We start from the raw sequence: 57671 nt of genomic DNA, 5'->3' as shown, positions 1-57671 counted from the left end.
TCGAGTGAGAGACCATGCAGTTCTGCATAGGCCTCAACCAACCCTCTAATCACAGTGGTCTTCCCCGTCCCTGGGCCACCCGTTAACACGAGCAGTGAAGAATGAAGGGCGCGCTCGATGGCTTCGACTTGCGTTTCGGCATATTGCACTTCCAAACGTTCCTCAATTTCACCTATAGCTTTTCTAATTTCAGAAGCAGGAAATTGATCAGCAACTTCATTTTCAAGAATTTTATTTACTTTTGCTGCAATACCGATTTCCGAAAAATAAAGAGAGGGTAAATAAAGACGTTGCATTTCAGCAGACAGTGCACCTTCTTCGACGAGTTCAATCACTGCTTGGGTAATCGATTCGTACGAGATGATATGAGCCTGACTCGATTCAAGCAACAGCTTCGCTTGTGGCAAGATCGTCTCCGATTCTACGTAGACATGTCCTGCAGACTGTACTTCACTATGTACGCTGTAATAAACAGCTGCCTTAATACGCGCGGGATGATCCCCGACGAGCCCCAGTTGCTTTGCGAGATCGTCTGCTCGTTGAAAGCCGATTCCTTCGATCTCCTGAATTAAACGGTATGGATTTTCTGTCAGAATGGTGATCGCATCATCTTGATACGCTTGATATATACGCATGGCCACTTGTGGACCGAAGCCCCATTCATTGAGTTGCACCATTGTACGCTCAAGACCTAGATTTTCCTGCAACACCGAAACGAGCGTATCTTTCCGCTCGTCGCTCAAACGTGGGATTTGGTCAAGAACACTGCGGTCTTCAAGAATTTTCTGAATGACATTATTGCCGAGTGTTTTGACAATATCACTCGCCGTTTTCTTCCCAATTCCAGGAAATAAATCACCAGAAAGATAATGAATCAGACCCGCCTCCGTCGCAGGTAACTCTTTCGAAAACGTCTGCACATCAAACTGCTGTCCATGTACAGGATGGGTAACAAGTCGACCCGTAAATTTATAATCTTCTTCCGCAACTAAAGGAGGGAATGACCCTTTGATCACTATTTCACTGTCGCGGTAATCGGTATTGGTGGAAGTGACTTTCAACTTGACGATGGAAAATAGATTCGTCGTATTATGGAAAATTGTCACGACCGGCCTACCGATTAAATATGGTTCTGTTTCACTCATCGCTAGGTCTCCCTCCTTTTTCACCTAATGGATTACTCGCCCTGTTCGCCGAGCTTGATCATATCGAACAAATAACGCGCTTGTGTGTGCTCAGGTTCCGAAGTGAAGGCTTGCTCTAAGTGTGATAGCGCACTTGTTTTGTCTTCTGTGGAGACTGCATATAAAATACCCAAATTATAATGGCTATCCGCATGATCAGGAGCTACTGCCAAAATAGATTCGAATACCGGCTTAGCCTCTTTAAATAATTCAAGCTTAGCTAGTAAAATTCCGTAGGACAATGCCACTTCCTGATCATCCGGATTTAATTCAACAGCACGCTGCAAATATGGCAGTGCTAAACGGTCATTACCTGTTTGTTCAATGCTTTTACCGAGCATGAAATAGGCATCGGCAGAATCCAATCCTGTATTGATTGCTTTTTCATATAATTTTGCTGCTTCTTCAAAGCGCTCTTGATTGTAATACAGATTCGCCAGTCCATAAAAAGCGGTTCCTGCATTTTCATCAAGCGTCAACGCTTTTTGGAAAAATGGTTCCGCCTGTTCAGCATCTCCAAGAGACGCAAAAATGTTTCCAATATTGATATAGCCTGTAGGCTCTGCCGGATTTTCTTCTACTGCTTTCATGAAAAGCTCAATTGCTTTCTCATAATTGCCTTCTTGCATTTCTTTAATTGCATCTTGATGAATCGACATGCTGTTGCCTCCTTATCCTACGTACGTCAGTTTTTTACCGTCTTTATATACTTCATTGATCGTGCCGCCACCGAGGCACTCGTCACCGTCATACAGCACAACAGCTTGTCCTGGTGTGACTGCGCGAACAGGTTCATCGAAAGTGACGATCGCTTGATCACCCAATAATTGCACAGTTACTTTAGTATCCGGTTGGCGATAACGGAATTTAGCTGTACAAGTGAATGTTTCGGGTAATTCTTTCGGTGAACAAATATTCATGTCAGTCGCTTGCAAACTAGTTGAGAACAATGTGTCGTGATAGAAGCCTTGTTCAACTAGCAAGACGTTGCGCTCCAAGTCTTTACCGACCGCAAACCAAGGTTCTCCAGCTCCACCGATGCCTAGACCATGACGCTGGCCAATTGTGTGATACATGAGTCCGTCATGCTTACCCATCTTCACTCCAGCCATTGTCTGCATCTCACCTGGACGTGCAGGCAAGTACTCGCCAAGGAATTCCTTGAAATTGCGCTCGCCGATGAAACAGATCCCTGTTGAATCTTTTTTCTTTGCTGTTGCGAGTCCTGCTTGTTCGGCGATTTCACGGACTTCGCTTTTCTCCATATGACCTAGAGGAAACAGTACTTGCTGAAGTTGTTCTTGCGTTAATTGATTCAAGAAGTAGGTTTGATCTTTATTATTGTCTACACCACGGAGCATCGCTACACCGTTTTCGCGTTCTACGACTTGTGCATAATGTCCAGTCGCCAAATAATCGGCACCTAGACTTTTGGCGTGCTCGAGGAATGCCTTGAATTTGATTTCTTTATTACACATTACATCCGGATTCGGCGTACGGCCTTTTTTATATTCATCCAAGAAATACGTGAATACTTTATCCCAATATTGCTTTTCAAAATTAACAGAGTAATACGGAATGCCGATTTGATCACAGACACTGCGTACGTCTTCGAAATCTTCCGTCGCGGTACAATGTCCGGATTCATCCGTGTCATCCCAGTTTTTCATAAAGATTCCGATCACTTCATAGCCTTGCTGTTTTAATAGTAATGCCGCAACCGAAGAGTCCACTCCGCCTGACATTCCAATGACTACACGTGTATCGGCAGGTGCTTTTTTCGTTGTCATATTGTTCATCCTTTACTTAATTCATTTCACTAGTCGTTTGACTACACTTGCAATTCGATTGGCTGCTTCTTCTATAATGGATTCATCCAAATCATAGCCGAAACTAATGCGGATCGAGTTTCTAGCGTTATCTGATTCCGTACCGAACATAGCGGTTACGACATGTGACGGTTCAAATGATCCTGCAGTACAAGCAGAACCGCTTGATACGGCTATACCGTCTAAATCCAAACTCATCAAAAATGTCTCCACATCGGTGCCCGGAAACGATACATGATAAATATGCGGTAAAGATCTTACTGCATGGGGGATGGTCGGTTGGAAATCAATTTGATGTTTCTCAAAGACATCCGCCATTATTTGTTTATACGTAGAATAATTTTTTTGTTTAACGAGCTTTGATTGCTCGGCAATGGAGACCGCTTCTGCAAATGCAACTACAGCTGGTACATTTTCTGTACCTGCACGGCGTTTCCTCTCTTGTGAACCTCCGAATACTTGGCTCGATAGCATCTTACCTTTTCGCTGATAAAGAAAGCCGATTCCTTTTGGTCCATTAAGTTTATGTGCTGAAACTGATAATAAATCGACTTGCAGTTCCTCGACATCCAGTTGGCACGTACCGTAAGCTTGCACTGCATCTGTATGGAAGACGGCCTGATGTGTGGAAAGAAGCTGGCCGATCTCCGCAATTGGCTGTATTGTCCCCACCTCGTTGTTTCCATACATGATAGACACCAAAATGGTTTCATCTGTTAATGCGTGCTGAACTTGCTCTGTAGTTATGACCCCATTGCGGTCAGGTGAAAGATAGGTCACTTTATAGCCTTGTGACTCCAGTTGTTTACACGGATTTAACACCGCATGATGTTCGATTTCCGTTGTAATAATATGTTTGCCTTCTGTTTCCGACGATCGTACACACCCAAAAATCGCCAAGTTATCCGCTTCTGTTCCTCCAGAAGTAAGAATGATTTCATTAGGTGATGCATTGATTGAAGAGGCTAACGTTTTGCGTGCATCTTCCAGCACTTTCCTCGCGTGACGACCGAATTGATGTGTACTTGAAGGATTACCATATGTATCCTGCAGCGCAGTGGTGAATCGCTCCAATACAGTTGGATGTATCGGTGTCGTGGCAGCATAGTCTAAATATATAGCTGGTTTCATAACTAAACTCCTTTAAATATAGAACATGTATTCATCAGCAGTCGACGTATCTTCAAATTCAATTAAATCTTTGATCGTCGTATGATCCAATACTCCTCGGATTGCGTCTCCGATTCGTTTCCATAGTTCCCGTTGCGGAATATCATCGTCATCAAGCCCTTCGACTAATTGGATCGGTCCTTCAAGCAAACGAATTACGTCTCCTGCCACGATTTCAGAAGGATCTTTTGCGAGTTTATAGCCACCGTAGGCACCGCGAACACTTTTCACCATTCCGCTGTTGCGTAAAGGCGGGATCAGTTGTTCCAGGTATGCTTCAGAGAGATTTTGCTCTTCTGCGATTTTACGCAAAGGTACAGGACCCTCTCCATATTTTCGTCCTAATTCTACTATTACTGTAAGTCCGTATCGTCCTTTAGTGGATATTTTCATTGGGCATCGTCCTTTACTAAAATTGCTGAAATCAGTATAGCATAATTGTATCACTGGTTCTTGCAAATGACTTCACTAATGTTTTACGGTATAATGAAAGAACAAACGTACGCTAGGAGGATGTACATGCATAATGAACCTTTGGCTTTTCGCATGCGGCCCGAGACGATTGATGAAGTGATTGGACAAGACCACGTCATCGGCAATAATACTCCCTTATATCGGATGATCAAGAACGGGCATGTCCCGTCCCTTTTATTATATGGTGAACCAGGTATCGGCAAAACGTCTCTAGCATACGCAATCGCAGGTACGTCAAAACTACCTTTCATTGCGTTGAATGCCACAGTAGCAGGAAAAAAAGACGTAGAAGATGTAGTGAAAGAAGCACGGATGACTGGCAAAGTGTTGCTATTCTTAGATGAAATCCATCGTTTCAATAAATTGCAGCAGGATACACTGCTTCCTCATGTAGAAAGTGGTTCGATTGTCTTGATCGGTGCGACAACGGAAAATCCATTCCATGATGTCAATCCCGCTATTCGTTCACGTTGTGGAGAAATCGTCCAATTAAAACGATTGCAACCAAAAGATTTACTGGAATTACTCGAGCGTACATTGAAAGACGAGAAAAAAGGACTCGGTAAGGAAACGATTGACATCACAACAGAACAACTGGAGAAAATCTCAGAAGGCGTGAATGGTGATGCGCGAAAAGCTTTAACTTTCCTTGAATCATTACTTGCTGCAAGTGATGAAGAGGACGGTAAGATTATTATTGAAGATGCATTGCTTGCTCAATTATTAACTAGAATTAGTTTACTAGGCGATAAAAAGGGCTCGCATCATTTTAATTTATTATCTGCTTTGCAAAAAAGTGTACGCGGAAGCGATGTCGATGCCGCACTTTATTATTTGGCCCAACTACTCGCAATTGGTGACCTCACAGCTGTTACAAGACGGATGCTCGTCATGAGTTACGAAGATATCGGATTGGCAGCACCAGATGTCGGAAGCCGGGTTCTCGCGGCCACAGACGCCGCACAACGTCTTGGCATGCCAGAAGCACGTATTCCACTTGCCACGGCAATTATAGAGATGTGTCTGGCTTCTAAATCAAACTCCGCTTATAAAGCTATCGATGCGGCTACAAAAACACTGCATGAGAAACCAACAGGCGAAATCCCCATGCATTTACGTGATACACACTACAGCGGGTCTGCCGCACTTGGTCATGGCGGATACGTCTATCCACACGCAACACCGGTAGGCACATTTGGCGGTTGGACAGACCAGCAGTACTTGCCTGACAGCCTAGTAAACTCTAAGTTCTATACCCCTGTAGAAGCCGGTGAAGAAACTAGAATGGCCGCCATTCACAAGCGTCTTCAATCATTCAAAGGCCAAAAGAATCCACGTTAGGAATTTAGCTAGATAGTACAAAAAATCCACGCCAACCTTTGCTAGGTCAGTGTGGATTTTCTCGTATTACTTGAACATCTCTGCATCTTTCGGTGTGGAAATCGAATCAATATCATTAAAATAACTATACTTTGCATCGAGCTTCTGCTTATAACGAATATAATCCCGTCCGAAATAACTCGTAACATTCGCCGACATCTTCATGCCCGTCACAAACATGGTCTTTTCGTTTACCGTCAGCTCTACATCCAGTTTCTCCACTACAGGAAATCCGCCATGCGTATGGACAAATTTTTCTGGTTGCGGACTATTCACTGATACAACTTCCATCAACTGACGATAATCAGCAGGAGATAGAGAAAACTGCACTGCATAGCCATAATCAATTTTTTCTATTTCTGCATCATGCAAAAAAGGTTTTAACAGCGAAAAGTCCATTATAGGAGAAACAAACGGCACCCACACACCAAGCAATTCTATGCGTTGCTCATCTGTTAGCTCTTGCCATTCACTTTTTTCTGTTTCAACTGTCTCTTGCATAGCCAATTCATTACCTTGGCGGAATAGTTGAATGTTTTTCGCGCCTTGTTTTGGAATTTTCCAGACGACTTCCTCTGAAACCTTCAGTGGATTTTGTTCAATATCCGCCTGGACTTGTACATTTTTGCTTGTACGCTTTGCAGGATCGGATGTGACACTACTTTCGTCGTACGCGATATTGGCATGGACCGATTCCAATTCATCCATCGCTTGTTCCGCTTTCTTCAATAAATCTTCCGCACTCGACGGGGCGGAAGACGTTTTTCCGCATCCTGTCACTGTAAATAGCATCACTGCCAGGAATAGAACGATCAAACTTTTGTTCATCAGGAAACTCCCCTTCAATCAAAACTATTAACAGTGTACTTCACAGCACCGCAGTTGTCACGGACCATTCCACCTGATTTGTGAAGGAAATTAGTCTACCGGCACGACCCAGTTAAATGGATCTTCTATTTTTCCAGTCTGGATGCCTGTAATCGTCTCATAAAGCTTTAGCGAAAGTTCACCGATCTCATTCTGATTGATCTCGCATTTTTCACCTTCAAAGAATAGTTCACCTATCGGAGAAATAACAGCAGCTGTTCCTGTACCGAATGCCTCTTCTAATGTGCCTGCTCGATTGGCTTCCATAATTTCCTCGATGGACACTTTACGTTCTGTAACTGGAATATCCCAAGCGATCAATAACTCGATAACGGACTTACGCGTGATACCTTCCAAAATACTGCCATTGAGGCTTGGGGTGATAACTTCTCCATTGATTTTGAAGAATACATTCATCGCTCCCACTTCTTCTATATAACGATGTTCTTTTGCATCCAGCCACAGAACTTGTGAATACCCTTCCGCTTCCGCCACTTCTTGAGCTTTCATCGCGCCTGCATAGTTACCGGCTGTTTTCGCAGAGCCTGTACCACCTACTGCCGCACGGACATATTCTGATTCAACTGCAATTTTGACCGGATTAACTCCTTCTTTATAATATGGACCTACCGGCGATAAAATGATCATTAGGCGGTACGTTTTAGAAGGAGCTACACCTAAATAAGGCTGTGTAGCGAAAATGAAAGGACGGACGTAAAGTGATGTCCCTGCTCTATCCGGAATCCAATCTTTATCAACAGAAATCAATTCCTTTAGTGCGCTTAATACGAATTTCTCATCGAACATCGGCATGCATAATCTATCATTTGAACGGTTCAGGCGTTTCATATTTTCCTCTGGACGGAACAAAACTACTTCCTTGTCTTCGTTTAAATAGGCTTTCAACCCTTCGAAAACCGTTTGCCCATAATGCAACACGATAGCGGCTGGATCTAAAAGAAACGGCTTATACGGCTCAATACGAGGATCATGCCATCCAGTTCCATCTGTATAGTCCATTACAAACATGTGATCTGTGAAAATCGTTCCGAAAGCGAGTGGATCATCCGCTGCTGGTTTGTCTTTTGGTGCGGAAGTTTCGTAGTGTAAAATATGTTTTTCATTGGCCATAAATAAACCCTCCTAAATATTATCTGATTTGTCCAGTTCCCCGAATAACAAATTTCGAAGAAGTCAATGCTTCTAATCCCATTGGACCTCTCGCGTGAAGCTTTTGTGTACTGATACCGATTTCAGCACCATAACCGAATTCAAAACCATCCGTAAAGCGTGTAGAAGCATTAACGTAAACAGCTGCTGCATCTACGTTATTTAAAAATTGCTCAGCATGTGCATCCGTCTGTGTAATAATGCTTTCTGAATGCTTCGTACTGAATGTTGCTATATGATCTAATGCTTGCTGTACATTTTCCACGCTCTTCAAGCGTAATGTCAAGTCCAGGTATTCATTTGACCAATCATTTTGTTCAACCGCTGCGACATCTGAATCAAATGCCTGTAGTTGATCGTCCCCTTGTAGTTGCACGTCTTGGTCACGTAATGCTTTAATCAAACGCTTTCCATGTCGCGCCAACCAGTTGGAATCGATCAAAACGGTTTCGATCGCGTTGCAAACCGACGGACGATGGGTTTTGGCATTGACTACTATATCAATCGCCATTTTCTCATCTGCGGATTCATCGATAAACACATGGCAGTTCCCCGCCCCTGTTTCAATCACCGGTACTGTAGACTCACGGATAACAGTCTGTATCAACTTAGCTCCGCCACGTGGAATCAAGACATCTAAATAGTCATTGAGTGTGAACAATTCTTTCGCTGTTTCTCGACTCGTGTCTTCTATTAATTGAACAGAATCGACTGGTAATGAACTTTTTTCGAGTCCGCGTTGAATAACACGCCATAGGGCCAAATTGGAATATTTCGCAGACGAACTTCCGCGCAACACGACCGCATTCCCTGTTTTCAAAGCCAAGGACGCAGCATCTATCGTAACATTCGGTCGTGCTTCATAAATCATTGCAATGACACCGATCGGCACGCGCTTCTTGACAATATGTAATCCGTTTTCTTTGTGGATTTCTTCAAGCGTTTCTCCAATTGGATCTTGTAAATCAATTAGTAGACGAACACCTTCCGCCATCGCTTCAATACGCTCAGGCGTCAATAAAATACGATCGAGAACGGCCGAGTCAATTCCTCTTTCACGACCTTCTTCAATATCTTTTTTATTCTCCGTGAGCAATTGATCCTGTTCTTCCAATAATTGATCGGCAATCAATTGCAATGCATGGTTTTTCTCTTCTGTCGTTGCCACGTTCAGTTCAATACTTGCTTCTTTTGCAGCTTTGCCTTTATCTCTAATTTCACCCATAATCCATTCTCTCCTTTAATTATACTTGTACCCAGCGATCTCGGTGAATGACTTCTAGCATCGGTTTGAATTCTTCCAATTTATCCTTATTGGATATCGTTTGTTTTAATTGTTCAGATGAATAGGTGACTTCACCTTTACCGATCAAACCATCTAAACCGAACACTTCCACGACTTCGCCAATACCAAAGTCACCTTGTACTTTAAAGACACCCGCGGGTAATAAACTGCGACCGTTATGCACAATGGCTTCTTCGGCACCTTTATCCACATATAGACGTCCAGTTGATTCGGAATGAAGTGCAATCCATTGACGGTTCGTATTGATCGTATTGGCAACAGGACTGGATATATATGTACCGTCTCCATGACCTTTTAAAATGTCCAGTAATTTTGACGGACCACGCCCTGTTCCAATGAATACTGGAACTGCCAATGTGTGAGCGGTTTTTGCAGCCAGTATCTTCGAACGCATGCCCCCTGTACCGACTTTTGAGCCGACATCATCAGCACCGCCCAGTAATTCATCTGTAATTTCATCCAACTTAGTCAATCGTACAGCGTCTGGATCTGTTCGTGGATTACTTGTGTAGATGCCATTGACATCGGTTAAAATAATCAACTGATCCGCGTGTAGAAAACCACTGACTAATGCGGATAGCATATCATTATCACCGAATGTTAACTCATCAATTGACACCGTATCATTTTCATTAATGATCGGCATAATACCACGGTCAAGTAATTCAGACATCGCCGCAAATGCGTTGCGGTATCGATCGCGATCGGCAAAGTCATGACGCGTCAATAAGATCTGTGCTGGTATTACTTTATGTGCGCTAAATCTTTCGATATAAGACTGTATCAATAAGCTCTGCCCTACTGCCGCTGCGGCTTGCTTACCTTTTATGGTCTGTGGACGGGAAGAATAACCGAGACGGGCAAAGCCTGCCGCGACCGCTCCTGAAGAGACGACAATGACTTCATGTCCAACGTTTTTTAGCATCGCCAAGGCATCGACATGATCATTGAATTTCACTTGATCGATTTCTCCATTATCATTCGTTAACGAGCTGCTACCGATTTTCACAACGATTCGTTGTCTTTTCATATACATTCGCCTTCCATTTCTCCATATCATCTGCTTTTAGGAAATAAAAAAGCCCAATCGTCCCGATATAATCAGGACGAAAGGACATAACTTCCGCGGTGCCACCATCATTGGATCCATTTATATGAATCCCGCTTTCCTTCTAACGCCAAGGTGCGCGCCTGTGTTTTCACAGGACTCAAAAGGCAGGTTCGACAAGGCATTGCGACGGAAACTTCCAGCCGATGGATTCCGCTCTCTAACACATGCTATTTATCTACTGATCCTTCTTCAACATTCAATATCATTTTCCCAATCATACAATATTCAGAGTAATTGTCAAGCGCAGCTACGTTAGTTTCGTTGCAACATACGGTTTAGCGCATCAATCGCATCCGCGGAAGTAGCTTCATCCACTTGGATAATATTTTGCTCCGCGCCTACTATGATACTTTCAAGACTCCAAAGTAAATGAGGTAAATCAATACGGTTCATTGTCAAACAAGGACACATTAAAGGGTTTAATGAAATGATATCTTGATCCGGATGATTTTCCATCAGACGGTTGACTAAATTCATTTCTGTTCCGATCGCCCATTTCGTTCCAGGAGCGGCGGATTCAATTTGATCAATAATATACTTCGTTGAACCATTATCATCAGATTTTATCACGACTTCGTGAGAACATTCCGGGTGAACAATAATACGACGATCAGGATCATTTTCACGTAACTGTCGAATATTTTCTACCGTGAAGTTTTCGTGGACCGAGCAATGTCCTTTCCACAATATCACTTGACACTCTTCGTTTTGTCCATCGTATTCGAGAGTATCTGTAATAGGATTCCATACAGCCATGTGATCGAGAGGCACACCAAGTCCATACGCTGTGTTGCGCCCTAAATGCTGATCAGGTAAGAATAAAATACGTTTTTTCTGAGTGAAAGCCCATTGAACGATTTCTTTGGCATTTGACGATGTCACTGTTGCACCGCCATTACGTCCGACAAATGCTTTGATTGCTGCCGTTGAATTGACGTACGTCAATGGAAGAATCGTATCTCCAAAACGTGCTTGCAAGTCAATCCACGCTCGTTCCGTCTGGTAGATATCCGCCATATCAGCCATCGAACAACCAGCACGCATATCAGGCAAATAGACTTTTTGATTTTCCGTTGTTAGGATGTCCGCCGTTTCCGCCATGAAGTGCACGCCACAAAACACAATATGTTCGGCTTCTTCGTTTGCTGCGCAGATTTGCGCTAATTGCAAAGAATCTCCCGTAGCATCTGCAAATTGAATCACTTCATTTTTTTGGTAGTGATGGCCAGGAATAAATAATTTGTTCCCTAATGTTTGTTTAATGGTACGAATCTTTTCTTCCATTTCACTAACCGTAAACTGTTTATACTGTTCTGGCAACATAGCGTTTGCCTGTTCTCTTACAAGTTCCATCATCGACATGTTCTTCAGTCCTCCTGCGTAGTGAGTTGTATAGTAGCACTAATGTCAGCTGCCATTACGGAATGTGTCAGTGCGCCGACCGATATGTAATCAATTCCTGTCTTGCCATAAGAAGCGATGGTGTCTTCTGTAATCATGCCCGAAGCTTCTGTCATGAAATGAGCAGGTACTAATGGCAACCAGTCAGTAATTTCTTGTGGCGACCGGTTATCAAACATAATAATATCCACGTTTGCTTCGATAGCTTCTTGTAGTTGCGTTAGAGATTCGATTTCTACTTCTATTTTCACTGTGTGACCTAAACGTGTTCTCAGTAGTTGCACGGCATTCGTAATAGAACCCGCGTAGGCCAAGTGATTATCTTTTAGCATCACTGCGTCATACAAGCCATTGCGATGATTAAATCCACCGCCTGTACGGACTGCATATTTATCTAACATGCGGAGCCCAGGAGCCGTTTTGCGTGTGTCACAAACTCTCGTCTTCGTTCCGGACAATAATGCAGTTAGATCAGCAGTTTTCGTTGCAATCGCACTCATCCGCTGAATACAATTCAGTACTACTCGTTCCGCAGTTAATAGATCTCTAACACAACCTTTAACAATCGCGAGTACTTGCTTATCTGTTATTCTTTCACCATCTTCTACTAGACATTCGACTTCTATAGATGGATTCATCACTTGAAAACCTGTCGTGATGACATCTACTCCACAAAATACTCCTGAAGTTTTAGAGATGATTTGCATTTCACCTATCGCATCAGCAGGAAATAATGTATTAGCCGATAGATCTCCATCTCCCACGTCTTCTATGAAAAACTGTTCAAGCATTGAGACCAATTTGATTCTATTCATGTGCAGTCCTACGACCCTTCTTTTTACTTAGTGTCTTTACATCTATCTTTACATATAAACAGTTATATGACAAGATGAATATACTATTTATTGCAGGAGGTCATTCAATTGCATTACTTTGATTACGCCGCCACGACGCCTCTCCGTGAGGAAGCCGCCTCGGTCTATGTGTCGGTCTCTCAACAACAGTTTGGTAACACAACGAGCCTCCACGACGCAGGAGGGGCTGCGCAAAACATCTTGTCCCATAGCAGACAAAACCTATCTGCACTTTTAGGGGTACGCCCTGAAGGGATATACTTCACTTCGGGTGGTACGGAAAGTAACATTCTCGCACTATTATCTTTAGCTGAGTCGGCAAAGAAAAAAGGACAGCATATTATTCTTTCTGCTGCGGAACATCCTTCGCTCCATTCAGCTGCAGCGTACCTGGAAAGACAAGGGTTCCTTGTTACGTTCATTCCTTTTACAACGAAAGGCTTCATCGATTTACTAGCTCTCGAAAATGCCATTACAGAACAAACGACTGTCGTATCCGTGCAACACTGCAATCCAGAAATCGGTACCATTCAACCGATCCGATCTATATCTGAACTAGTAAAACCTAAAGGGATTTATTTGCATAGTGACTGTGTACAATCTTTTGGTAAATTATCTGTGCGCGCCATCTCTCCATATGTAGACAGCCTGTCCGTATCAAGCCATAAAGTGCATGGTCCAAAAGGGGTTGGTGCAGTCTATATCGATCCACATATTCGTGCAGTTCCGCTATTTCCAGGAGCTACACAAGAGAAAGGATTTAGAGGTGGAACGATGAATGTACCGGGAATTGCTGCATTCGTTACGGCAGCTGAGCTGGCAAATAGTAATGAAGTCAAGTACGCTACATTACGCTCTCTCTTTATTGATATACTCTCTACCCGGCAAGATGTGTTCACTTTCTATGGCGATCTCCAGACATCTGAACAACTTCCGCAAATTATCGGTCTATGCGCCAAACACTCAGAAGGACAACTCATTATGTTAGAATTAAATAGAAGAGGATTTGCTATATCGACAGGTAGTGCTTGTCAGGTCGGTCAACAACAGTCATCAATGACAATGACTGCGATGAATATCCCCGCCCATTTGGCGAAAGGATTCATTCGGATTTCATTTGGTGAGACATCAACTAGTGAAAACGTCACCCAACTGGCAAAAGCGTTGCTTGAAGTTGCAGTATTAACACCTACTGCACAAATCCCGATAGATATTTTATAGATGGCAGGTGAGATTTTTGCGACAAAAAGCAAAAGTGGCAGGAGAACAGCGTCGAAATTTGATTCTCCAAACGTTAAAAGAAGCAAATCATCCCGTTACAGGTGCAGAATTAGGTGATTTAACAAAAGTCAGCAGACAAGTAATCGTTAGTGATATTAATTTGTTGAAAGCAAAAGACGAACCCATCATGGCGACGAATCAAGGATACTTATACACGCAGTCAACTAAAAGTGTAAAAGACATTGAAAAAATCATCGTCTGTAAACACGCTCCTGAACAAACTGAAGAAGAATTGCATATTTTAGTCGACCACGGCGTAACTGTCAGAGATGTACGGGTAGAACATCCTGTGTACGGCGATGTGCGCGCATCGATCATGGTATCGAACCGGCAAGAAGTCAAAACGTTTATCGAACAGATCCAGCAGGCACAAGCTCCTTATCTATTGAATTTGGACGAAAGCGGGATTCATTTACACGCTATTTCTGCTCCACGACCAGAACAACTACACGATGCGGAAGAAGCATTAAAAAAAGCGGGATTCCTAATTGAATAGGAATTCCGCTTTTCTATGGAAACAACCAAATACCAAATATAGGACCGACAAGTGCGCCGATAATCGCCGATAAAGTCATGGCAACCGAACTCATGGAAGCCGTTTGTTCCCCGTATTCAAGCGCTTTAGAAGTTCCAATCGCGTGCGCACCCACTCCAAGGCCAATGCCCTGACCAATCGCTGTATCAATCTTGAACCAGCGATTGATCCAAGGACCCATTAGGATTCCAGCAAGTCCGGCGATAATGACAAATACCGTCGCTAGCGAAGGTATGCCACCGAGTTCTTCCGCTATTTGCATAGCGATTGGGGAAGTAATGGATTTAGGTAAAATACTGGCCAGAAGTTCAGTTGAAAAGCCGACCCATCTGGCTGCGAGGACGCCTGTCAACATCCCGACAACACCTCCAACCACGACTCCACCAAAGATGGGCAATACATTCTTTTTGATGACATCCCGTTGCTTATAGAGTGGAATACAAAGTGAGACGATCGCAGGGCCAAGCAACGCGTCAATCCATTTACCACCTACCATATACGTTTCATATGACGCATCGAATAACGATAACAAGACAATGACTGCGATAGTCGTTGTCAGGATAGGTACTAGAAACGGCGAACGTAACCTTACGTAGACGACGTTCATCACAAAATAAAGAATAACCGTTAACACTATCATCGTGAAGGCAAGTACTACTGTATTCATGAAAGAGTCCCCTCCTCTTTCACATGGCGCTTGGCCATAAATTGGCTAACCAGACTGGCGACGATCATCGTAATCAACGTACTACCGATTGTGATCACGATCAGTAGACTTCCCTTACCTGCGAACACATGACCATAATCCATCACGCCAACCGTTGCGGGAATCAAATACAGTGGCAAAGTCGATAGAAATACATATGCACCTTTTTCCACCCAGCGCAGTGGAATGATTTTGATCGATAACAGTCCCCATAACACGAGCAAACCGATAATGCTCCCCGGCAAAGGAATGGATAGTTTGGCGCGTAAAAACTCACCTGTTAGAAATAGTATGTATAAAATTCCTACTTGCAAAAGCGGGATGACAATTTTCACTCCAACACTTCCTTATCTGATTCTTATGTATAAAAATGAATACTTCTTCATTATAGGGAATAGTCAGATAAAAACCAATACATTCCTTGCTATTTTTGAATAGTAATCAGAATATTCCTTCTAACATTGACACGCTCGGCCCACTCATGTATAGTGTAAGAAGCCGTATTGGGCAAGTTGTCAGTAGTAGACTTGTACGTTACGTGTGGAGATGGATTTCTAATTGCCGAGGAGGAATTATTATGCACCAAGGTAAAGTGAAGTGGTTCAGCAGTGACAAAGGGTATGGATTTATCGAAGCAGATGATGGTGAAGATGTTTTTGTGCATTTCACAGGAATTGCTACAGATGGATTTAAGACACTGGCTGAAGGTCAAACAGTTTCTTTTGAAGTAATTGAAGGAAATCGTGGTCCACAGGCGGCTAACGTATCGACTCTTGAGGATGAAGTGCAACCTCATCTCGACGTAAACAGCTGAATTTATAACATAAACAAAGCATCCACGCAGTTGCGGGATGCTTTTTCGTTATTTATTTGGATGCAGTACTGATCTTGTTGATTTCTCTTCCAAGGAATTGCAACTGGTTTCCTACAGTACAGTCAGAAATACAAAATTGGTGAGCGCCTGTTTTGCCACGTTCGTTTGTTAGTTGTTTTTTCACGTAACAACCTTCACAATATATATCGAGCAATTGATTGATTTCTTTCATGACAACTACTTTATTCATTAGAAAAGAACTCCCACCTTTCTTCTTTCTATTTTAAGTCGGCTAACGGGATGTTGCAAGTGTTTCTATGTTTTTTACATTTTATTACCAGATTGGAGAGAAAAATCTCATGTTGGAAGTGTACATAGACGGTGCTAGCGCAGGTAATCCTGGGCTGAGCGGAATTGGTGTATATATTAAAGGAGAAGGTCAGGATGTCCGGATTAGTGAGTCGATTGAGCCGACGAATAATCATCATGCGGAGTTTCAAGCGCTTGTGAGAGGTCTTGAGGAAGCATCTAAGCTGACAACAGGCATGGTGTCGGTGCGCTCCGATTCGACGGTGGTCGTGCAGTCGATGGAGAAGGAATTTGTGAAGAATGCGCAGTATGTACCTCATTTGAAGGAGGCATTGAGACTCGCAGCGTCGTTTGATTTTTTCTTTATTAAGTGGATTGCCGACAGTACAAACAAGACGGCAGATACGCTTGCGCGGCAAGCGATTTTGATGCAGAAAAAGCAAAAGGAATAAACTAGGCGAGATGTTTTGTTGTCATTTAAGAATTCGACATTAAAAGAGTGTACTGCTTGTGCTTTATTTTATTCGCAAAGGTCGTGCTTCATGACGACCTTTCTTGCAGGGGGACTCAATCTGATTAAGTAGTAGCTATAATTTGATCATTGAGTCGGGTTGAATGGCAGCCCTCTGCAATTATCGGCATTCAATTGTGGTCGATTGTATTATTATTTTTACACTTGTATAATTGGACCTATGTTATTTTGAATATCATTATTTAATTTATTAATTTCTAAATCCCATTTATCCAATGCGTAATGAATAACTTGCCTAATAATTTTCGAGTATGTATGTCCATTACTTGTATAATCTGCACTTAATTCCTGTCTATCTTGTTTTAATAGCACTATAAGTTCCTGCTTTTATTCAACTGTCATATATTCAAAAATCAACCTTGGCTTTCTATCCAATTATATCCCCCTCGTATGCAAATGTTACAAACTCAACATTCTGGCCTGTTTGGTGCGTAACGGTTGTTCAGTTTACGCACCCGATGACAGGATTGTGGTTTGACCCCGTTGATCTGAGTCGCAACCGGACGGTTCCGGAGTCGCCAGCTGTAACGAAGATCAACTAAGCGGGTGCTAATAAACCATGTGCCACAATCGCACCCGATTGCGATACTCGAAAAAGTTTAAGTAATAATTTCTGCAATTAACTTTTCATTTCGGAAATGTAAATTTTCATTGTCGTTTAAAGAATATAACTTAATACCTGTTTGATTGGCTGACCAATTATCAAACGCTTCACGTCGCTCTTTGTCATTGTAATGAGGACACAAACTACCTTTCAGTAATCCTAAACCCTCAAACTCTTCGTACTCTTGTTCGTTTTTTTCACTAAAACAAGTTTCGAACCAACACATTGCACCGGCACTTATTCCAGCTAAGATGACGCCATTTTGATATGCATTTTTTAATACAACATCGAAACGTGTTCTTTTCCAAATTTCTAGCATATTTTGAGTATTGCCACCGCCTACATATACAATATCTAAAGAATTTACGTTTTCTTGGATGTTTTGTGATTCAAAGTCTTTGATAGTGAGGTGGCTTGTATGTTCCGTTTTGAAAGCTTCATAAAATTTATCTATATAACCTTGCGCATCATTACTAGCGGTTGGAATAAACGCAATCTTTAATGGTCCCTGTCTTTTTGGGATTTTTAGTAGGTACTCATCAATATAGGCTTTATCTTCTTTAGAAAAACCTCCGCCGGAAATTGCAAGAATATTTCCTCCCATTTATTCATTCCCCCATTACACCTTTGTTTCGCTAAATGGCCCGATTGTTTAACAAAACAATTATCTCTGTTTCAGTCTTCGTTACCTAAGTAATCTATAATTACTTTTTTACAACTCTCACAAAGATAAGCGTCAACATAATTGATAGAAAAACGATTTTGTTTTGATAACAAAACTGATTCCTTACTAAGGCTTGGTTCAACACTCAATTTTGACACTTTGGGAACCCAAGCAAGCCTAGTACCACTTTGTATATAACCTTTTTTCATTTCTTCATCACAATTCGGACAATTATTTTTACTCATATTCCCCCTCCTACAAACTATTAAATTAAATGGCCCGATTCTAGAACAACACTATGCTGCAATCGCACCCATTTGCTTAGCATTAGTTAATTTATTCGCTTGGCATATAGCCAACTACTTCATTTGTATTCGAATCAACGATGATTAATGGTGTCCCAATTACAGCGTTATCAACATCTTCAAATGAAACTTCCAGCAATTCTTTTCCATCATATGTTTGATCTAATAATACGTACTTACTATCAGCATTTACTTTTTCCACTTTGGCACTTTCGAAATCATCTTTCGCTCGATCTCGCCAACCTTTTTCATTTAAAAATTCCCACGCTGCAGCTTTAACATCTTCCTTGCTATCTATTTCACTTGTGTTTTCTATAACTGGTTTATTTGAACAACTCGCAATAAGTATTATCGAAAAAACTGTCAATACTAAGTAAACGAATTTAACTTTCATTCTAGCTTCATCTCCTTGTCAAGTAGACGGCATATTGCTAAGTAAGTTACATGATTTTGGCCCGTTTGAAGCACAGTCCTTATTCAACAACCGCGCCCGTTTGTGGAATACTATTCTCTAAGGAGGGAATAAACGTTTGTATCATATGCTTTTCCATCTTGGTACATATAATTTCTTAAAACTCCCTCTTTTTGAAAGCCTACTTTTCCTAATAATTTATTCGAGGCTTCATTTTCAATAAATACTACTGCACCTATACGAGTTAAACCCATAATATCAAAGCCATAGGAAAGAACTTCAGAAACTGCTTCTGAGGTATATCCCTTTCTCCATTGTTGCGGGTGAATTTCGTAACCAATTTCAGCTCGTTTATGTTTTGGCAACCAAGCATTAAAGCCAATTGTTCCAATTATACCTTTGGTTTCTTTTCGCTCAATTCCCCATCGCATGCCTATTTTTTCACTATAGTTTTTTGAGAATATATCTACGAACTTTTCTGCTTCTTCTATACTTTTTAACGTTTCTTGTCCGTAAAAACGTGTTACGTCTTCGTTAGAAAAACAAGCAAAAATGCCTTCTGCGTCTTCATTTGTTAATTCTCTTAATATCAGCCTATCTGTTTCTAGTGTAGGAAACATTTAATCTCTCCCTTTATTTAGTTCCTAATGTAGGAAAATTCTCTTCAAATTTAATTATTACTACAACAAGTTATTCAACAAAATGGCCCAATTGCGACATAGTTGTGTTACAGAAAAATCCTCTTTTACAGAATTAGATCTGTTTCATGTTCATCGAGGATTTTATGAACACAATATATAAAATTACTCCCAAGCTTATAACAATTACGTAATAGTACCAGATTCCGAACAGTAACAAATTTGTTAAAAAGCAACATACGAGCACTGTTGCTGCTATTCCCAATGAATGCTGAATCAGAGTGGAATAGAAGAATCTATTACCTGCCTGATAAACTAAAAACCCAATAGCCGGACTAATTACCGCAGAAAAAATAATTATAGAAACAAGCGTAAAGTATAGCATAAGAATACTCCTTACCTATTGATAATCTGGCCCTATTACTGAATAAGGTGCAAAACTCTTATACAAGAATCGCACCCATTTTGTAAAATTAACCACTCTTCCTATTCACGATACCGTTGTCCTTGACATATCTATATAAGGTTTCAATTCTATTTTAAAGAAGAAAATCCTCAATACATGTTTTTTTGAAACTACTTCTTAAGCGGCTGATACTCTGCTGCAAGACCTTTTTGAACGCCTGGTCGTTTCGCAATGCGATGAGACCATTCCAAGAGATGGGTATATTCATCCATGTTTAAAAATTCATAAGAGCCTTCATACAAATTCCCTAAAGCTAAACGTCCGTACCAAGACCATATCGCAATATCTGCAATAGCATAGGTGTCACCAGCGATATAACAACGCTGAGCTAATATTTTATCTAGTAAGTCTAATTGACGTTTCGTTTCCATAGTAAAACGATCAATTGGGTATTTCATAGGCTCTGGCGCATAAGCAAAAAAGTGACCAAACCCTCCACCAACATAAGGACCTGCTCCAATTTGCCAGAATAGCCAATTAAGGGTTTCTGTTCGTCCATGAATATCTGTAGGAATCAATTTATTAAATTTCTCAGCCAAGTAAAGCAAAATCGACCCTGATTCAAAAATTTCCACACGTGGACTTTGACTTTGATCGACTAGGGCTGGGATCTTAGAATTAGGATTGATCTTCACAAAATCTGAACCAAATTGTTCGTCGGCTCCAATATTGATTTCATACAAATCATAGTCTGCACCATCGACACCCAACTCTTTTAATTCTTCCAGCATAATCGTCACTTTAATACCGTTCGGCGTTCCGAGGGAATAGAGTTGGAATGGTGCCTCTCCGACTGGTAGTTTTTGTTCGAAACGTTCACCGGCTGTCGGACGATTTCCACCTCTATTCGAATTCTCTGCTTCCCACTTCCACACGTTTGATAATTCATATTTTGTCATCTGAACACTCCTCCTACTATCTATTTATTAACTCCATCATACTAACTGTATAAAACTATTCCTAATATTTAGTTTATCATCTATTTGTATTACAGCTTATCGTTATTGTTCTTACACTAAATTTTTCTCTGCAAAAGGTAACTGGGTAAACTTCATCTGGATCTATGTCAATATTCATTCTTATTTCCTCCCCTTGCCAAGGGTAAATGAATTAGAGAATAATTGATTTGGGTACCCAATACATTCATACGCAGTTATTATTCCGCAATTATGGTCCGTTAGAAGCACATGTGTTATCCAGCAACTTCGCCCGATAATTGCTAGTTTTTTATTTAGACGGCAATGCCATCTTCTTTTGCTTCAATACAAAACTTTTTTCTCGGCGTACTTTCAGTTCCATAATCGTAGTATTTCCTTGTGGACCTGTACGCTCGATTGCTTCATCAATGATTGCTATTTCATTATCATAATCTTTTAGTTTTCGATAAGCCATTGCATATGATCTATATAATGCTGGTGCATCATATCCGTTATATCTTGCTTTATCAAATAACTCAATGGCCTTTTCTATATTATCAGCTTTTCGTTCCTTCTCACCTTGCTCCCAATAATGCATTCCCTCATTATATCCTTTACTCCAATCGTGTAAGTTCTTTATCTCAGTTAATGGAACTCGTTTGTGAACCGGATTAAATAACACTTCTTCTTTTGAAATTGCTTCAACTTCACCATACTTGTTTATTAAAAATCCCCTTACATCTAGCAAGTGGTATGTTGGGACCTTCCTTCCAAGCCTCTCCATAGCCTTCTCTTGGTCAACTATATAGTTTTGTAAATAATCATCCCCGATAAATATCCAAGCCGATACAGACTTTGCGAATTGGGTTGTTAAAACTCTACTGCCATTCATTGATAGCAAATGTAATGTTTCTTCCTTATATTTATCAAGATTCCCCCCATAAAGAATTTCAATTTCATCTCTCATACTTCTGGTAATGAAAACCACCGCGCCCAAGCTTTCGATCTTGACCTCATCAAACGCTTGAGGTTTCACCCCAAAGTAATGCTCCTCTATCTCACTTGCGTATAAATAGGGCGGGGTCTCAAATTTTAATTCAGGAGTGTTTGGACTACGATCATACCCATTGTCTCTTTTCGCTAGGAGTGGAGTTATACGATTCGTTAGCCTGTCGTTTGTTTCATTTAGTACCCGTGTCATTTCTTTGTTTTCCAACTCTATTGCTTGATCTTCAGTTAATCCCGTTCCAATAAAGCGTGTATCAGTTTCATACAGCTTGCGTATCTTCTCTGCTTCATACGCTCGTTCGTGGAATTCCTTATAACGATCGCCACGTCCTTTTCCTATATAAAAGACTTCTCCGGTTTCTTTTATAAACCATTCGTATACATAAAAATCTTCTTTCACACTGCCCGTTGAAACACCAACGGATGATGCAGAAATAATCCCATTGTAGTCATCATCTATTGAAAAACTTAAAGTTGGTCCTATGATTGAATTTTCTTCGCTTTTGGGTTTCTGTGCCTCAATCTTATTTTCTACTTGTTTTTTATTTCCGAACAACCTTTTAAATATCTCCATCTTTCTCAACCCCGTTTCTAATTATTGTTTTACCATTACCCTATAATCATCATATCAGAGTTGTATTTATCAATAACGTGTTTCTCAATTGATGGTGATATGGACTTTGCTGTTGCATTAATAAAACTTTTTGCTTGGACCATTTTGTAATTCCAACTTTTTAAATAAGCTTTACAATCGTTAATGGTTATCAAGTAAAGCCATGTTTTAATTTGTGCGTCATATCGAAACGAGTTGAGTTTTTTTAACATTTGATAAACGTATTTTGAACTATGTCCTCAGAAGCCTCTATATCTTTCAAATAAGAAAATATTAATCGTACCAACTCATTATCAGATTCAATCATCACTTTTTCTAATATGAAATCTGTTTTCTTCTTTATACAATCCACTAGCTCCCCTTCATCGTACTTCAAATTCAACCATTAGACGATTATCAAATCATAATAAGTTCAAGCCTTTGAAACATTTACTCAAACAAAGATTCTTCTATTTTAGCTGCTTTTATTCCTATAAGTACTTTTCATAAAAGTGCATACTTAAAATTAATATATAGAAAATATAGTTGAACCAAAAAGCCTGTATCTTAGATCACAAAGTAATCTAAACTGTACCCTTTGTAAAGGACAATTAAAAAAGCCTATGCTGCTTGTTGAAGTTGCTGCCTGTATTTTGCAGGCGGCAACTTTTATAAATCCCACTGCCCACGATCATGATTGTAATATGTCATGTAACTTTTAATTTCACGTTTGACTTCCTCTAATGTTGCACACTCTTTTATGTTCGTTTCGTCCTTAAAATGCCCGAAGAAGGATTCCTGTGGCGCGTTATCCCACAGTTTCCCCGTCTGGACATGGATTGACCCAGCCCCATCCGTTTAATAACTGACTGAACTTCCGAACTCGTGTAATGGAAACCTTGATCCGAATGAATAAAGGCACCTTCTGAAAGATGGTCATGTTTTCTCAATTTTTGAAGGGTGTTCAGCACAATTTCTAAATGTAGTGAAGAGGATACTTCGTACGCCAAAATTTCGTTTGTCTCTGCGTCCTTAACTGTGGATAAATATGCTCGTTTTCCATCTTTATATGTTAAATAAGTGATATCGGTTAATAATACTTTTCCCACTATACCTTGTTTAAAATTGCATTGTAATAGATTGGTACACGTACGATGTTCTTTTGTTGCCTTCTCCATACGTCGATAAGGATTCACCTTACGAATCGGACAGATAATATTATATTTCTTCATGATACGACGAATGCGCTTTAGATTATAGGTAATATTATATTGATTTTGGAGTATCATTTTAATTTGGTGTGCATCTTTTTTGCGTCCTTTGAAACGATAAGCCCTTAAAATGAGATCCCTTACCATTTCATCTGCTTGTTCTTGCACTACTCGTTTTTGCGACGACTGTTCCGCAAAATAATTATAATAACTTGAACGAGAGACACCCATTACTTCGCATAAATAGCTTACCATCCGCTTCGAATTATACTTATTAACGGTGTAAAGGATTAATTCAAATTTCACTCCTGTCAGGATTTTTATTTCCTCTTCAACGCCTGCCTTTCGAGTAAATCGAGCTTTTTAAGTAATTCATTCTCTGCACGTAATAATTGGTTTTTGGCTTCTAAACGATCAATTTTCTCCTCAAGTGTTAGTTCGCGACCTACTGGACGACCCGCATTATCTTTACGTGTGTCCTGTAAACCGTTCACACCCTCTTTTCGATACGCAGCACGCCAACGCTTACTAGCGGAATGTACACGCTCTTTACCGATTAGCTCAACGTCAAAACCTGCTTCCTCAAATATCTCCCCTGGCAATTTACCTTTTTCGTATTCTGAAATAAAATGACGTTTAAATTCATCTGAATAAGTAATTCCTTTTTCACTGACTGCTTTCACATTGGGATTACATTTTAGTTGATCCTGTTCTTTTTTAGTAAATAATATGTTAGTCATTTGATCCCACCCCCGAAATCTTTTTTCATAATATACATAAAAATACCCTATAAGAGGGACTTTTTCAAAGTGTCCATCTTATAGGGTACAGTTTATTTCTTTCTCCACAGACTTTTTGTAGAATGATTTATTCAGTAGTACGCGTTGTTTGGAACGGAAGTGTATCCCAGAAAGAAATGTCTTTCGTTTCAATGGAACGATCTGCAATTGCACGCACTGTGGCATCAAGTGTGTTAATCGTTTGTTTAATCAAATAACCATTACTCTTTTGCCCTAATACATATGATTCATAGGAATGGTCTGACATTCCACGCATCTCAAAAAGTAGCGTGGAGATCCCATATTCTACTGCAATACCGTTCCGACTAATTGTTTCAGCTGAACCACCATTATATTTTCCTAAATGGCCCCAACCTTTCTTTTCGATAGAATCATAAACGACTGCACCTAATTTTTTAGATTTCAGTACAACATCCTCATCTACGTTTGGAGTCGTAGGATAAAGGATTGATCCAGAGACGTATTCGTTGTCAATCTCACTCTGTGTACCTTGGTGATGCAAGTCAATCATATAATCAATGTCATATTTACGCATAACGTTGTCGTGCAAAGCTTTTGTTTCAGGTTGAATTTTAGTAATATGATCCCTGTTCAAGTCGATTCCGATTGCATTATAACGTGTCAGGTTACGGCCGCCACTAGCGATATAATCATCGAGAGGGAAATCGACATCACCCATAGCTCCGTCTGCATTAAGCATTGGCACTATGAGAATATTAACTCCATCAGCGACGCCCTTCATCTTACCTGTGCCAAGATGTTTAATAAATTCAAGTGCCCCTTCTGTTGTTAGTTGCTCGTTTCCATGCTGTTGTGTTAAGAAAAGGATTGTTGGATTTTTAGGGTTTTTCATATATTTAACAAGATACAAGTCCCTTCCCTTCACGCTTTGACCAATTACTTCAAGTTCCATATCCTTTTGTTTCGCTTCTTCCTTTTTTAGGAAGTTTGAAAGTTCATCATACGTATGCAATATCGAGGTGTTCACTGTTTCATTGCCACCGTAATTTGGTCCGTTTCCTACTGCATCGACAACCGGGGAGATGCTAAGCATCATTGCCCCTGCCATTGAAAGTGCGAAAAATGTTTTCTTCATCTAACTTCCTCCTAGTTTGCTATATTTAAATTATCTAATCCAGCAATTATTTATTCATTAATTCGTCGGTCTGGCCGATGTGAGCGGAATATTCTCGTAGTCCTCTGGATTTAGATTTTTCACAGAATCGTCAGCAACCGCATCAATGATACCAGTCAGGCCACATTCAACCGCTTTTACAAGTCGTCCATTTTCTTTGTGCCCCATCATTTGCGTTTGGCCTTTCACTTCAAAAAGTACGGTACCACTTCCGTTCAATGCATAGGAGCCAAGAGCCGTACCAGGAAGGTCTAGACCTTGCGAATAAAGTGAAATGTTAGTAAATGGTGAATTTCCGTAAGACTTTAATTCATTGTACGCAGCAACGTTCAATTGCCTTGAGAAGTCATAATTATAGTTGTCCTTGTATTGGGCATATTTTTCACCTGCTGGTGTATTCGGATCTGGGACAAACTGGGCGGATAAGGAGAGCGTCACATCGTTAGCTGTACCTGCAACATAGTACATCCCTTGGTGGTGCAGATCGATGAAGACATCCACTTTTCCATAGTCTTCTTTCAATGACTTGTATACATCCCTTGCTGTTTGTGCTTCAGGCGTAATGAACCACCCCGCTGTGTTTGATCTACCTGGGAAGTCTTCCGCCCGTGGTATATAATTGAGATCCGGATTGAAGTCGCGATTCACATCAAATCCAGGATTTTTACCGTAATCGTAACTTTGGCTTATGCCCCGATTTAGGTAGTTCCAAGAAGGTGATGCCCCGTTAAGTTGTGGGAATTTCGCGATCACTTCATCCCAAGTCATGCTATTTCTTCTTTTGTCTCCTTCAGACGCATCAGGATTCATCATCGGCATGAAAACAAGTGTTACCTCTTCGCGAATTTCCCTTGCTTGTTTTGAGTTATTTGATAACTTTTCTAACAAGTTAAGGATTGCAACTGTACCCGTCTTTTCATTCCCGTGAATTTCACTTTGTATAAGGATAACTTGATCCCCAGTACCAACTGTCGCTTTGTAAATATCCCGGCCTTTGTTTGACTGACCAACCACTTTAACCTCAACAATCCCCTTGCTTGACTTCTCAATTTGTTGAAGCTTTTTTTGTAGTTCACCGTAATCTGTGAATCCTGAAATCGAATAATCGTGATGATGTGGTTCCTGAATGTCTGTAGTGTCTGCAGCAAATACAGGCACAGCGAGACTAACGCAAAGCGCTAAAATACCAACAATACTTCCCAATTTCTTCATAATAAACAACCACCCCTTCTTTTTGCCGAGTAACTTACCGTCCCTGATGGTCTAAACTAGAACACTTACATTCTCTATTAGACTTGCTTGCAATTCATCAATAGCATAGCACAGGGGAACTGGATGGTAAAACAATTTTGAATATTCGGTCCACAAGTAGTATATACTAAATTAATAATATTATATTGTGATTATGGGTATATCATTTGTATTGATAAGTTTATGATTCGTAGTTCCAAATATACGGGCAACGAAATGAATTACGTAGACTTTACTAACCCTTTTTATAAAATGATATAGAGTAGCTACTTTAGTCATTGTAGTAAATTGACCACATTTTTGTATCATCTTAATTAGAATTTTAAAAAAAGGGTCGTTATACTTGGTTTACCGTTCCAAATCTACTCTTTACGTTTTTAGATTTAACAACACTACTTTCATTCAAATATGTTTCCGTAACGAACTAAAAAGAATAGCCCCCATTCGCTGAACTATTTAGCTGAAAGCCCTTACAGTTGATGTTGATATAGTTTGATCTATTTTCCAGTTTACACTGTAATGGATTTCTAACTGCCTATCATTATTTTTATTTACGCTGCTTAATTTCACTTTCAGGATAAGTCGTCCTTCTTCTTTGATTTCATATTCTAGGATATTTTGTTTTCCACCCATAGTATCTCCGCGATGAAGTCAATAACAGCGGGCCAGCTTCCAAACCATTTACTAGGCACGACCAAAAAGTAGGTGTTATCTGCAGGGATGCCGTCAGTAGAGATATTGCCAACTGTAAACCTGCTTTCGTTTGTATGTCTTGTCTCGGTAACCGACACGCAGCGAACAGTACCCCATTAAGCAGTAACATAAGACTAATGAATGCTACCTTGAGTACTTATACATTTCTATTTGACACGACATTTCCCTTCCTCAGTTTTATTTATGCAATTCGTTTCTGTGAAGATTCAATTATCATTACAAATCATCTTCATATATCCATCAATTTGAACCACTTAGTGATCAACGGTTATACAGTTAACTCACCCTTTTGTCGTAAACAATATATCTTTAAGTTTTGAAGTCAGCTAGCGTTCACAAGATAATCCATAAATATATATATATGTAAAAGCTAAGGATATTACTTTGAAACTCCTGTTGTCCATTCCACGCACCCTTACCATCCGACACAATAATGAGCCTACTACAACTCTTCAAAAGGCACGTTTCAGGAATAATTCAACTTTCACAACTGCAACTATATACTTTATTTATTCATCATGGTTGTACTATCATGATCTATTTCAAAAATCAAAAACTCCTCATCTTTTTCAACCACTACTTTTTCATATCTGATCTCTTTAGCGATTATCATTTCAAAGTAGTTTGTTATGTTATTTAATTCAAATACTTTGCATTGATCAAATCTCACGTCACCAATAAAAATCGCTCTATTTCACATTGGACCTTCCTCTTCACAGTTTATATTACAAAATGGCGCATTTATTTAACGTCAAAACTTTTTAACCCTCAACACCGTAATAATAAGGATTCCCAAATAGATTTCAACAATAAAAAAAGCACCGCAAAATGCGATGCTTCACTTACTATTTTGCTATTCACTACTCAACTAAACGGGCTAGACATGAATCCCTTAGCTATTTGACGCTTTCATAAATCTAACATTTTGTTTTTCAGAATCATATAACACCCATTCTCTAGAACCCACTACAGCCCCTACGTTGACAACAGTTCGAGAGCCTCTCACTGACATCTCCTCGTTCCAGCTAATTGGTACGGATTGTCCTTCGCTCGTGAAGCCTGATTGGTGGGTATGCCCGTGAAAGACAAGGTGTGCTTCCGGTAGATGCTCAGCCAGCCATGCGTCAGCTTGCTTATGCGGCCACTGGTGACCATGAATGATCGCCGCTTCATCAGCGATCAGAGTTTCAGGCAAGCTATTTAGGACGTTTCGTATAGGTTCTGATTGCTTTGTCAGCAACAGAATACGTTCTTCTTGATTGCCATAGATGGATGGAAAAGTTAACAGCTTTTCGATGCCAGCTGAATGTTTAATCACTTCTTCGACAGTAGGATAAATCTGCCCATGAAGGTCTTTTTTGCTGACTGTGCATTCATATAAATCGCCCGTCCCGATGATAGTTGCTTCAGGTGCTTCATCAGCAATTTGTGCCAGTACGGCTTGCAAATCTTCTTTGGATGAATGTATATCTCCCAGCAATGCGAAATGCATCGTGTATCAACCCCTTATTGCGGTTTCAATTGGTGCATCATCTTTTGATATCCAATCGCTGAAACTGCCCACATATAATTTCACATTTGGATAGTCCAGCTCTTTAAGTGCCGCGAATAAAGGGGAAGCCGTTACGCCGCTGCCACAGTAGACAATTACATCATCTTCAGGAGAAACGATCTGTTGTAATTGCTCTTTTGCGTGCTGCACATCATACTGTCCGTCTCGCTTCAGTTGTTCCCAATCGAAGTTTCGCGCTGTCGGTATATGGCCTGCTTTATGATAAAGCGGCTCTTTTTCCCCACGGTAGCGAACTTCAGAACGTGCGTCGACAAGTTGAGACGGTCGCTTGCCCGCCACAACTTCTTCAACTTCACTTCTACTAGCGTATAGGTGCTCTTGCCAATCTGGATCCACCGTTGAGCGTACAGGAGTAGCAGAATCAGACGTTACGTCCACGTTTTTGCGTAATTCTGTATAACTTTCTGTTACGACATGCACATTCGTGAAACCTCCATACTGCAACATCCACCAAGCACGTGTTGCGAAAGGACCGCCGCCCTCATCATAGATCAAAATCGTATCTGTACGTTCCAGTCCACTCTTACGAAATAATTCAGTCAGCTGTTCAGCAGAAGGTAAGGGATGACGTCCACCTTCTACAGAAGCACCGGATAGGTCTTCTTCTAGATCCCAATGAATCGCGTCTTTTACGTGTTCTTTTTGATAATCACGTTTCCCTTGCTTTTCATCTTGCAATGAAAAGCGTGCATCGATCCATTTCGCGTGACTTGTCTCTATATCGTGAATAGATACAAATACTTGTGTCATTGAACCAACTCCTCTTGACGGATTTTTTCATAGATTTTTTGCCAGTGTTCCAGCTGCTCCGAACCATCAAGCAACGTACGCTCCGATTCAATTTGTACAAGACTTTCCTGCAATAAATGAACACGCAACGCTTCTGCTTCATCGTCAATCCACAAGTCTGCCCACTTTTCAATACGTTCTTTCTGATCGCCAAGATAGCTAGACGCATCTTTTTTCAATATTTCTTCCAGCTTCACTTTCAAGATATCGCGATCACCGCGTTCAAAGAACGCCTTTTGATTTTTGAACGATTTATTCACTGCGCTATAAACCATAGGATCTTCATATGGCGTCTCAAATGACAACATATCTTTATCGTTCGGCTCGTATGGAGAAGGCACGATCGACTGGTCCATATCGGCTAATGAACGAACTTCCATGCGTTGACGTTCTAGCAATTGTTTCTTCATGTACTGAAGAATACGTAAATTTGTTACTTTCAATTCTTGCGTCAAGTCAAAGCCTACCATATTGACTGTTTCCGCCAATGCGATTTTCAATGCTTTATCCGATGAGTTCTTCGCGAATGTCGACGGACTATATCCCTCTTTGAAGAAATCTCCGAAACGTAAGAATACACGCTGTAAAATATAATAGACAAGTTCACTCAATTCATCTTGAGTGGATTTCACTAAAATCTCACTTGCACTCTTTTCGAAACGTTCTTTTATTGCAACTTCAGCAGTCGCGAGCTCTTCTAGTCTTTCTGCTTTACGAGAACGGTTCTGAATCGTTCTGTCGATCAATGAAGCTAGACGATCGATCGTTTTCGTCGTTTCTTCTTCCAGTGCTTGCACGACTTGCGCACGTAGATCATGCTCGAGGAATGAATAAAACTTCTCTTCAAAATCGGCCATCAATGGATTCGGTTGTTGTGTCAATTTGCCTTCCAATGCCTCAAGGCTTGAAATACCGTGTACGCGTGGATTGCGGATGCCAAATTTCTGCAATTCATTGGCAACGAAGCCTTTTACTTCTTCGCCTTCTTCTTCATTCGAAGCAAGATCGATCGCGTTGACGATAAAGAACATTTTATCGAGTTCAAATGCATCTTTGACACGGCCCAGTTGGATAAGGAATTCACGGTCAGCACGTGCGAATGCGTGGTTGTAGTATGTTACGAAAAGAATTGCATCGGCATTACGGATATATTCAAACGCTACGTCGGTATGACGCGCGTTGATGGAATCCGCTCCTGGTGTATCCACCAATGTGATTCCGTGGCGAGTTAACGGACAATCATAGAAGAAATCGATGGAGTCGACGAAACAGCTACGCTCTTCCTGTGCAACGAATTTCGTAAACTCTTCACGCTCTACCGTCAACGTCGTCCCAAGTGCAGGCGTATAAAGTGGATACCCTCTCTGAAATGCGCTGATGAATGACTTATGGATGTGCAAGTTCTCATCTTCAAGAGGTTGCTTCATAGCGACATCTGTTTTATTGAAGGCGTCTTCCAGTGAAGAAATAGTGATACCGAGTGCACCGAATGACAACGCGACGTCTTCTGTCATCGTCGCTTCATCCTTCAAGTGAATATCCGCAGTATTATGCAAATGCGTTTCACTTACTGGACGAATTCGGTTGATCGCAGCCGTTGTAGGATTCGGTGAAACAGGTAACACTTTTTCACCAATCAAAGCGTTTGAGAAGGAAGATTTCCCCGCACTGAATGCGCCAAACAATGCCACTGTAAATTCCTGTCCTTTTAAGCGGTCTGCTTTCGTCATCAAATACGATGCCGTTTCTGCAAAACCAGGAATGGCCTCGACCGACTCGGCAATGTGTTGCGCATGTACGATAGCTGTTTCTGAATCAACCAGTTGACGTTCTTCTTCCACTATTTCTTCCACTTCTTCAGCAATCGTTTCTTGCTGCTCTACTTTCGCTACATAATCGATTGTTTCGATTGTTTTAGGCTGTTCCCACTTAGTAACGAGTTGATCGCGGCCCATACGTGTCGGCGCTGAAGGATTAGCAATTTCTTTATCAACCCATTCCATACGCTCTTTCCACTTATTCATTTCTTTTAGTGCATCTACTTTTTCTTGTAGCACGGCAATCGTTTCAACAAGAGGTCCCGATTGCTCACCACCTGATTCTTTCGCGATGACAGACATTTCTTGTTTCCATTTATCCGTTTTACGTTTATACACTAAATGAATGGCACGCTTCATTTGCTCTGCATAATTCAAAATGGTTTCGCCAGTGATCACTTCTTGTACATGCAGTTGCTCATCTACTTTGTCAAACGGTAGTGTCAGATCCATATTGTCAATCGCAAGTGAACGCTCATCGGTTAAGATTCCGGCTTGCTTTAGTGAACTTTTCATCAACGTTTTCATATAAATTTCGATTTGTGTATGCGCTAAACCTGAAATATTATCATCTAGCTTTTGACGACGTTTTTCGCGCTCTTCCGCTGTCTTCTTCGCGCCAAATAGTAAGCCTACTTTGAATTTTGGTGACTTGGCTTCCAAATGGTCTTTCAGTAATTCTCTCGTTTCAAACGGTGCCAGTCCTGCGTTCGACAATAATTCATTGCGTTCTTTCTCGAAATTCACATAGAATTCGTCACCTGATACTAATTCCAAACGTTTTTTTGCATCTTTCAAATCTTGATTCAACTCTTCAAACTGATCCCACTCGGGTTCGCTAAGGATTTCTGAATGATTCTCTTTCAAGTCATCCACTTGCTGCTGAAGATATTTCATATGCTCATCTTTTAATTTCAATAACGATTGCTCAATATTTTGTTCGAAATTCTCTTCTCGGTGTTCAATTGAACCATCAACAATCGCTTTGACTTTTTCAAAATCATTATGCGGGTGATCCAGTTGTTTCAATGACGTGTAGAAAATCCCTTTTGGTTCTACCCCCCATAACTTAAACGAGTCTTCAACAGACTTTTTGAACTCATCGAATGATAATTCACTGTCACGATGCTTATCGATCTGATTAATAATTAAATAAACATTACTATTATAGCGCATTAATTCTTTTGTAAATCGGAAGTTCATTTCAGATTGTACGTGGTTATAATCCATCGTATAGAATACAAGATCCGCTAAGTGCAATGAAGACTCGGTAGATAGTCTATGTGCATCATCTGTTGAGTCAACGCCTGGTGTGTCCATTACCGTAATTCCTTCAGGTAAATTGGATTCGGTATGGCCGATTTCAACCAATGAGACTTCAGCGCCATCCTTACTGTACGCTTTCACACCTTCAGAGAAACCATGGCCACTGAATTTCACTGCACTTCCATCGACGCGATGGATAATCGCATAATCTTCATCCGCCTTATGTACCTTCACAATATTCGCGCTTGTCGGAATAGGACTGGATGGTAAAAGGTCGTCTCCTGTTAAAGCATTAATTGTCGAAGATTTTCCTGCCGAAAAGTGTCCAGCAAAAGCAATCGTATATTCTTTGTCGATTATTTTATTAGCAAGTAATGTCGTCTTTGCTTTGCGTTCATCATCTTCATTGTTGGAAAAAATCTGTCCATATGTAGCGGATTGCTGTAAAAATTCATGGTTTGTAGACATAATCGTCGTCCTTTCAATTTTAACTCATCTCATCATACCATTAATGCGTGAAAAAATAGATAGTTACTTTATAAGTATTACTTTTAAAACCAAAGAGGTATGATGCAGCTATTCTAAATAAAATAAAGTCAGCGAATCTTGAAGAATTCGAATGATTAATGGAGCTGTAACTACTCCGTTAAAATTATCTAGTCTTTTAGACACTATAAGTGATATAATTGAACTAATTAACCGTTTGCGAAAGGGTGTTTCTTTAGATGGATACAGCAACAAATGTACAAAAAGTTTTACATGCAACGATAGCTTCTCTTACTACCGTAGTTCCATTAAAGTTCCAAGTGCTTTCCCCCGCCCTTATACAGCAACCGTATGAACAACGTGAAATCAGTGTATTGATCGGCCTAATTGGAGATATTAAAGGTCGTTTAATTGTAGAGCCTACACATTCCATTATTAGTGACATTGGTTTAGCCATGTTCGGTATGCAGATCGAAGGGGAAATGGCTGAGTCATTCACTGGAGAACTCGGGAATATGATTGCGGGAAATCTTTGTACTGTATTGGAAAAAGCGGATCTGACGTTAGATATTTCACCGCCTACTGTCATGACGGGACAAACAAAATTTTATGGCTTTAAGCAAGCATTTAAAATCCCTGTAAAATTTGAAGATGGTCAGACGTTAAATTTATTGCTTACCATTGACGAAGAACGATAACAGGTAAAAAAGCGTGTAGATGACGGAACTCCGACATCTGCACGCTTTTTCTATACTGTTCACGAAAATGGTACAGGCAGTACACGTTCAATAACTGGCAGTAATTCAATACTCTCCGGTTTTACAAATAAATGAATCGAACCGTGATCATCGCTCGTTCGAATCAATCGACCAATTCCCTGTCGCAAACGCAACAGCATAAATGGTAGATCCACTTCGTCAAACGGATCTTCCGCAAACTCCCTTCTAGCTTGGAATAGCGGATCATGCGGTGGAAACGGCAAGTCAAAGATGATAACACGAGTTAACGCTTCGTTCGGCAAATCCAGACCTTCCCACAAATGATAGGAGAAGAAGACATTTACTTTACGTTGCTGGAAATCTTTCACCAATGATGATAGTGAGCGTTCCCCTTCATAGGTCACCATGACGCTTTGTTCGAGTGGTAATTGATCGTAGGCTTCCATCATCGATTGCTTGGAACCGAACAATACCAATGTCTGTTCCTCTTCTTCAAGTAGTTCGGAAAGACGTGTGATGTTCTCATCCGTATTCCCTTGTTCCAAATGAATTTTCATAACATTTTCATAGTCGAATGGCGATGCGATAGAGAATGATTGATAATCTACAATTCCCAAACTATACGCTAAGTAATCAAATGATTTCTCAACTGACAAAGTAGCTGAAGAGAAGATAATCGGCATCGTTCCTGTAAATAACTTTTCTTTCAAGATGGACGTTACAAGTCTTGGCATAATGAGCAATGTGCTTTCTTCACGGCGATTTTCAAGCCAATCTACCGCATCGTTGTCACCCGCAAATAGCTCCATTGAATAAATGTACTGTTCCAAATACTCTTCGACAATTTTCAAGTCATATTCAGGAATAACATATAATTCACCTTCAAAAACAAATTCTTCAAGAAGTTCGTGAGATAATGAAACTGCTGTTTTAGCATACTTCATCATTTCCTCATTCTTATCAATGGTTAGGCGTTCATTGTCATGTTGAATGGCATTACTTTTCAACTGTTTGAAAAATAATTCATGCGTCTCGAGCAATTGCTCCATTAACTGCAATGTTTTCTCTCTGATGCCGTCCACCATAATACGTTCTAGCAAGTTGATAATCGTTTGTTCTTGTACTTCATATGTCAATGCACGCTGAGCGGAATACTCAAGTAAATGTCCTTCATCAAACACGACCATCGATACTTCCGGTAATAAAGGCAGTTGCCCTTGTCTAGCACGTGATTCTTTCGTCCACAAATGCTCCATATAGAAGTCATGTGAGCAAATGATTAAGTCAGCAGCTTCTCGATAATGATTACGATGAATCGTTTGCCCACAACGATTACGAATATCACAAGCCGCACATTGCATAATCGGGTGGTAATTGATCATTTCCCACTCTTCATCAGCCAAATATGGATAATCTGAACGCTCGCCGTAAGGATATACCGACTGCAATGAACGCTCTGCATGGACGAATTCTGGCAATTGATCTTCAACTAAATCGACAAAATCTTCGTTCGTCTTCATACTAGTTTCTTCCAGACGTTTTAAACAAATATACTGATTACGTGCTTTCGCCAAACGGACGTCCACTGTCATATTGAGTGCGGTACTCAACTTCTGAATATCGCCTTCTTCTTTGATCAATTGATCGATCAAAGTTTCATCTGCACAAGAAATCACCGCTGGCTTCCCTGTATAACGCGCATACGCAATAGCTGGCAATAAGTACGCAATCGTTTTCCCCGTACCCACTCCCGCTTCTGCTAGCAAGACGTTTTTTTCTTTGAGTGCTTTTTCTATTTGAAATGCCATATAAATTTGCTCATCACGGCATTCGAATCCTTTTTCTGTTAAATCGTCATATAACGTATCCCCGAGCCAATCGTTGAGAGATTCATAAAACGTTTGCCCTTTATCCAACTCAAATGGAATTTTTGTATTCATACTGACTCCTCCTGAATGCAAGCGAAAGGAAGAGGGATCTACTCCTCTTCCTGCCCGTCTAATTATGAACGCTGTCCCCAGAACTGATATAAATCAGTACGGATGAAGCCGTTAAATAGTTTACGTTTTTTGGTTGCACGTTTGCCATACATCGTTTCATAGTTTTCAAGTGAAGATAAAATATATACTGACCATGATGGATACTGTTTCATAATCTCACCAAGTACTCCGGCAATATCTTCTGCTTCTTCCACTTCACCAAGTCGTTCACCATATGGCGGATTGGCGATCAAGACTCCATTTTGTCCTTCAAGTCTCAAATCACGCACGTCTCGCTGTTCGAATGAAATCAAGTCTGTAAATCCTGCTTCCATAGCATTACGCTGTGCAACAGAGACGATATTGTGATCTACATCAAACCCTCGAATATCAAGTGCTAAATCATACTTCGCCACGTCCTCGACTTCTTCGCGAACACGATCCCACACATCCGCTTTCATCCAAGGCCATTCTTCACTTAAGAAGGAACGATTATAACCTGGCGCTAAATTTTGTCCAATCATGGCCGCTTCAATAGCAATCGTACCAGAACCACAGAATGGATCTACAAAAGGCCGATTCGGGCTCCACTTAGAAAGTTTAACGAGTGCAGCTGCCATCGTTTCCTTTAGCGGTGCATCTCCTTGAGCCATACGATATCCGCGTTTATGCAAGCCTTGGCCGCTTGAGTCTATTGTCAATGTTACTTGATCTTTTAATATAGAAACTTCTAATTTAAAAAGTGGTCCTGATTCACTTAAGAATCCAGTTCGTTTATACGCACTATTCAATCGTTCAACGATCGCTTTCTTCACAATCGCCTGACAGTCAGGTACACTGAATAATTTTGACTTAACCGATTTACCTGAAACGGGGAAAGCCGCATCTACCGGCAAGAACTCTTCCCATGGCAAAGCTTTCGTCCGTTCGAATAACTCATCAAATGTAAAGGCTTTGAATTCGCCCACAATAATTCGTACACGGTCGCCTACACGCAACCACATATTCGTTCTCGCAATCGCTTCTTCGTCACCCGTAAAATAGACTTTCCCGTTCTCTGTTTGGCAATCGTAGCCAAGATCTTTTATTTCAGACGCGACGATAGATTCAAGTCCCATCGCAGCAGTTGCTACTAAATTGTATTCACTCATGTTTCTACACTCCATTCTTCACTTCTGGTCAATATGTCCTTTCGATCTTTGGAAAGGTATATGTATTCGTTCGTTTCTATAAAAAGAAAAACTCTCCCAAAACTGTAGGAGAGCTAATTGTAAGGTAAATGCCATAGAGTATTCTGTAAGCCATGTTTTGTTCTTCGGTACTCAAACGGCTCGCGCCTCGTACTTGAAGTGGTAATCATCTATCTACAGACAATTGCCTGTTCCTTCCTCCATTGAATTCTTTCGGAAGAACGCCCCTACCATAATTTGGGTTTCTCACTCGTGGGGTTTACCCGTTCCACTCGACATGTTTCCATGCCGACTACGTCACTGTGGCACTTTCAGAGAATCTAGTCCATATCCGAAGACTTAGGAGTTATTCCCGCCATCAATGCAAATGCATTGCCCCGGCTTATTTTTTCACCGAGCACGAACACTACGGTCATCTCAGATCCGTGTGAGCATGGACTTTCCTCTACAACCGAAGTTGCAGCGATTACCTGAATACTCTCTATGGCACTCCTGAGTATACACCAAATCAGTTAGTTATACAATAAATTCGTTTGGAATAAGGCAGATTAATTAGTTGGCGTGATGTGGAGAATGAATTAGTGTAGATTTTTTTGCGTAATGAGCGGTTAAATACAGTTAGTGAGCGGTTAGGGTTGAGTATAGAGCGGATTTGGATGAGGTATGAGCGATTATTGGAAGTTAAGAGCGGTTGAAGCGAAAGTATGATCGCTTCTACGAATTAATGAGCGCAGATAAGTTCTTATACAGTAATTATTCAATTTTCCAACTAATAACGACACAAAATTAATCGTATAGTGTAACTTCTTCAAAATAGGGAAATCATCTAGCAAGACTAGTAATTATGGTTTGAAGGAGGACTATTATTATGAAGGAAGTCAAAGATGAAATTGTTTTACGGGGACTCCGAGAAAACAATTTGAAAAATATAGATTTGAACTTGCCGAAAGAAGAAATCACGGTATTTACCGGCTTATCAGGATCGGGAAAGAGCTCAGTTGTATTTGACACATTAGCTACGGAAAGTAGACGGCAGATGACATTGAATTATCCGCTGTATGTACGAAACCAGATGCCTCGTTATGAAAGGCCACGTGCTGATTTAATGCAGCATTTGAGTCCAGTTATTGTTGTGGAACAAAAGCCTGTTGGAGGCAATTCTCGCTCGTCAGTCGGGACGTATATGGATATTCATCCATTAATTCGTCTTTTGTTTTCACGCATCGGGACACCTGCCATTGGTTCAGCTACGGATTTCTCGAGTCAAAGTTCATTTGGCAAATGTCCAGAGTGTAATGGATTCGGCGAAGTCGTGTACCCTGACTTACATAAAATGATTGATCTGGACCAGTCACTTCGAGAGTACGCTGTAAAGTTTAAGCCACTGTCCCCTTCTGGTTGGCAAGGTAGGTGGATGATGACAGGTGGATTATTTGACCCCGATCTGCCAATCAAAGAGTATCCACAAGATCAATATAATTTATTGATCTATGGACCTCCTGAAGGTGAAAGGGTGTTTGCACCATTCCATACAAAAGATGGTCCGCATGATCATGAGTGGGATGGTTTATTGCCTAGATTCGTACGTCTTTATATTAATCGGGATATCACAAAACTTAAACAAACTTCGCAAGAGGATGTACTGGCAGTATCTACACATGCATTATGCCCTACTTGTGATGGTTCAGGATTGAATCCAGAAGTATTGAAGTGCAAAATTAACGGTTTTAATATTGCCGAATACGATAAATTGGAACTGACAGAGCTTCTACCAGAACTGAAAAATATACGTGATCCACTAGGCAAGTCCATTGCGCAACAGGCGATTCCGAATGTACAGCAATTGATAGAATTGGGACTCGGCTATTTAAGTCTATCGAGAAAAATGGGAACCCTTTCTGGCGGAGAAGCACAACGAGTGAAAATTGCGCGGCATTTAGGTAGCAGCTTAAACAATATCACCTATATTTTCGATGAACCAAGCGCGGGGCTTCATCCGGAAGAAGTGGATATGCTCATCCAGATGCTTAGAAGTCTGAAAGCTAATCATAATACTGTCATTGTCATTGAACACGACCTATCCGTTATAAAGGTAGCGGATGAGATTGTGGAAATGGGTCCGGGTGCAGGTGCCGCGGGTGGAGAAATTGTCTATCAAGGAGAGCCTGATGGATTGTCAGCTTCTGCTTTAACAAAACTGGATCACAAGCTGAAAATCAATCAGCATCCACGTCGGTCAAACGATTATTTCACCATTACTAGGGCGAATAAAAACAATTTAAAGGATGTATCGATTGACATCCCTAAAAACGTTTTCGTTACCGTCTGCGGCGTGTCAGGTTCAGGTAAAAGTTCTCTACTCTTTGACGCATTCTCGGCAAAATATCCCGATCTAATCAAAGTAAGTCAAGGCCGTATCGGAATTTCTAGTCGCTCCACGCTAGCTACCTATATGGGAATCATGGACGACATCCGGCAGATCCTCGCGAAAGAAACGGGACAGCCTGCTGGACTATTCAGCTTTAACTCGTTAGGGGCTTGCCCAGTATGTGATGGGAAAGGAGTCACCACTCCAGATGTGGCATTTGCGGATCCCGTAACTGTTGTATGCGAATCTTGTGATGGATTACGCTATTCCGATGAGGCTCTTTCCTATATGTACCAAGGGAAAAACATCGCAGACATCTTAGAGTTGACAGTAGACGAGTCTAAAGAGTATTTTGTCATGCCCAAGATAGTAAAAAGAATGGATATGCTAGCTGAAGTTGGTTTAGATTATCTTACATTAGGACAAACAACCAGTTCATTGAGCGGTGGAGAAATACAACGACTCAAACTGGCGAGTCACTTACAGAATGAAGGGCAAATCTATTTATTGGATGAACCTTCATTAGGATTGCATATGAGCGATAATGGTAAGCTACTTGAATTGTTCCAAAAACTTGTAAACAAAGGAAATTCGGTAATAATCATTGAACATAATCTAGACTTCATTGCAGCGAGTGACTGGATAATTGAACTAGGTCCAGGCGGTGGCAAACGTGGAGGAACCATACTTTTTGAAGGGACACCGCAAGAAATGTTGTCGGCAGACACGCTAACGGCGAAGTGGTTAAAGGATGGTGTCTGACTCTTTACCATCTACAACAATAGAAGAGGTGAGCGACTTGGAGAAACTTCATATACGTACGCAAGATTCAGCAGTTCAATCTATTTGTGCAACAGATCCAAAACTTAAACAGTTGATTTCACTAATTGGTGATTTTGAAGTTCCGTTACGATCAGATTATTTATCTTCCATTGTACGTTCGATCATCGGCCAACAGATCTCAGTCGGTGCTGCAAGTGCCATCTACACACGTTTGTTGGATTTGCTTGGAGGCCATATAACGGTTGACGGATTGTTAGTCACTTCTACAGAAGATTTGAGAAAAGTTGGATTAACTATGAGAAAAGCGGAATATGTAAAAGATCTTGCGGATAAAATTGTGAATCGTGAACTGGATCTCAGGAATATTGCAGCCTATGATGATGACGCAATTCTCAAGCAATTAACTAATGTCAAAGGCATTGGTAAATGGACAGCAGAAATGTTTTTGATTTTATCACTCGGCCGCCAAGACGTGCTTGCGATCGACGATTTAGGAATCCAACGGTCTGCACAATGGCTGTATGGCATTGAAAAGTCGGAGCGGCGTCAATTACTTGTTGAGAAATCCCCTCAATGGATGCCTTATCGCTCGATTGTGTCCCATTATCTTTGGGAAGCAATTCATCTGGGCTTTGTTCAAGACTTTGACTCAATGGAGGAATTAATAGAAACGAGAAATAGACTTCCATAATCCAAAAAGAACCGCCACATTTTACTGTGGCGGTTCTCCTATGTCAAATTGTTTTTTACTCTTCAGGCTGAACCAATTTATCACCAAATACTTCTCTTTCAAGATTTGCGATACGCTGAATGATATCAATATTCGTCGTTTGAGGAGCCGGTGTTGCAGAACGTCTTTGTGAAGAGTTTACTTCCGACTTTAATCTAATATTTTCCTCTTGTAGACGTGCAATTTCTTTCTTAAATGTTTCATAGTCTTGAATGACATCATCCAAAAACCAGTCCACTTCTTCTTGCTTATAGCCTCGAATGGCTTGTTTAAATTCTTTTTCTAAAATCGTTTTCGTTTCTAGCTTTAATTCCATGACAAAACGTCCTTCCGTCTATGATTCCATAAGGCCATTATAGCATATGTTGTCATTCTTTGTCTTACTGAAAAAGGCTATTGCTCTTCATCCGTCGCTTCTTGCGCTTGCCCAGGAAATAATTTTCTATTTACTCGCATTTCCCGTTTCGCTAATGACTTCTTCATGCGATTGCTGAAACGTTGTGTAAATTCATTGGATTGTTGCAATAGTTGACCCGCACTTAGTATGTGTTCATATGCGAGCGAATAATCCTTTACTTGGTGCTCATATAACTTTGCCAGTTCCTCATACGCTAGTAGCTGTTCCCTGCCTGTACCATGCGTTGCGACAATATCAAATGACTGAATCGCCCGATCGAATTCTTTATGACGCTTCAGTAAAAAACCTAGATGATAATGCGTCATTGGATAACTCGTCCCGTACACTTCCGCAATTCGTTGAAGTTCCGAAAAACTATGATCTTTCAAACCAAGATCTTGGAACCATTTAGCGATATTCGTTGCAATCTGAGCATTTTGCTGACTAGCTTCTTCCATGACGATATCGGTCGAAAGACTAAATAGCGTCACAAGCGATAGAATATCCCATTCATTATGCCACATAACTTTCATTAAAATTTCCGCACGACCGTTTTTCACCGCATCTTGATAAATAATAGGCGCCATATGTCCAGGTATATCGTCTTTACGATGAAAGCCTAGCTGTGTTCTCTCTACTTCGGTCAACTTGAATGATTCCATTTGCCCTTTCCAAATACGGCGCGATCCATGTAACAAATCGATTTGATGTGGGATAGGTAGTGGCGGCAACAACTTCCGATGTAATGACCAACGCGTTTGTAGTTGAGGGAAATCAAAGCTTTTGCCGTTAAATGTGACGAGTGTAAGTCCTTCTCTCCATAATTCTGATGCATAAAGAAATGCCGCTTCATGATCAGGGTTCGGCAACACGTACTGTGTCATAACGAATTCATCGGACTGTAATTCCAATAGCCCAATTAAAAAAATGACAGCACCGGCGCCTTTTAAACCTGTTGTCTCCGTATCAAAAAATAGTAGTTTACCGGCATTTGGGGATAATGGGTGCAAATAGTTAGCTTCAGACCATTTCATCAACTTCTGCTTCACATCACCCAAACGAAAATCACCGTGCGTCGTATCGAGCGGATAATGAATAACACGTTTATAGACGACACCAAATTGATTTTCAATTTTCTCCATACCTGTCGTCAACCAGCGTTTTTCATAGCTTGGTGCTGGTGGTGTCTTGAAAGTCTCTTCCACTTCCTGAACAACAGCTGTCTTCTTCAAAAGTGATTTCATCGCCATTAGTTTCTGCTCATATGACATGACGTTTCAACTCATCTATCTGTTCCTCTATTTGTTGGCTATCCACTATATGTTGAACTTCTTGTCTATAGTACCAAGTACATTTCACTTTAGTTATCTCCTGGTCTATCATAATTTCACCTCAAAAAAGATCATTATGATATAAATTATACATGAAATGTCTTGTTTTATATGAAATTTGATTTTCTGACGTTGCATTACTTCATATCTTGAACAATAAAAAAGCGATGTATCCCCGAAAATAGGACAGATCGCTTGAGTTCTTTATATATTTATTCGATTAAACTATAACCGTTTCTTTCACACCCGCAGGAACGACTGCCAGTACATGATCAATCAGGAAAGTCCGTTTGGAGTTACGCAGAAAACAGTACGCTGTAAATGTTTTGCCATGTAAATTCAGTACACGTATTTTCCGCTTGCTAATGGAGCCATCTTTCGCTTCATAAATCACTTCAAGAATATCATCGTATCGTAATGCTTTTTCTAATGAACACCGCACGTTCGTTCCCTCCCTTTGTTCCAGTATAAAGAATGTATGTTCTGTTGTAAAGTATTTTATATATGAATTCTCCTGTTTTTCCCCATTCTTTTAGGGGTAAAGTAGAAGAAAAAGGACGTGAATATATGCCATTCGATTATGATGTAGATTATAGTACGTTAGACTTACGCAAACACCCCGAATTATATAAAGTCGGAAAAGGCGAACAAGGCGTGTTGTTGGTTGAGCCTTACAAAAGTGAAATTTTACCTCATTGGCGCTTTAAGACACCTGAAATCGCAAAAGAGTCTGCAGATCAAATTTGTGCGCTTTTTGAAGAATACCGAAAGCAGGATGACTTTGTTGGAATGGATATGGCACGTAAGTTCATTCAAATGGGATATACTCGTGCACGTCGTTATGCGAATCATAAAAGCGGAAGAAAATATAATGAAGATGGAACGGTAAAAGAGCGCGATATGGATTCTGTCAAGGCAGAGTCTGCACAAATTTTCAAAGAACGATGGGACGCCATTCGCAAAGATGAAGAGTATATTAAGCGGAAAAAAGCACATCAGAAAGCATATGGGTAATGCCCATTATAAAGCGGTGAATGCCTTAACGGACATTCACCGCTTTATTTACTTCGTTAGTCCATGTATTACTAGACGTTTCTCTTGCAACGGTTAGCTTGCGTACTGAACGAGTAAAACGTTCCATACATAATTGGTCATTCACCATACAAAATCTCTCGTCTTTTGATCTTCCGAATTACTTGCAAGATAAGGATGTGAGAATCTCATTAACGCTCGTAATAAACTAAATCCTTTCATGCATCTTCACTACTAATTCTTTAAGCATGAACCTCGTCCCCTTTATTATCGATTAATAACCAAATTGAATATCGTATAAACACCTCAAAAGACGTGTAAAATATTCACTTTGACAATTAAATTTGTCAAAGTGAACATCATACGTTACAATACCAGTAAGAGGTGAGGCTAGTGAGAACAAGATTAAAAGAATTACGAGCGCGTGACGGGCTCAATCAGACAGAGCTTGCCAAGCGAGCAAAAGTATCTAGGCAGACGATTAGTTTAATTGAAAGGGATGAATTTGTGCCTTCCTTGCTTATAGCGAAACGGATTGCACATATTTTTGATGAGACAATTGAAAGTATTTTTATTTTTGATGAGGAGGAATTATAATGAGAATGATAATTTGGACGCTCATAGGAGCAGTAGTCGGATTTTTTGGAATGTATGCCGCATTATCTATTGATTTCAAAGCAGGCTTTCCACCTATTGGATTAGAAGTAAATAGTGTGTTGATCGCCATCACTTTATTGCTTTTTGTCTTTATTGCTATCAGTTCTACTCAAATGAAAAAGAAAGCCCATCTCATACTGACAGGTGTTGACGAAGACGAACGCGATGTTTGGCAATATAAACGATTCAGTGACCTGAATTTATGTAATAATGTTGCGCTAATTGTAAGTATCATGGCGATTGGGATCTCTATCATCACCGATCAGCCAACGTGGTTATTACTAGCTTCCGGAGGCGTTCTACTAGTATCCATCTTATTTTCCATGTTGGTCCCCGGTTTGATGAAAACCGTTTATCCGGATCGTGATCTACCCTCGGCTCCTGAAAAAAACTTTGCCAAGAAGTTGCTAGCCGCTTCGGATGAAGGCGAGAGGTTCGTCATGCTTCAAGGCTTATATAAAACGTTTAACACAATGAATCTGTCATTGATCATCGCATTGATGTTATTTATTCTGTACTCCGTGGGCACAGGTGATTCCCAGTTATTCTCTATTTTCATTGTAGGACTCATACTAATTGTAACGAACGCACAGTATTTGCTAACGATACGAAATAAATGATCAATAGATCGCTCGCTGTTCAAGTATTTGTTTCCTTGAACAGCGTTTTGAATTCGATCATTACACTTGCTGATGATCCAAGATTTCTTTTAATACTACAGCTTGATTATTCTTTTCATCCTTCGCTCCAAATACTAGCGTTATATTCTTCTTATATTCTTTTGTCCAGTCCTTCAGCTTTTCTAACTCTTCTTGCTGTGCTTCATTGTTTTTCAATTCTTCTTTATACTTTTCCTTGAAATCTTCAAATTTATCGGGATCATGGTCAAACCATTGGCGAAGTTCTGTGCTCGGTCCTAGTTCTTTCAACCATTCATCCACTTGTGCATCTTCCTTACTCATTCCTCGTGGCCATAGACGATCCACTAGAACTCGCAATCCATCATCTTTCTCTGCATCCTCATAAACCCGTTTGGTCTGAACTGGCATGTAGATTTCCTCCTATTCGGTTCTCAGAATACTTCTACCCTAAATTCTTCAAGTTAACAAATTATTTGTTTTAGGATATATTACAAAAAATGCAACGTCGAGATTCATCTCGACAATATCTTTATTTTTAATTTATTTAATAGTACATTGGTTATTGGTATGCTCAGTTCGGGCAACTTCATTTGTCAATTCCGAGCAAATCCGTCGTTTCTATTTGTGCCGTCGACGTTTCAACTTGATACGTCCACCGTGCTATTTTGTTTTTGAAAAATCGGTTTCGTATAATCGACGCGATACCATTTCGTTCTATCAATTTTCATTTTATTATACGAGGAATTGGAGATCAAATAGCCTTGTGACTCTAAACTGTAAATAGCACGCCGGATTTTATTGAGTGACCAAAATGGAATCTCTTCCTTCCAGTCCGTATACGTTTTGTACACCCATTTATATCCATCCCGTTCATTTTTTGAAATGAGCGAACGATAATGAAGATGTTGCAGTAAAAAGGCTTCATTAAGCCCGATTTCCATAACTAAAGTAGTTTGCAAAGTAAATGAAGGTTCATCGAGTAATAAATACATAGTATTTCCTCCTAATGGATTCGAATGTTAGAGAAGCATTTCCCTCTCTTCATATGCTATATAGTTACATATTGTAGAAAGGATACACCTTAGAAAAATATTTTTTACATAAAAAGAGTCGAAGCTTTTTGGGCTCCAACTCTTTTACATTCATGTATATTACTTATTCACATCAACAATTCGACCTTCAATTTCAGGCTTGACTGTTCCAAGCTTGATCATGTGATCCCGTAAGTTCACCCAATCATCCAAACCAAGATCGGTCACACGGCCATTTTCATATGCTTCACCAAGCACTTTAAAGCCATCTCCGCCTCTTGCTGTAAAGGCATTTGTCGTGATCACATACTCTTTATCCATCTCTACATCAACGAACTCGTCATTCGTTTTTACTTGCATGGTCTGAACTCGATTACCCACTTCTTTACTGCTATCGAATGTCATTTTCATTCCTGACATATGCAAGAAACCGCCCTCTTCGTTAGGTACATTTCGCACACTATGCTCAAGCGTATTTTTAATTTCTTCACCCGTAAGCGTAACAAGGGATAAAGTATTACCGAATGGCAGCACTTCAATTACTGCTCCGACAGTGACTTGTCCTTTATTTAAATGATTGCGGATTCCTCCACCGTTTTGTAGAGCAATTACCGTTTTCGGATCGTATTCTTTTGCTTTTTCTAGCATTCCGTCCGTTATTAAATTACCGAGTGCTGTTTCATTCGCACGGACACTATCCGTAGAATTCTCTCCTTCACGACTTCTCGGGTTTGGCAAATCCACTTCTAAAGTCGCTCCGATTTCTTTACCAAACGTTTCATCAATTTTTCCGGAATATTTGAGAAGTGCTTCCGCTGCTTCTACATCATTCGCTTTGTCTTTTAAGCTGATTAATTTTCCAGCATGACCTGTAATGACACCTTGATCATCAAATTCTACGTCCAGTGTTCCAAGATGCGTCAAGTATTGATCCGCTTGAACAATGACTGTAGGATCTTTGCTTTCTCCACTTGCCTTTTTATCAACTATCACTGGTTCCGACAATTTCGTATGTGAATGCCCACCCACAATAATATCGATGCCTTCAACTGCTTGAGCTAGAAGCAAATCATTACCTACAGATGGATCACTATCGAATCCAAGATGATTTAGCGAAATAATTTTATTGACGCCTTGGCTCTCAAAGTAGGCTACGGCTTTTTCAGCTGACTCTTTATACTCTAAAAACTCTACTGCTCCTGGACTCGCGACAAATGCTGTACTTTCAGTAGTCAATCCGAAGATGCCAACCTTTTCTCCATTCACTTCTTTGATCAAGCCTTTATGAATCTCTCCAAATGCCGGCGTGCTAGTGAATTCTGTCTTGCTTACTAGATTTTTCAAGGCGGGGTCTTTGGAGAAATCTATATTCGCTCCGATTACAGGGAAATTAGCACCTTTCACAAAATTCGCCAGTGACTTGTGGCCATTCGTACTATCGCCTAAATCAAATTCATGATTACCAAATACCATTGCATCTAGACCCATTAAATTCATCAGTTCTAGATCCGCTTGTCCTTCAAACTCCGAGAAATATAATGTTCCCGAGAACACATCTCCTCCATGAAGAAGCAAAGCATCTGGCTTTTCATTTCGAACTTCTTTGATAGCGGTAATAGCTTTTGGCATTTCCGCTACACGTGCATGTGTGTCGTTCATATGCATCAATGATAAGGTGTAATCGTTTGGTTGCAGCTGATTGGCACGGTGAATGAATGAGGAGAATGCACCTCGTGTGACGGGCTCATTCGGTCTGAAATTACTCAGTTGATCCGTTAAACCAAGATTTGCAAGGATTTGCACACCTCTTCTGTGTGACTCTCCTACATTCGATAAGTTAATTTCCACTTTCTTACCTGTATCGTATTTCTCAAGATCCAATGCATTTACTAATACATTTGCCATTTGTTGACGCGTTAGAGCAGCTGTTGGTTTGAAATTCCCATTGGAGTCTCCTTTAAATACATTAGCGTTCGCTAGAGTCGCCATTTCTTTCGCGTAGAAACTGTCTTCTGAAATATCCTTAAACTTTTTTAATACATCCGCCACATTAGTTGGTTCTTCAAAGTCCCCTAACTTTGCCAAAATTAACGCCGCGTGACGACGCTCAATGGAATTCCCGGGCTTGAACTGATTTTCGGAATAGCCACGAATAATATGTTGGTCCGTCAACGCTTTAATCGCTTCATAATGCGTATTGTCCTTTGATACGTCGGTATACCATTGCTCTGCTGCACTGACAGAGCCTCCCGCCAATACAATAGCGCTAGCGACAGCAAATGTAGCACCAAACCTATGAACTGATCTTTTATTCATCTGTTTTACCCCCTCATTTTACTAGACTGATAGTTGTACATATTCATATTATCAGAATGCACTGCTATTTAGATAGAGGGTCTATATTTTTTATTGTTTTTGGAAACTTCTACTGGTTCTTCCAACTACTTTCTCTTTCTACATAAAAAAGAGTCGAAGTACTTCTCTTCGACTCTCTTTCTACTCACTTTGCCAACTCTGCTAGCAAGCTATGTGCACGATGTTTGTTATTCTTTTGTCCTGCTTCTTGGGCTCCAATACAGACGGGACAGCCGTATTCACAGCGACACTCCGCCACATGATCCGCTGCGAGCATTAATAATTCTTTCCAACGACTATAAATATTTTCACTTAAACCAATTCCACCTGGATAGCTGTCGTAAATAAAGAATGTCGGCCGCTCCATGTGAATCGCCTTCACTTGCGGTACAACATGGATATCATTTCGATCACACTTGATGAATAGCGGTACCAGTGATTGAATCGCAAACGCTGCAGCTGTCATCGCGTCAGTCAAGTCGGATTTCTCCCAGCCTTCGGGGACATCAAACGTTAACCACGTACCTGACGTATGCATTTCTTCCGCAGGCAACGAAATAGGGCCTGATCCAATATTGTCATGCGTATCAAATTTGATTTTCTTAAAGATCGTCGGAATCGCGAGTACTGCTAAGTCTCCGTAAGCTAGCGTACGCTCTCCGTCAATCATCCGCTTGTCTTCGCTTATGACTTTCAGTTCCACCGCGAGATTTGCATCGGTGAAATAATCTACATCGACCACTGTAACGTATGCTTTCTTCTCTTCCCAATCCAGTTCCTCTACTTGATATTGCGTTCCTTGATGCAAGTAAATCGCTTCTTCATGCAACAACGTCATGGCACTGAACCGGTCCATCTCTCCTATGACACGTGTCTCTTTTGGAAATGATTGGTCAATGATGATGACGTTTTCTTGTGACGCGGAACGCAAACTGATTTCTCCAGCGGGAAAACGATCGGTCATCCAATGCCATTTATCCGATGTTTGTAATAAGACGCCTTCACTTTGTAAAAACGCCAATAATTCCTGTACTTCAAATTCACCGTACGTCTCAGTAGAGCTAAATGGCAGTTCAAATGAAGCACATTTCAGATGATCCATCAGTATCAGCATATTGTCCGGATGAATATGAATTTCTTCCGGCTGCCGTCCGAGCAAATATTGCGGATGTTGAATAATATATTGATCAAGCGGCATCGATTGTGCTACATAAATAATCAACGCATCTTCCTGGCGTCTGCCCGCACGCCCCGCTTGCTGCAAAGCACTGGCAATATTTCCCGGGTAACCTGTCATGATACATGCTTGTAATTGCCCGATATCAATACCCAGTTCCAAGGCGTTTGTACTGACCACGGTGCGAATATCACCATTTTTTAAACCACTTTCGATTGTTCTGCGTTCTGATGGTAAATAACCGCCACGATAACCCATTACCGTCTTATCGAATAACTTTTTCTTTGTCAGTTCTTTCATATACGTCACAAGCATTTCTACACGTACCCGACTTCGCGCAAAAATGATCGTCTGAATATGTTTTTGATATAAAAATGCGCCGAGATCACGGACTTCAAGCACTGCACTTCTCCGTATGCCAAACACATCATGGACAATTGGTGGATTATAAAAAACGAAATGTTTCTTGCCGCGTGGTGCCCCGTTTTGATCAATAAGCACCATTTCCTTATTTGTCAGATTATCCGCTAAATTTTTGGCATTTGAAATCGTTGCGGACGTACAAATAAAAATTGGATCACTACCATAAAATCGGCAAATACGCTGTAATCTCCTTAAGACATGTGCCACGTGACTGCCAAACACACCTTTATATGTATGAAGTTCATCGACCACAATATATTTTAAGTTCTCGAACAATGAAATCCATTTAGTATGATGGGGCAATATCGCTGAGTGAAGCATATCCGGATTTGTCAGTATAATATGGCCAGATTTTCTAACCTTAGTTCGCAAGCCAGGTGCCGTATCTCCGTCATAGGTGTGACTTAAAATGGTTTCGCCACTCGCTTCAATCAAATCATGCAAATCGGCTAGCTGATCTTGAGCCAATGCTTTAGTTGGGAATAAATACAGTGCCCGTGAAGATGGGTCATCCAAAATCGACTGCAGTACCGGCAAATGATAACATAGTGACTTCCCCGAGGCAGTCGGCGTGATGGCGGTAATCGAATGTCCTTCACTCACTTTGTCAAATGCTTGTCGCTGGTGACTATATAACTGAGTAATTCCCTTCGTTGCCAACGCTTTACGAATCGATGAATGCAATATAGGAGGAAACTCCGCTAGGATGGCTTCTTGCTCCTTTAGCGTTTCGATATAGGCGATATTCGGCCCAAAGCGTGAATCAGCAAATAGTTCTTGAATCGTTTCAGGTATACTTTGTTTATTCATTCACATGGTCCTCTCCTTGATCCGCGTTCATTGCGTCCAAAACAGTTTGCAATGTATAGCGTGCTGCACGGATAGAAAGAATAAAGCGCTTTTTACCGGTCGCTTTGTAGAAAGACTGCACGACGAATTGCGTCATCGAGTCTTTCAACGAATCTACTTGCACTTCATGCACATAGCGCGGCTTTTTCTTCTGTATCCACACTTTCATCTCTTCCGCCCATTGCGCAATTGCCTGGTGGCTATTATCAGCATACGGCTTCACTTCTTCAAAGAAATCTGGTTCATGATCTGTTTCTCTCATACGATAAAACCGCTGTTCACATTCGTCACAAATTGTCAGCAATAACTTTGTGTCTTCTATCTTGCTCATTTATATAAAACTCCTTTAGGATTCATTGTAAAAAACGTCCTTTTTTTCATTTTATCAGATATTCCACTACAGCTCCACTTTCTACGAACAAACATTCCAAGCCGTCACCAATTCGACTACTTTCAACTCGATGGAAACTTTCTTTTTGGTAACTCGTCTAATAGTCGGTATGATATGATGTAGAGTACGAGGTGGTCACATTGGCGATACGTTATCCGAACGGAAAAAAGTTCAATCCTTCCGTGTCTTCTACGAAAAAGAAAACTTATGACTACTCCTTCAGTAATCGGGGTAAATCATTAGAAGACGAACTGAACGACACAAACGAATACTATTTGGCGCATGGTCTAGCCGTCATCCATAAAAAGCCGGTACCCATACAAATCGTCAATGTCCGCTATCCTGCAAGAAGCGCTGCAGTGATCACTGAAGCGTATTTCCGTACACCTTCGACAACTGACTATAATGGTGTATGGAATGGATATTATGTGGACTTTGAAGCAAAGGAAACGAAAAATAAAACTTCATTGCCACTGCAAAATATTCATTTGCATCAAGTACAGCATATGAAGCAAGTAATCGACCAATCCGGACTTGCTTTTTTTATTGTCAATTTCACATTGTTGGATCGATATTTCTTATTGCCATTCGAGGAATTTTATCCTTTGTGGCAACGCATGGAAGATGGCGGACGAAAGTCCATTACATTATCTGAAATAGAACAACGATCCATCGAAATCAATACCGGTTTTCACCCTCGGCTAGATTATATACAAGCCGTGAAGGATTGGATCAAGCGCAAGATAGATTAATGAAAGCGAAAGGCAGGAAATATTATGAGTGATAACATAAACTCGAGAACAGCAAGAAGAAAAAAACAAATGACGGAGAAACCAAAGCGTCCGCAGAAAAAGCTTCCTACTCAATTATGGAAGAAAATCCTTTTAGCTATTGCAACGCTTTTCCTCTTAGTACTAGTTGGCGGAGCTTCATTATTTGCTTATTATGCAAGTACAGCACCTGACTTGGACGAAGAGCTGTTGAAAGATCCACTTACCTCTAACTTCGTGACAAAAGACGGCGATGTGTTCATGAAGTTCGGTGCAGAGAAACGAGAATTCGTACCGTATAAGGAAATCCCTGAACAAATGAAAGATGCCATTCTAGCTACAGAAGACATTCGTTTTTTCAAGCACGGTGGGATTGACTTTTATCGTCTTGGAGGAGCCGTGGTCGCCAATTTCCGTAGTGGATTTGGATCACAAGGTGCTTCGACATTGACACAGCAAGTTATTAAAAACTCGTTTCTGAAGAACGAAAAAACATTGAAGCGTAAAGCACAGGAAGCTTGGCTTGCCTATAAACTAGAAAAAGAATATACAAAAGAAGAAATTTTCGAGATGTACTTCAATAAAGTTCTCATGTCAGGTACTCGCTACGGCATCGGGACAGGCGCAAGTTACTTCTACGGAAAAAAAGTAAGCGAACTGGATTTACCTGAAATGGCCATGCTTGCCGGTATGCCACAATCTCCAAACGGCTTTAATCCATTTAAAAACCCGGAACGTGCAGAAAAGCGCCGGAATATTGTTCTAACACTAATGGAACGTCACGGCAAAATCACGACTGCTGAAATGAATGAAGCGAAAAAAGTACCAGTCACTTCCACTCTACTGGCAGAAGAAGATCGTGAAGTATTCGGTAAATACCCAGCTTATGTAGATGCTGTGCTGGATGAAATCGAAGCAGCTGGTTTTACCGATCTTCTATCTGAAGGAATCACCGTACAAACTGCTCTAGATCCGAAAGTACAAGAAACAGTAGAAGCCGCAATCAATGATCCAAGCTATTATGAATCAGATGAAATGGAAGCCGGTATGACGGTGCTCGACACGAAAACAAGTGCCATCGTTGCTATTGGTGGCGGAAGGAATTATTCAGGGCGAAACTTGAATTTTGCTGAAGTCAAACGTGCACCAGGTTCTAGTATTAAGCCGATTCTATCGTATGGTCCAGCAATTGAAGAATTAGATTGGTCTACAGGTCAAAAGGTAGTAGATGAACCTTACAGCTATAAAGGTTCAGGAACAGCCATCGGTAACGCAGATGGTAAATTCCTCGGTACATTGACTATGCGTCAAGCACTGTACTGGTCCAGAAACATACCCGCAGTCAAGACGTTTGAAAAAGTAGGACCGAAAAAAGCAGAAGCCTTTGCTAATAAACTTGGCTTTACGTATAAAAATATAGATTCATCCAATGCACTTGGTGGTGGAGATGAATTCTCTACCGTTCAAATGGCAGGCGCATATGCTGCTTTCGGTAATGGCGGTATTTACACCAAACCCCATACTGTAAATAAGCTTATATTGCGTGACGGCAAGACGGAAAAGAATTTACGTCCGGATCCTGTAACCGCAATGAAAGATTCCACCGCATACATGATTACAGATGTATTACGTGACGTCCTTACCGAATATGGAGCGACAGGAACACGAGCGAATATCAGCAATATGGACATTGCTGGAAAGACAGGTACAACCAATTATCCCGCTGAAAGAATGAAGAAAGATAATATGGAAAGTCATTATGTACCTGATACGTGGTTTACAGGCTATACAACTGAGTACACCATTTCTACATGGGGCGGGTACGGAGATTTCTCACCGATTAAAACCTATGATCACGGACGTTACGTACCACAAAATTTATTCAGAGATGTCATGAGCAGTATCGCAAAAGACCCGGGCACGTTCAGTCAACCGGACTCAGTCGAAGAAGCTTCGATTGTCAAAGGCAGCGATCCTATTATGCTTGCTAGTTCTTTCACTTCTCGTAATCTTATCAGTACTGAATTATTTGTCAGAGGAACGTTACCTAAAAAAGCATCAATTCCTGAAAAGGTTTCAATTCCGAGTCCAGATGGATTAACTGCACAATTCGATGCGAATTCCAATACGATTCAATTACAATGGAATTATGATGTGCCGAATAAATACAGCAGTCTAGGAAGTCCTACATTCAACGTCAGTGTTTCTGTTGATGGTGGTGGAGCACAAAGTATCACGACAACTTCCGATAAACAAACAACTTACTCTGGTGTGGAATACGGTAAGAACTACACATTCCATGTCAGTGCCAATATGGGCGGTTATACAAGTGGATCGGCTACAGCTTCCCTTTCGATAAAAGGCGCTGATGAACCGGTCATTGAAGACGAACCAATCGTTGAGCCTGATGAAAATAATAATGATCAAAACAATAATGAAGATGATCAGTCAGACAACGACCCAAGTAACGACAATGATTCCGAGAATGAAAATCCAAATCAATCGGATCCAGACGGTTCGACCAATCAAGATGGCAATACCCCACCTAACGATCAGAACAACCAAGACCAAAATCAAGGTCAAGGTCAAGGTCAAGGTCAAGGTCAAGGTCAAGGACAAGGTCAAACTAACCAAGATCAAGGAAATCAAGGGAATCCAGGCAATCAGGGAAATCCAGGACAAGGACAAAACCCTAACGATGCCGGTGATACATCATCTGACTCCTCTACTAATTAAAAAAGAGCGATTCCACACAATTACGTGTGGAATCGCTCTTTTATTTATTGTTGAACGCGTAATCGCGCTGCTTTCTTTTTCATCTCATCATATAGCATAGTCAATTGAATTAAAGCATAATGGCTACTTTTTTGAAGTTTGATGAACTCGATCCGTTCGTCGTAATTATTTGGCGCAAGTGTGTAGTGCATTTTTCCAGTATGTGGGTTCTCCACTTGTTCACTTTGCTCAATTAGCCACTCTAGCTGATCGATAGCCGGCTGTATTAATTCTATTTTACGCGTATCATTTACAGCATATGTCTTTTCTAATTCAGGCTTTTGCTGTTGCCATATATCGAGTACTTGTTGCACGTTTTTCTTTAATAGTTCATATGTCATTTGGATTTCATCCTTTTTCGTCCTTCGCGGCATAAATCCAATAATGGACATTCTGGACAGTTGGGATTTTGCGCTTTGCAATGATAGCGACCAAAGAAAATCACTTGATGATGAGTCTGTGTCCATAGTTCCATCGGTGTCCAACGCATGATTTTTTCTTCTACATCAATCGGGCGATCTTTCCAGCGATTCATACCCAATCTTTTTGCTACACGTTCGACATGTGTATCGACAGCTAGTGCCGGCACACCGAACGCATTCGACACGACGACGTTGGCCGTTTTCCTACCTACACCTGGTAACGTCATCATGATATCTCGATTAGGGGGAACTTCCCCACCGAACTCTTCTATCAACCGAAGGCTAAGCGCTTGGATATTTTTTGATTTATTACGGAATAAACCAATCGAACGTATATCTTGCTGTAATTCCTCAATCGGTACGGCAAGATAATCTTCCGGAGTCTCATATTTTTTAAACAGCTCTGCCGTCACACGGTTAACTAATACGTCCGTACATTGTGCAGATAAAAGCGTCGCAATTAACAATTCAAACGCGTTTTTATGAACGAGTTCACAATGTGCTTCAGGAAACATCTCTTCGAACGTTTGCAGGCATGTTTGCCATTGTGTTTTTGTCAGCATCGTTTCACCTACTCCCGTTCTTCGAGCCAATTGTAGAAAGGCACATCTTTAATCGCAGTTTTCACTTGCGGTGTTGTGGCTACAGTTGTTGGACGAAACGCTTTAGTCTGCTTTTCTACATCACGCATGGTTTTAACATTTTTCTTTTTCCATTCAAATAGAATTCGGTCAATATAGCGCAAACTCATTTTTTGCGCCAGTACTGCTTCTCTTAATGCTGCCCGAATGATTTCTGTTGAATGACCATCTTTGTCAATCCACATACCGATAGTTTCAAATTCCATAGGGGATAAGAAACGGCCGAATTCCTGCTCGAACAAAGAGAAGATTTCTCCCTCTTCCTGCTTGATCACTTCTTCTTCTGTTTCCACCGCTTGTTTTTCGACTTCTTCAATCAATCGTTTCCATAAAGGATAAAATGAAAATTTTTCATGCAATACTTTATTTTCATCGGTACTTTGTTCAATTGAAAACAATCCTTTTTGCATCATTCTTTGTAAGCAATTCGTTACATCTTTCTCTTGTAGTTGCATACGATTCGCAATATCGGTAGGCGTTGGGAAATAGTTCCCCGCTCCTTGAAATGCGATCAAATGCAATAATACCATGGCGTCACTATCCGAAATCAACAATTGTTTATAATGCTGAAAAAAGAGCTGGGAAATAGAAACATTTCCCTGCTCCATCCAAATTTTCAGCCGTTCATCTTGCTGCATATTTGAAACTTCCTCTCATCAGCAACGTGTTTGTCGCTTCTGTTTTACGCTTTCCAATGATCTCTTACAAACTTATCAATACGTGTAATTCCTTCTTCCAACAGATCGATTGATGTGGCATAGGAAAGACGGATCGTCGTATCAGAACCGAATCCTGTGCCTGGGATGACAGCCACTTTAGCTTCTGTCAATAATGCTTGTGCGAAGTCATCTACGTTTGCATAGCCCGTTTTCTTTACTGCTTCCTGTACATCAGGCAATAAATAGAATGCGCCTTGTGGCTTCAATACATGGAAACCTGGTATAGCAGAAAGTTTAGGGTACGCTTGATTCAAGCGGGATTCAAAATCTTTTCGCATGACTTCTACAGTGTCTTGCGGTCCGTTATATGCCTCAATTGCTGCGTATTGCGAAGTCGTCGTCGGATTGGATGTAGAATGGCTTGCAAGATTCGTCATCGCGCTTACCACTTCTTCATTACCCGCTATATATCCTATTCTCCAGCCTGTCATTGAATGGGATTTCGATACACCATTAATAATGAATGTACGATCTTTTGCATCTTCTGAAAGCTGTGCGATCGATACATGCTCTTTATCATCATAAACAAGCTTCTCATAAATTTCATCTGAAATGATCCACACATCTTTTTCACGGCAAACTTCCGCAATCGCTGTGAGTTCTTCTTTTGAATAAATCATACCTGTTGGATTACCTGGTGAGTTGATGATAATCGCTTTTGTTTGATCCGTGATAGCATCACGGATTTGCTTGGCTGATACTTTGAACTGCTCAGCTGCT

The 57671-nt window shown here is 40.7% G+C and carries 54 protein-coding genes, 1 other RNA gene and 1 pseudogene (2 of these 56 running past the window's edge); 13 read left to right on the top strand and 43 right to left on the bottom strand.

What is annotated here, in order from left to right; all coding sequences use genetic code 11:
* The 5 genes in view from recD2 to cymR are tightly spaced (at most 32 nt apart) and all read right to left on the bottom strand, a layout consistent with a single transcriptional unit that may run on beyond the window.
* Positions 1-1145, bottom strand: the start of a protein-coding gene (gene recD2 / locus CSV73_RS02015) for an SF1B family DNA helicase RecD2 (RefSeq protein WP_099626481.1). Its footprint begins 1282 nt before the window's first position; 1145 of the gene's 2427 nt are visible here — the first part of the coding sequence; it begins with the start codon at positions 1143-1145; its stop codon lies off the left edge, out of view.
* 32 nt (positions 1146-1177) lie between these two features.
* Positions 1178-1843 carry a tetratricopeptide repeat protein gene (locus CSV73_RS02010; protein WP_099626480.1) on the bottom strand — a complete coding sequence of 222 codons (666 nt, stop codon included), beginning with the start codon at positions 1841-1843 and terminating at the stop codon, positions 1178-1180.
* A gap of 12 nt (positions 1844-1855) precedes the next feature.
* Positions 1856-2974, bottom strand: coding sequence for a tRNA 2-thiouridine(34) synthase MnmA (gene mnmA, locus CSV73_RS02005; RefSeq protein WP_099626479.1), 1119 nt, complete (start codon positions 2972-2974; stop codon positions 1856-1858).
* A 21-nt stretch (positions 2975-2995) separates the two neighbouring features.
* A complete protein-coding gene (locus CSV73_RS02000) occupies positions 2996-4144 on the bottom strand; it encodes a cysteine desulfurase family protein (protein ID WP_099626478.1) in 1149 nt (382 codons plus the stop codon).
* A 12-nt stretch (positions 4145-4156) separates the two neighbouring features.
* The gene (gene cymR, locus CSV73_RS01995; protein WP_085133458.1) at positions 4157-4576 is read right to left on the bottom strand and encodes a cysteine metabolism transcriptional regulator CymR; all 420 of its coding nucleotides are present in this window, start codon (positions 4574-4576) and stop codon (positions 4157-4159) included.
* Positions 4577-4702: 126 nt separating this feature from the next.
* Here cymR and CSV73_RS01990 point away from each other — a divergent pair, with 126 nt between their 5' ends.
* Positions 4703-5998, top strand: coding sequence for a replication-associated recombination protein A (locus tag CSV73_RS01990; RefSeq protein WP_099626477.1), 1296 nt, complete (start codon positions 4703-4705; stop codon positions 5996-5998).
* A 66-nt stretch (positions 5999-6064) separates the two neighbouring features.
* Here CSV73_RS01990 and CSV73_RS01985 read toward each other — a convergent pair whose 3' ends face one another.
* From CSV73_RS01985 to nadC, 6 genes are all read right to left on the bottom strand, one after another.
* Positions 6065-6865, bottom strand: coding sequence for a DUF6612 family protein (locus tag CSV73_RS01985; protein WP_099626476.1), 801 nt, complete (start codon positions 6863-6865; stop codon positions 6065-6067).
* 90 nt (positions 6866-6955) lie between these two features.
* Complete coding sequence (locus CSV73_RS01980; RefSeq protein WP_099626475.1) at positions 6956-8035, bottom strand: branched-chain amino acid aminotransferase; 1080 nt, start codon at positions 8033-8035, stop codon at positions 6956-6958.
* Between the two features lie 19 nt (positions 8036-8054).
* Positions 8055-9299, bottom strand: coding sequence for a glutamate-5-semialdehyde dehydrogenase (locus CSV73_RS01975; protein WP_099626474.1), 1245 nt, complete (start codon positions 9297-9299; stop codon positions 8055-8057).
* Positions 9300-9318: 19 nt separating this feature from the next.
* Positions 9319-10410, bottom strand: a complete 1092-nt coding sequence (proB, locus tag CSV73_RS01970; RefSeq protein WP_099626582.1) for a glutamate 5-kinase — start codon at positions 10408-10410, stop codon at positions 9319-9321.
* Between the two features lie 333 nt (positions 10411-10743).
* Positions 10744-11853 (bottom strand): quinolinate synthase NadA, encoded by a 1110-nt coding sequence (gene nadA, locus CSV73_RS01965; protein WP_099626473.1) that lies wholly within the window; start codon positions 11851-11853, stop codon positions 10744-10746.
* Positions 11854-11858: 5 nt separating this feature from the next.
* Positions 11859-12707, bottom strand: a complete 849-nt coding sequence (gene nadC / locus CSV73_RS01960; RefSeq protein WP_099626472.1) for a carboxylating nicotinate-nucleotide diphosphorylase — start codon at positions 12705-12707, stop codon at positions 11859-11861.
* A gap of 108 nt (positions 12708-12815) precedes the next feature.
* On the opposite strand from nadC, the gene CSV73_RS01955 reads away from it, so the two are divergent.
* Positions 12816-13967 carry an IscS subfamily cysteine desulfurase gene (locus CSV73_RS01955; protein ID WP_099626471.1) on the top strand — a complete coding sequence of 384 codons (1152 nt, stop codon included), beginning with the start codon at positions 12816-12818 and terminating at the stop codon, positions 13965-13967.
* Between the two features lie 16 nt (positions 13968-13983).
* Positions 13984-14523 carry a transcription repressor NadR gene (locus CSV73_RS01950; protein ID WP_085133450.1) on the top strand — a complete coding sequence of 180 codons (540 nt, stop codon included), beginning with the start codon at positions 13984-13986 and terminating at the stop codon, positions 14521-14523.
* A gap of 13 nt (positions 14524-14536) precedes the next feature.
* Here the strand turns inward: CSV73_RS01950 and CSV73_RS01945 are convergent, their stop codons facing one another.
* Both CSV73_RS01945 and CSV73_RS01940 read right to left on the bottom strand, forming a co-directional pair.
* Positions 14537-15229: an LrgB family protein gene (locus tag CSV73_RS01945; RefSeq protein WP_099626470.1), complete on the bottom strand. Its 693-nt coding sequence runs from the start codon at positions 15227-15229 to the stop codon at positions 14537-14539.
* The gene (locus tag CSV73_RS01940; RefSeq protein WP_099626469.1) at positions 15226-15603 is read right to left on the bottom strand and encodes a CidA/LrgA family protein; all 378 of its coding nucleotides are present in this window, start codon (positions 15601-15603) and stop codon (positions 15226-15228) included. The genes CSV73_RS01945 and CSV73_RS01940 overlap by 4 nt, the downstream gene beginning before the upstream one ends.
* A 242-nt stretch (positions 15604-15845) precedes the next feature.
* Here CSV73_RS01940 and CSV73_RS01935 point away from each other — a divergent pair, with 242 nt between their 5' ends.
* On the top strand, positions 15846-16082 hold the full coding sequence (locus CSV73_RS01935; RefSeq protein WP_085133447.1) for a cold-shock protein: 237 nt from the start codon (positions 15846-15848) through the stop codon (positions 16080-16082).
* A gap of 52 nt (positions 16083-16134) precedes the next feature.
* Here the strand turns inward: CSV73_RS01935 and CSV73_RS01930 are convergent, their stop codons facing one another.
* Positions 16135-16332 carry a zinc-finger domain-containing protein gene (locus CSV73_RS01930; protein ID WP_099626468.1) on the bottom strand — a complete coding sequence of 66 codons (198 nt, stop codon included), beginning with the start codon at positions 16330-16332 and terminating at the stop codon, positions 16135-16137.
* Positions 16333-16441: 109 nt separating this feature from the next.
* Between CSV73_RS01930 and CSV73_RS01925 the strand changes: the two genes are divergently transcribed.
* On the top strand, positions 16442-16843 hold the full coding sequence (locus CSV73_RS01925; protein WP_099626467.1) for a reverse transcriptase-like protein: 402 nt from the start codon (positions 16442-16444) through the stop codon (positions 16841-16843).
* 679 nt (positions 16844-17522) lie between these two features.
* Here the strand turns inward: CSV73_RS01925 and CSV73_RS01920 are convergent.
* The 13 genes and pseudogenes from CSV73_RS01920 to CSV73_RS01855 all read right to left on the bottom strand — a co-directional run bounded on the left by CSV73_RS01920 (position 17523) and on the right by CSV73_RS01855 (position 33553).
* Positions 17523-18131 (bottom strand): Type 1 glutamine amidotransferase-like domain-containing protein, encoded by a 609-nt coding sequence (locus tag CSV73_RS01920; RefSeq protein WP_099626466.1) that lies wholly within the window; start codon positions 18129-18131, stop codon positions 17523-17525.
* Between the two features lie 71 nt (positions 18132-18202).
* Positions 18203-18436: a PF20097 family protein gene (locus CSV73_RS01915; RefSeq protein ID WP_099626465.1), complete on the bottom strand. Its 234-nt coding sequence runs from the start codon at positions 18434-18436 to the stop codon at positions 18203-18205.
* Positions 18437-18527: 91 nt separating this feature from the next.
* A complete protein-coding gene (locus tag CSV73_RS01910) occupies positions 18528-18890 on the bottom strand; it encodes a hypothetical protein (RefSeq protein ID WP_099626464.1) in 363 nt (120 codons plus the stop codon).
* A gap of 110 nt (positions 18891-19000) precedes the next feature.
* Positions 19001-19528 (bottom strand): GNAT family N-acetyltransferase, encoded by a 528-nt coding sequence (locus CSV73_RS01905; RefSeq protein WP_099626463.1) that lies wholly within the window; start codon positions 19526-19528, stop codon positions 19001-19003.
* 594 nt (positions 19529-20122) lie between these two features.
* A complete protein-coding gene (gene yghU / locus CSV73_RS01895; RefSeq protein WP_099626461.1) occupies positions 20123-20911 on the bottom strand; it encodes a glutathione-dependent disulfide-bond oxidoreductase in 789 nt (262 codons plus the stop codon).
* A 328-nt stretch (positions 20912-21239) separates the two neighbouring features.
* A complete protein-coding gene (locus CSV73_RS01890; protein WP_085133440.1) occupies positions 21240-22511 on the bottom strand; it encodes a GIY-YIG nuclease family protein in 1272 nt (423 codons plus the stop codon).
* Positions 22512-23198: 687 nt separating this feature from the next.
* Positions 23199-24480 (bottom strand): annotated as a pseudogene (locus CSV73_RS01880) (IS3 family transposase).
* Between the two features lie 127 nt (positions 24481-24607).
* On the bottom strand, positions 24608-25636 hold the full coding sequence (locus tag CSV73_RS01875) for a M14 family zinc carboxypeptidase (protein WP_099626460.1): 1029 nt from the start codon (positions 25634-25636) through the stop codon (positions 24608-24610).
* A gap of 57 nt (positions 25637-25693) precedes the next feature.
* Positions 25694-26887 (bottom strand): M14 family zinc carboxypeptidase, encoded by a 1194-nt coding sequence (locus CSV73_RS01870; protein ID WP_099626459.1) that lies wholly within the window; start codon positions 26885-26887, stop codon positions 25694-25696.
* Between the two features lie 495 nt (positions 26888-27382).
* Positions 27383-27559, bottom strand: coding sequence for a hypothetical protein (locus CSV73_RS16395; protein ID WP_158232266.1), 177 nt, complete (start codon positions 27557-27559; stop codon positions 27383-27385).
* A gap of 973 nt (positions 27560-28532) precedes the next feature.
* Positions 28533-29132: a metallophosphoesterase family protein gene (locus CSV73_RS01865; RefSeq protein WP_099626458.1), complete on the bottom strand. Its 600-nt coding sequence runs from the start codon at positions 29130-29132 to the stop codon at positions 28533-28535.
* Positions 29133-29138: 6 nt separating this feature from the next.
* Positions 29139-29963, bottom strand: a complete 825-nt coding sequence (locus CSV73_RS01860; RefSeq protein WP_099626457.1) for a sulfurtransferase — start codon at positions 29961-29963, stop codon at positions 29139-29141.
* Positions 29960-33553: a dynamin family protein gene (locus tag CSV73_RS01855; RefSeq protein WP_099626456.1), complete on the bottom strand. Its 3594-nt coding sequence runs from the start codon at positions 33551-33553 to the stop codon at positions 29960-29962. Before CSV73_RS01855 ends, CSV73_RS01860 begins: the two co-directional genes overlap by 4 nt.
* A 257-nt stretch (positions 33554-33810) precedes the next feature.
* On the opposite strand from CSV73_RS01855, the gene CSV73_RS01850 reads away from it, so the two are divergent.
* Positions 33811-34269: a chemotaxis protein CheX gene (locus CSV73_RS01850; protein WP_099626455.1), complete on the top strand. Its 459-nt coding sequence runs from the start codon at positions 33811-33813 to the stop codon at positions 34267-34269.
* A 59-nt stretch (positions 34270-34328) separates the two neighbouring features.
* Here CSV73_RS01850 and CSV73_RS01845 read toward each other — a convergent pair whose 3' ends face one another.
* From CSV73_RS01845 to rnpB, 3 genes are all read right to left on the bottom strand, one after another.
* A complete protein-coding gene (locus CSV73_RS01845) occupies positions 34329-36230 on the bottom strand; it encodes an ATP-dependent DNA helicase (protein ID WP_099626454.1) in 1902 nt (633 codons plus the stop codon).
* A 62-nt stretch (positions 36231-36292) separates the two neighbouring features.
* Positions 36293-37420 carry a THUMP domain-containing class I SAM-dependent RNA methyltransferase gene (locus CSV73_RS01840; protein WP_099626453.1) on the bottom strand — a complete coding sequence of 376 codons (1128 nt, stop codon included), beginning with the start codon at positions 37418-37420 and terminating at the stop codon, positions 36293-36295.
* Positions 37421-37561: 141 nt separating this feature from the next.
* An RNA gene (rnpB, locus tag CSV73_RS01835) (RNase P RNA component class B) lies at positions 37562-37937 on the bottom strand.
* 390 nt (positions 37938-38327) lie between these two features.
* On the opposite strand from rnpB, the gene CSV73_RS01830 reads away from it, so the two are divergent.
* Both CSV73_RS01830 and CSV73_RS01825 read left to right on the top strand, forming a co-directional pair.
* The gene (locus tag CSV73_RS01830; RefSeq protein WP_099626452.1) at positions 38328-40589 is read left to right on the top strand and encodes an ATP-binding cassette domain-containing protein; all 2262 of its coding nucleotides are present in this window, start codon (positions 38328-38330) and stop codon (positions 40587-40589) included.
* A 37-nt stretch (positions 40590-40626) separates the two neighbouring features.
* Positions 40627-41301, top strand: coding sequence for a DNA-3-methyladenine glycosylase family protein (locus tag CSV73_RS01825; protein ID WP_158232265.1), 675 nt, complete (start codon positions 40627-40629; stop codon positions 41299-41301).
* A 55-nt stretch (positions 41302-41356) separates the two neighbouring features.
* Here the strand turns inward: CSV73_RS01825 and gpsB are convergent, their stop codons facing one another.
* The 3 genes from gpsB to CSV73_RS01810 form a co-directional block, all read right to left on the bottom strand.
* A complete protein-coding gene (gpsB, locus tag CSV73_RS01820) occupies positions 41357-41656 on the bottom strand; it encodes a cell division regulator GpsB (protein ID WP_085133428.1) in 300 nt (99 codons plus the stop codon).
* Positions 41657-41733: 77 nt separating this feature from the next.
* Positions 41734-43008, bottom strand: coding sequence for a ribonuclease H-like domain-containing protein (locus CSV73_RS01815; RefSeq protein WP_099626450.1), 1275 nt, complete (start codon positions 43006-43008; stop codon positions 41734-41736).
* Positions 43009-43288: 280 nt separating this feature from the next.
* Positions 43289-43510: a transcriptional regulator gene (locus CSV73_RS01810; RefSeq protein WP_099626449.1), complete on the bottom strand. Its 222-nt coding sequence runs from the start codon at positions 43508-43510 to the stop codon at positions 43289-43291.
* Positions 43511-43635: 125 nt separating this feature from the next.
* Here CSV73_RS01810 and CSV73_RS01805 point away from each other — a divergent pair, with 125 nt between their 5' ends.
* Positions 43636-44082: a DUF4385 domain-containing protein gene (locus CSV73_RS01805; RefSeq protein WP_099626448.1), complete on the top strand. Its 447-nt coding sequence runs from the start codon at positions 43636-43638 to the stop codon at positions 44080-44082.
* 25 nt (positions 44083-44107) lie between these two features.
* On the opposite strand, the gene CSV73_RS16820 is transcribed toward CSV73_RS01805, so the two are convergent.
* On the bottom strand, positions 44108-44230 hold the full coding sequence (locus CSV73_RS16820) for a hypothetical protein (protein ID WP_255407846.1): 123 nt from the start codon (positions 44228-44230) through the stop codon (positions 44108-44110).
* A 263-nt stretch (positions 44231-44493) separates the two neighbouring features.
* On the opposite strand from CSV73_RS16820, the gene CSV73_RS01800 reads away from it, so the two are divergent.
* Both CSV73_RS01800 and CSV73_RS01795 read left to right on the top strand, forming a co-directional pair.
* Entirely contained in the window at positions 44494-44697 is a 204-nt protein-coding gene (locus tag CSV73_RS01800; protein ID WP_099626447.1) for a helix-turn-helix transcriptional regulator, read from the top strand.
* Positions 44697-45377 (top strand): DUF3169 family protein, encoded by a 681-nt coding sequence (locus CSV73_RS01795; RefSeq protein ID WP_099626446.1) that lies wholly within the window; start codon positions 44697-44699, stop codon positions 45375-45377. Before CSV73_RS01800 ends, CSV73_RS01795 begins: the two co-directional genes overlap by 1 nt.
* Positions 45378-45437: 60 nt before the next feature.
* On the opposite strand, the gene CSV73_RS01790 is transcribed toward CSV73_RS01795, so the two are convergent.
* The 5 genes from CSV73_RS01790 to CSV73_RS01770 all read right to left on the bottom strand — a co-directional run bounded on the left by CSV73_RS01790 (position 45438) and on the right by CSV73_RS01770 (position 51564).
* Positions 45438-45806, bottom strand: a complete 369-nt coding sequence (locus CSV73_RS01790) for a DUF488 domain-containing protein (RefSeq protein ID WP_099626445.1) — start codon at positions 45804-45806, stop codon at positions 45438-45440.
* A 230-nt stretch (positions 45807-46036) separates the two neighbouring features.
* Entirely contained in the window at positions 46037-46390 is a 354-nt protein-coding gene (locus CSV73_RS01785; RefSeq protein ID WP_099626444.1) for a hypothetical protein, read from the bottom strand.
* A gap of 159 nt (positions 46391-46549) precedes the next feature.
* Positions 46550-48745, bottom strand: a complete 2196-nt coding sequence (locus tag CSV73_RS01780) for a 5'-nucleotidase C-terminal domain-containing protein (RefSeq protein WP_099626443.1) — start codon at positions 48743-48745, stop codon at positions 46550-46552.
* A 184-nt stretch (positions 48746-48929) separates the two neighbouring features.
* Positions 48930-51194 carry a DEAD/DEAH box helicase gene (locus CSV73_RS01775; RefSeq protein WP_099626442.1) on the bottom strand — a complete coding sequence of 755 codons (2265 nt, stop codon included), beginning with the start codon at positions 51192-51194 and terminating at the stop codon, positions 48930-48932.
* Positions 51187-51564 carry a YppE family protein gene (locus CSV73_RS01770; protein ID WP_099626441.1) on the bottom strand — a complete coding sequence of 126 codons (378 nt, stop codon included), beginning with the start codon at positions 51562-51564 and terminating at the stop codon, positions 51187-51189. The genes CSV73_RS01775 and CSV73_RS01770 overlap by 8 nt, the downstream gene beginning before the upstream one ends.
* Before the next feature lie 200 nt (positions 51565-51764).
* Here CSV73_RS01770 and recU point away from each other — a divergent pair, with 200 nt between their 5' ends.
* Positions 51765-52376 (top strand): Holliday junction resolvase RecU, encoded by a 612-nt coding sequence (recU, locus tag CSV73_RS01765; protein WP_099626440.1) that lies wholly within the window; start codon positions 51765-51767, stop codon positions 52374-52376.
* Positions 52377-52400: 24 nt separating this feature from the next.
* Positions 52401-55130: a transglycosylase domain-containing protein gene (locus tag CSV73_RS01760; protein WP_233202828.1), complete on the top strand. Its 2730-nt coding sequence runs from the start codon at positions 52401-52403 to the stop codon at positions 55128-55130.
* A 44-nt stretch (positions 55131-55174) separates the two neighbouring features.
* On the opposite strand, the gene CSV73_RS01755 is transcribed toward CSV73_RS01760, so the two are convergent.
* The 4 genes in view from CSV73_RS01755 to CSV73_RS01740 are tightly spaced (at most 44 nt apart) and all read right to left on the bottom strand, a layout consistent with a single transcriptional unit that may run on beyond the window.
* On the bottom strand, positions 55175-55510 hold the full coding sequence (locus tag CSV73_RS01755; RefSeq protein WP_099626438.1) for a YpoC family protein: 336 nt from the start codon (positions 55508-55510) through the stop codon (positions 55175-55177).
* On the bottom strand, positions 55507-56154 hold the full coding sequence (gene nth / locus CSV73_RS01750; protein WP_085133415.1) for an endonuclease III: 648 nt from the start codon (positions 56152-56154) through the stop codon (positions 55507-55509). Before nth ends, CSV73_RS01755 begins: the two co-directional genes overlap by 4 nt.
* 8 nt (positions 56155-56162) lie before the next feature.
* Positions 56163-56870 (bottom strand): DnaD domain-containing protein, encoded by a 708-nt coding sequence (locus tag CSV73_RS01745; RefSeq protein ID WP_085133414.1) that lies wholly within the window; start codon positions 56868-56870, stop codon positions 56163-56165.
* Positions 56871-56914: 44 nt separating this feature from the next.
* Positions 56915-57671: the 3' portion of a pyridoxal phosphate-dependent aminotransferase gene (locus CSV73_RS01740; RefSeq protein WP_099626437.1), read on the bottom strand. It continues 437 nt past the right edge of the window; 757 of the gene's 1194 nt are visible here — the last part of the coding sequence; the start codon falls outside the window, past its right edge; the stop codon is at positions 56915-56917.

Source organism: Sporosarcina sp. P1, assembly GCF_002743155.1.
Classification (GTDB): domain Bacteria; phylum Bacillota; class Bacilli; order Bacillales_A; family Planococcaceae; genus Sporosarcina; species Sporosarcina ureae_B.
The sequence above is the reverse complement of the archived record's forward strand: the minus strand, read 5'-3'. Positions and strand labels throughout refer to the sequence as shown.

Bases quoted from the DNA above. Each gene is read 5' to 3' on its own strand.
- CSV73_RS01945 (WP_099626470.1), bottom strand. From the start codon at position 15,229: ATGAATACAGTAGTACTTGCCTTCACGATGATAGTGTTAACGGTTATT.
- CSV73_RS01985 (WP_099626476.1), bottom strand. From the start codon at position 6,865: ATGAACAAAAGTTTGATCGTTCTATTCCTGGCAGTGATGCTATTTACA.
- CSV73_RS02000 (WP_099626478.1), bottom strand. From the start codon at position 4,144: ATGAAACCAGCTATATATTTAGACTATGCTGCCACGACACCGATACAT.
- CSV73_RS01890 (WP_085133440.1), bottom strand. From the start codon at position 22,511: ATGGAGATATTTAAAAGGTTGTTCGGAAATAAAAAACAAGTAGAAAAT.
- CSV73_RS01980 (WP_099626475.1), bottom strand. From the start codon at position 8,035: ATGGCCAATGAAAAACATATTTTACACTACGAAACTTCCGCACCAAAA.
- CSV73_RS01845 (WP_099626454.1), bottom strand. From the start codon at position 36,230: ATGAATACAAAAATTCCATTTGAGTTGGATAAAGGGCAAACGTTTTAT.
- CSV73_RS01755 (WP_099626438.1), bottom strand. From the start codon at position 55,510: ATGACATATGAACTATTAAAGAAAAACGTGCAACAAGTACTCGATATA.
- CSV73_RS01745 (WP_085133414.1), bottom strand. From the start codon at position 56,870: ATGCAGCAAGATGAACGGCTGAAAATTTGGATGGAGCAGGGAAATGTT.
- CSV73_RS01850 (WP_099626455.1), top strand. From the start codon at position 33,811: ATGGATACAGCAACAAATGTACAAAAAGTTTTACATGCAACGATAGCT.
- CSV73_RS01915 (WP_099626465.1), bottom strand. From the start codon at position 18,436: ATGAGTAAAAATAATTGTCCGAATTGTGATGAAGAAATGAAAAAAGGT.
- CSV73_RS01910 (WP_099626464.1), bottom strand. From the start codon at position 18,890: ATGAAAGTTAAATTCGTTTACTTAGTATTGACAGTTTTTTCGATAATA.
- CSV73_RS01975 (WP_099626474.1), bottom strand. From the start codon at position 9,299: ATGGGTGAAATTAGAGATAAAGGCAAAGCTGCAAAAGAAGCAAGTATT.
- CSV73_RS01870 (WP_099626459.1), bottom strand. From the start codon at position 26,887: ATGAAGAAATTGGGAAGTATTGTTGGTATTTTAGCGCTTTGCGTTAGT.
- CSV73_RS01930 (WP_099626468.1), bottom strand. From the start codon at position 16,332: ATGAATAAAGTAGTTGTCATGAAAGAAATCAATCAATTGCTCGATATA.
- CSV73_RS01815 (WP_099626450.1), bottom strand. From the start codon at position 43,008: ATGTCATATGAGCAGAAACTAATGGCGATGAAATCACTTTTGAAGAAG.
- CSV73_RS01790 (WP_099626445.1), bottom strand. From the start codon at position 45,806: ATGCCAGTTCAGACCAAACGGGTTTATGAGGATGCAGAGAAAGATGAT.
- CSV73_RS01780 (WP_099626443.1), bottom strand. From the start codon at position 48,745: ATGAATAAAAGATCAGTTCATAGGTTTGGTGCTACATTTGCTGTCGCT.
- CSV73_RS01855 (WP_099626456.1), bottom strand. From the start codon at position 33,553: ATGTCTACAAACCATGAATTTTTACAGCAATCCGCTACATATGGACAG.
- CSV73_RS01865 (WP_099626458.1), bottom strand. From the start codon at position 29,132: ATGCATTTCGCATTGCTGGGAGATATACATTCATCCAAAGAAGATTTG.
- CSV73_RS01785 (WP_099626444.1), bottom strand. From the start codon at position 46,390: ATGTATTTATTACTCGATGAACCTTCATTTACTTTGCAAACTACTTTA.
- proB (WP_099626582.1), bottom strand. From the start codon at position 10,410: ATGAAAAGACAACGAATCGTTGTGAAAATCGGTAGCAGCTCGTTAACG.
- nadA (WP_099626473.1), bottom strand. From the start codon at position 11,853: ATGTCGATGATGGAACTTGTAAGAGAACAGGCAAACGCTATGTTGCCA.
- CSV73_RS01760 (WP_233202828.1), top strand. From the start codon at position 52,401: ATGAGTGATAACATAAACTCGAGAACAGCAAGAAGAAAAAAACAAATG.
- mnmA (WP_099626479.1), bottom strand. From the start codon at position 2,974: ATGACAACGAAAAAAGCACCTGCCGATACACGTGTAGTCATTGGAATG.
- CSV73_RS01830 (WP_099626452.1), top strand. From the start codon at position 38,328: ATGAAGGAAGTCAAAGATGAAATTGTTTTACGGGGACTCCGAGAAAAC.
- nadC (WP_099626472.1), bottom strand. From the start codon at position 12,707: ATGAATAGAATCAAATTGGTCTCAATGCTTGAACAGTTTTTCATAGAA.
- CSV73_RS01925 (WP_099626467.1), top strand. From the start codon at position 16,442: ATGTTGGAAGTGTACATAGACGGTGCTAGCGCAGGTAATCCTGGGCTG.
- CSV73_RS01840 (WP_099626453.1), bottom strand. From the start codon at position 37,420: ATGAGTGAATACAATTTAGTAGCAACTGCTGCGATGGGACTTGAATCT.
- CSV73_RS01805 (WP_099626448.1), top strand. From the start codon at position 43,636: ATGCCATTCGATTATGATGTAGATTATAGTACGTTAGACTTACGCAAA.
- yghU (WP_099626461.1), bottom strand. From the start codon at position 20,911: ATGACAAAATATGAATTATCAAACGTGTGGAAGTGGGAAGCAGAGAAT.
- CSV73_RS16395 (WP_158232266.1), bottom strand. From the start codon at position 27,559: ATGGGTGGAAAACAAAATATCCTAGAATATGAAATCAAAGAAGAAGGA.
- CSV73_RS01905 (WP_099626463.1), bottom strand. From the start codon at position 19,528: ATGTTTCCTACACTAGAAACAGATAGGCTGATATTAAGAGAATTAACA.
- CSV73_RS01770 (WP_099626441.1), bottom strand. From the start codon at position 51,564: ATGAGCAAGATAGAAGACACAAAGTTATTGCTGACAATTTGTGACGAA.
- cymR (WP_085133458.1), bottom strand. From the start codon at position 4,576: ATGAAAATATCCACTAAAGGACGATACGGACTTACAGTAATAGTAGAA.
- CSV73_RS01775 (WP_099626442.1), bottom strand. From the start codon at position 51,194: ATGAATAAACAAAGTATACCTGAAACGATTCAAGAACTATTTGCTGAT.
- CSV73_RS01935 (WP_085133447.1), top strand. From the start codon at position 15,846: ATGCACCAAGGTAAAGTGAAGTGGTTCAGCAGTGACAAAGGGTATGGA.
- CSV73_RS01990 (WP_099626477.1), top strand. From the start codon at position 4,703: ATGCATAATGAACCTTTGGCTTTTCGCATGCGGCCCGAGACGATTGAT.
- CSV73_RS01920 (WP_099626466.1), bottom strand. From the start codon at position 18,131: ATGGGAGGAAATATTCTTGCAATTTCCGGCGGAGGTTTTTCTAAAGAA.
- CSV73_RS01875 (WP_099626460.1), bottom strand. From the start codon at position 25,636: ATGAAGAAAACATTTTTCGCACTTTCAATGGCAGGGGCAATGATGCTT.
- CSV73_RS01795 (WP_099626446.1), top strand. From the start codon at position 44,697: ATGAGAATGATAATTTGGACGCTCATAGGAGCAGTAGTCGGATTTTTT.
- CSV73_RS16820 (WP_255407846.1), bottom strand. From the start codon at position 44,230: ATGGTGAATGACCAATTATGTATGGAACGTTTTACTCGTTCAGTACGC.
- nth (WP_085133415.1), bottom strand. From the start codon at position 56,154: ATGCTGACAAAAACACAATGGCAAACATGCCTGCAAACGTTCGAAGAG.
- CSV73_RS01860 (WP_099626457.1), bottom strand. From the start codon at position 29,963: ATGACACAAGTATTTGTATCTATTCACGATATAGAGACAAGTCACGCG.
- CSV73_RS02010 (WP_099626480.1), bottom strand. From the start codon at position 1,843: ATGTCGATTCATCAAGATGCAATTAAAGAAATGCAAGAAGGCAATTAT.
- gpsB (WP_085133428.1), bottom strand. From the start codon at position 41,656: ATGGAATTAAAGCTAGAAACGAAAACGATTTTAGAAAAAGAATTTAAA.